This is a genomic window from Kitasatospora sp. NPDC096128 (genome assembly GCF_040303105.1).
GTDB lineage: Bacteria > Actinomycetota > Actinomycetes > Streptomycetales > Streptomycetaceae > Kitasatospora.
Genome location: NZ_JBEOSP010000013.1, coordinates 115,344 through 173,014 on the forward strand (window position 1 = coordinate 115,344; position 57,671 = coordinate 173,014).

49 protein-coding genes, 1 tRNA gene and 1 pseudogene (2 of these 51 cut by a window edge) are annotated in these 57,671 nt (G+C 72.2%); 27 read left to right on the top strand and 24 right to left on the bottom strand.

Annotation, left to right across the window (positions count from 1 at the left end; genetic code table 11):
* On the bottom strand, positions 1-1,280 hold the 5' portion of the coding sequence (locus ABTY61_RS16860) for a helix-turn-helix transcriptional regulator (RefSeq protein WP_350505753.1). Its footprint begins 1,435 nt before the window's first position; 1,280 of the gene's 2,715 nt are visible here — the first part of the coding sequence; the start codon lies at positions 1,278-1,280; its stop codon lies beyond the left edge, outside the window.
* Positions 1,281-1,656: 376 nt separating this feature from the next.
* Here ABTY61_RS16860 and ABTY61_RS16865 point away from each other — a divergent pair, with 376 nt between their 5' ends.
* From ABTY61_RS16865 to ABTY61_RS16890, 6 genes are all read left to right on the top strand, one after another.
* Complete coding sequence (locus tag ABTY61_RS16865; RefSeq protein ID WP_350505754.1) at positions 1,657-2,571, top strand: ribosome-inactivating family protein; 915 nt, start codon at positions 1,657-1,659, stop codon at positions 2,569-2,571.
* 237 nt (positions 2,572-2,808) lie between these two features.
* Complete coding sequence (locus ABTY61_RS16870; RefSeq protein WP_350505755.1) at positions 2,809-5,670, top strand: ATP-binding protein; 2,862 nt, start codon at positions 2,809-2,811, stop codon at positions 5,668-5,670.
* Positions 5,671-5,841: 171 nt separating this feature from the next.
* Positions 5,842-7,083, top strand: a complete 1,242-nt coding sequence (locus ABTY61_RS16875; protein WP_350505756.1) for an ABC transporter substrate-binding protein — start codon at positions 5,842-5,844, stop codon at positions 7,081-7,083.
* Positions 7,055-7,993, top strand: coding sequence for a carbohydrate ABC transporter permease (locus tag ABTY61_RS16880; protein ID WP_502895337.1), 939 nt, complete (start codon positions 7,055-7,057; stop codon positions 7,991-7,993). Before ABTY61_RS16875 ends, ABTY61_RS16880 begins: the two co-directional genes overlap by 29 nt.
* Positions 7,990-8,808: a carbohydrate ABC transporter permease gene (locus ABTY61_RS16885; protein WP_350505758.1), complete on the top strand. Its 819-nt coding sequence runs from the start codon at positions 7,990-7,992 to the stop codon at positions 8,806-8,808. The genes ABTY61_RS16880 and ABTY61_RS16885 overlap by 4 nt, the downstream gene beginning before the upstream one ends.
* Positions 8,809-8,928: 120 nt before the next feature.
* Positions 8,929-9,888, top strand: coding sequence for an AraC-like ligand-binding domain-containing protein (locus tag ABTY61_RS16890; RefSeq protein ID WP_350505759.1), 960 nt, complete (start codon positions 8,929-8,931; stop codon positions 9,886-9,888).
* 165 nt (positions 9,889-10,053) lie between these two features.
* Here ABTY61_RS16890 and ABTY61_RS16895 read toward each other — a convergent pair whose 3' ends face one another.
* Both ABTY61_RS16895 and ABTY61_RS16900 read right to left on the bottom strand, forming a co-directional pair.
* Positions 10,054-10,758: a YoaK family protein gene (locus ABTY61_RS16895; protein ID WP_350505760.1), complete on the bottom strand. Its 705-nt coding sequence runs from the start codon at positions 10,756-10,758 to the stop codon at positions 10,054-10,056.
* Positions 10,759-10,846: 88 nt separating this feature from the next.
* Entirely contained in the window at positions 10,847-12,724 is a 1,878-nt protein-coding gene (locus ABTY61_RS16900; RefSeq protein WP_350505829.1) for an amidohydrolase, read from the bottom strand.
* A 373-nt stretch (positions 12,725-13,097) separates the two neighbouring features.
* On the opposite strand from ABTY61_RS16900, the gene ABTY61_RS16905 reads away from it, so the two are divergent.
* The 4 genes from ABTY61_RS16905 (at position 13,098) to ABTY61_RS16920 (ending at position 16,402) form a co-directional block, all read left to right on the top strand.
* Complete coding sequence (locus tag ABTY61_RS16905) at positions 13,098-13,760, top strand: hydrolase (RefSeq protein ID WP_350505761.1); 663 nt, start codon at positions 13,098-13,100, stop codon at positions 13,758-13,760.
* A gap of 29 nt (positions 13,761-13,789) precedes the next feature.
* Positions 13,790-14,272 carry a DoxX family protein gene (locus tag ABTY61_RS16910; protein WP_350505762.1) on the top strand — a complete coding sequence of 161 codons (483 nt, stop codon included), beginning with the start codon at positions 13,790-13,792 and terminating at the stop codon, positions 14,270-14,272.
* A 266-nt stretch (positions 14,273-14,538) separates the two neighbouring features.
* The gene (locus ABTY61_RS16915; protein ID WP_350505763.1) at positions 14,539-15,375 is read left to right on the top strand and encodes an alpha/beta fold hydrolase; all 837 of its coding nucleotides are present in this window, start codon (positions 14,539-14,541) and stop codon (positions 15,373-15,375) included.
* A gap of 103 nt (positions 15,376-15,478) precedes the next feature.
* A complete protein-coding gene (locus ABTY61_RS16920; protein WP_350505764.1) occupies positions 15,479-16,402 on the top strand; it encodes a VOC family protein in 924 nt (307 codons plus the stop codon).
* Positions 16,403-16,599: 197 nt separating this feature from the next.
* Here the strand turns inward: ABTY61_RS16920 and ABTY61_RS16925 are convergent, their stop codons facing one another.
* Positions 16,600-17,598, bottom strand: coding sequence for an alpha/beta hydrolase (locus tag ABTY61_RS16925; RefSeq protein WP_350505765.1), 999 nt, complete (start codon positions 17,596-17,598; stop codon positions 16,600-16,602).
* Between the two features lie 608 nt (positions 17,599-18,206).
* On the opposite strand from ABTY61_RS16925, the gene ABTY61_RS16930 reads away from it, so the two are divergent.
* Complete coding sequence (locus ABTY61_RS16930) at positions 18,207-18,683, top strand: SsgA family sporulation/cell division regulator (protein WP_350505766.1); 477 nt, start codon at positions 18,207-18,209, stop codon at positions 18,681-18,683.
* 47 nt (positions 18,684-18,730) lie between these two features.
* The gene (locus ABTY61_RS16935) at positions 18,731-19,114 is read left to right on the top strand and encodes a GvpU-like protein (protein ID WP_350505767.1); all 384 of its coding nucleotides are present in this window, start codon (positions 18,731-18,733) and stop codon (positions 19,112-19,114) included.
* Between the two features lie 198 nt (positions 19,115-19,312).
* On the opposite strand, the gene ABTY61_RS16940 is transcribed toward ABTY61_RS16935, so the two are convergent.
* Positions 19,313-19,477 carry a hypothetical protein gene (locus ABTY61_RS16940; RefSeq protein ID WP_350505768.1) on the bottom strand — a complete coding sequence of 55 codons (165 nt, stop codon included), beginning with the start codon at positions 19,475-19,477 and terminating at the stop codon, positions 19,313-19,315.
* Positions 19,478-19,513: 36 nt separating this feature from the next.
* Positions 19,514-19,717 carry a CsbD family protein gene (locus ABTY61_RS16945; protein ID WP_350505769.1) on the bottom strand — a complete coding sequence of 68 codons (204 nt, stop codon included), beginning with the start codon at positions 19,715-19,717 and terminating at the stop codon, positions 19,514-19,516.
* Between the two features lie 174 nt (positions 19,718-19,891).
* Between ABTY61_RS16945 and ABTY61_RS16950 the strand changes: the two genes are divergently transcribed.
* Positions 19,892-19,965, top strand: a tRNA-Met gene (locus ABTY61_RS16950).
* 529 nt (positions 19,966-20,494) lie between these two features.
* Here ABTY61_RS16950 and ABTY61_RS16955 read toward each other — a convergent pair.
* The 5 genes and pseudogenes from ABTY61_RS16955 to ABTY61_RS16975 all read right to left on the bottom strand — a co-directional run.
* Complete coding sequence (locus ABTY61_RS16955) at positions 20,495-22,108, bottom strand: peptide chain release factor 3 (RefSeq protein WP_350505770.1); 1,614 nt, start codon at positions 22,106-22,108, stop codon at positions 20,495-20,497.
* Positions 22,065-23,021 carry an aldehyde dehydrogenase family protein gene (locus tag ABTY61_RS16960; protein WP_350505771.1) on the bottom strand — a complete coding sequence of 319 codons (957 nt, stop codon included), beginning with the start codon at positions 23,019-23,021 and terminating at the stop codon, positions 22,065-22,067. The genes ABTY61_RS16955 and ABTY61_RS16960 overlap by 44 nt, the downstream gene beginning before the upstream one ends.
* A 26-nt stretch (positions 23,022-23,047) precedes the next feature.
* Complete coding sequence (locus tag ABTY61_RS16965) at positions 23,048-23,431, bottom strand: hypothetical protein (RefSeq protein ID WP_350505772.1); 384 nt, start codon at positions 23,429-23,431, stop codon at positions 23,048-23,050.
* Between the two features lie 318 nt (positions 23,432-23,749).
* A complete protein-coding gene (locus ABTY61_RS16970; RefSeq protein WP_350505830.1) occupies positions 23,750-24,154 on the bottom strand; it encodes a flavin monoamine oxidase family protein in 405 nt (134 codons plus the stop codon).
* A 232-nt stretch (positions 24,155-24,386) separates the two neighbouring features.
* Positions 24,387-24,581, bottom strand: a pseudogene (locus ABTY61_RS16975) (FAD-dependent oxidoreductase); the annotation flags it as partial.
* A gap of 339 nt (positions 24,582-24,920) precedes the next feature.
* Here ABTY61_RS16975 and ABTY61_RS16980 point away from each other — a divergent pair.
* On the top strand, positions 24,921-26,156 hold the full coding sequence (locus ABTY61_RS16980) for a helix-turn-helix domain-containing protein (protein WP_350505773.1): 1,236 nt from the start codon (positions 24,921-24,923) through the stop codon (positions 26,154-26,156).
* Between the two features lie 2 nt (positions 26,157-26,158).
* Here the strand turns inward: ABTY61_RS16980 and ABTY61_RS16985 are convergent, their stop codons facing one another.
* Entirely contained in the window at positions 26,159-26,320 is a 162-nt protein-coding gene (locus ABTY61_RS16985) for a hypothetical protein (protein WP_350505774.1), read from the bottom strand.
* A 5-nt stretch (positions 26,321-26,325) separates the two neighbouring features.
* Positions 26,326-26,496 carry a hypothetical protein gene (locus ABTY61_RS16990; protein WP_350505775.1) on the bottom strand — a complete coding sequence of 57 codons (171 nt, stop codon included), beginning with the start codon at positions 26,494-26,496 and terminating at the stop codon, positions 26,326-26,328.
* Positions 26,497-26,896: 400 nt separating this feature from the next.
* Between ABTY61_RS16990 and ABTY61_RS16995 the strand changes: the two genes are divergently transcribed.
* Positions 26,897-27,136, top strand: a complete 240-nt coding sequence (locus ABTY61_RS16995) for a DUF3311 domain-containing protein (RefSeq protein ID WP_350505776.1) — start codon at positions 26,897-26,899, stop codon at positions 27,134-27,136.
* Positions 27,133-28,785, top strand: coding sequence for a monocarboxylate uptake permease MctP (gene mctP / locus ABTY61_RS17000; protein ID WP_350505777.1), 1,653 nt, complete (start codon positions 27,133-27,135; stop codon positions 28,783-28,785). The genes ABTY61_RS16995 and mctP overlap by 4 nt, the downstream gene beginning before the upstream one ends.
* A gap of 75 nt (positions 28,786-28,860) precedes the next feature.
* Here mctP and ABTY61_RS17005 read toward each other — a convergent pair whose 3' ends face one another.
* The 7 genes from ABTY61_RS17005 to ABTY61_RS17035 form a co-directional block, all read right to left on the bottom strand.
* Positions 28,861-30,057, bottom strand: a complete 1,197-nt coding sequence (locus tag ABTY61_RS17005; protein ID WP_350505778.1) for a histidine kinase — start codon at positions 30,055-30,057, stop codon at positions 28,861-28,863.
* Complete coding sequence (locus ABTY61_RS17010) at positions 30,057-31,781, bottom strand: sodium/solute symporter (RefSeq protein ID WP_350505779.1); 1,725 nt, start codon at positions 31,779-31,781, stop codon at positions 30,057-30,059. Before ABTY61_RS17010 ends, ABTY61_RS17005 begins: the two co-directional genes overlap by 1 nt.
* Positions 31,778-32,050 carry a hypothetical protein gene (locus ABTY61_RS17015; protein ID WP_350505780.1) on the bottom strand — a complete coding sequence of 91 codons (273 nt, stop codon included), beginning with the start codon at positions 32,048-32,050 and terminating at the stop codon, positions 31,778-31,780. Before ABTY61_RS17015 ends, ABTY61_RS17010 begins: the two co-directional genes overlap by 4 nt.
* A gap of 179 nt (positions 32,051-32,229) precedes the next feature.
* Positions 32,230-33,045, bottom strand: coding sequence for a LytR/AlgR family response regulator transcription factor (locus ABTY61_RS17020; RefSeq protein WP_350505831.1), 816 nt, complete (start codon positions 33,043-33,045; stop codon positions 32,230-32,232).
* 473 nt (positions 33,046-33,518) lie between these two features.
* Positions 33,519-34,097 (bottom strand): sigma-70 family RNA polymerase sigma factor, encoded by a 579-nt coding sequence (locus tag ABTY61_RS17025; protein ID WP_350505781.1) that lies wholly within the window; start codon positions 34,095-34,097, stop codon positions 33,519-33,521.
* 400 nt (positions 34,098-34,497) lie between these two features.
* A complete protein-coding gene (locus tag ABTY61_RS17030) occupies positions 34,498-35,226 on the bottom strand; it encodes an anti-sigma factor family protein (protein WP_350505782.1) in 729 nt (242 codons plus the stop codon).
* Positions 35,223-35,711, bottom strand: a complete 489-nt coding sequence (locus ABTY61_RS17035; protein ID WP_350505783.1) for a sigma factor-like helix-turn-helix DNA-binding protein — start codon at positions 35,709-35,711, stop codon at positions 35,223-35,225. Before ABTY61_RS17035 ends, ABTY61_RS17030 begins: the two co-directional genes overlap by 4 nt.
* A gap of 187 nt (positions 35,712-35,898) precedes the next feature.
* Here ABTY61_RS17035 and ABTY61_RS17040 point away from each other — a divergent pair, with 187 nt between their 5' ends.
* A complete protein-coding gene (locus ABTY61_RS17040) occupies positions 35,899-38,691 on the top strand; it encodes an ATP-binding protein (protein ID WP_350505784.1) in 2,793 nt (930 codons plus the stop codon).
* On the opposite strand, the gene ABTY61_RS17045 is transcribed toward ABTY61_RS17040, so the two are convergent.
* Complete coding sequence (locus tag ABTY61_RS17045; RefSeq protein WP_350505785.1) at positions 38,692-41,547, bottom strand: helix-turn-helix transcriptional regulator; 2,856 nt, start codon at positions 41,545-41,547, stop codon at positions 38,692-38,694.
* 423 nt (positions 41,548-41,970) lie between these two features.
* Between ABTY61_RS17045 and ABTY61_RS17050 the strand changes: the two genes are divergently transcribed.
* Positions 41,971-42,906 (top strand): NADP-dependent oxidoreductase, encoded by a 936-nt coding sequence (locus ABTY61_RS17050; protein WP_350505786.1) that lies wholly within the window; start codon positions 41,971-41,973, stop codon positions 42,904-42,906.
* 296 nt (positions 42,907-43,202) lie between these two features.
* Here ABTY61_RS17050 and ABTY61_RS17055 read toward each other — a convergent pair whose 3' ends face one another.
* The gene (locus tag ABTY61_RS17055) at positions 43,203-44,681 is read right to left on the bottom strand and encodes a hypothetical protein (protein ID WP_350505787.1); all 1,479 of its coding nucleotides are present in this window, start codon (positions 44,679-44,681) and stop codon (positions 43,203-43,205) included.
* 302 nt (positions 44,682-44,983) lie between these two features.
* Between ABTY61_RS17055 and ABTY61_RS17060 the strand changes: the two genes are divergently transcribed.
* From ABTY61_RS17060 to ABTY61_RS17100, 9 genes are all read left to right on the top strand, one after another.
* Complete coding sequence (locus ABTY61_RS17060) at positions 44,984-45,922, top strand: 3-hydroxyacyl-CoA dehydrogenase NAD-binding domain-containing protein (RefSeq protein WP_350505788.1); 939 nt, start codon at positions 44,984-44,986, stop codon at positions 45,920-45,922.
* A 366-nt stretch (positions 45,923-46,288) separates the two neighbouring features.
* Complete coding sequence (gntD, locus tag ABTY61_RS17065) at positions 46,289-47,320, top strand: guanitoxin biosynthesis L-enduracididine beta-hydroxylase GntD (RefSeq protein ID WP_350505789.1); 1,032 nt, start codon at positions 46,289-46,291, stop codon at positions 47,318-47,320.
* 42 nt (positions 47,321-47,362) lie between these two features.
* Positions 47,363-48,919 carry a pyridoxal phosphate-dependent decarboxylase family protein gene (locus ABTY61_RS17070; RefSeq protein ID WP_350505790.1) on the top strand — a complete coding sequence of 519 codons (1,557 nt, stop codon included), beginning with the start codon at positions 47,363-47,365 and terminating at the stop codon, positions 48,917-48,919.
* A 23-nt stretch (positions 48,920-48,942) separates the two neighbouring features.
* The gene (locus ABTY61_RS17075) at positions 48,943-49,350 is read left to right on the top strand and encodes a four-helix bundle copper-binding protein (RefSeq protein ID WP_350505791.1); all 408 of its coding nucleotides are present in this window, start codon (positions 48,943-48,945) and stop codon (positions 49,348-49,350) included.
* A gap of 36 nt (positions 49,351-49,386) precedes the next feature.
* Positions 49,387-51,174: a hypothetical protein gene (locus ABTY61_RS17080; protein ID WP_350505792.1), complete on the top strand. Its 1,788-nt coding sequence runs from the start codon at positions 49,387-49,389 to the stop codon at positions 51,172-51,174.
* 42 nt (positions 51,175-51,216) lie between these two features.
* Complete coding sequence (gene ddaH, locus ABTY61_RS17085; RefSeq protein WP_350505793.1) at positions 51,217-52,071, top strand: dimethylargininase; 855 nt, start codon at positions 51,217-51,219, stop codon at positions 52,069-52,071.
* A 25-nt stretch (positions 52,072-52,096) separates the two neighbouring features.
* Positions 52,097-53,626 carry a cation:proton antiporter gene (locus tag ABTY61_RS17090; protein ID WP_350505794.1) on the top strand — a complete coding sequence of 510 codons (1,530 nt, stop codon included), beginning with the start codon at positions 52,097-52,099 and terminating at the stop codon, positions 53,624-53,626.
* A gap of 279 nt (positions 53,627-53,905) precedes the next feature.
* Complete coding sequence (locus ABTY61_RS17095; protein WP_350505795.1) at positions 53,906-55,288, top strand: threonine/serine exporter family protein; 1,383 nt, start codon at positions 53,906-53,908, stop codon at positions 55,286-55,288.
* A gap of 60 nt (positions 55,289-55,348) precedes the next feature.
* Positions 55,349-55,732: a DUF2397 family protein gene (locus ABTY61_RS17100; protein ID WP_350505832.1), complete on the top strand. Its 384-nt coding sequence runs from the start codon at positions 55,349-55,351 to the stop codon at positions 55,730-55,732.
* 353 nt (positions 55,733-56,085) lie between these two features.
* Here ABTY61_RS17100 and ABTY61_RS17105 read toward each other — a convergent pair whose 3' ends face one another.
* Together ABTY61_RS17105 and srmL are read right to left on the bottom strand one after the other, a co-directional pair.
* Entirely contained in the window at positions 56,086-56,502 is a 417-nt protein-coding gene (locus tag ABTY61_RS17105) for a hypothetical protein (RefSeq protein ID WP_350505796.1), read from the bottom strand.
* A 150-nt stretch (positions 56,503-56,652) separates the two neighbouring features.
* Positions 56,653-57,671: the 3' portion of a PheS-related mystery ligase SrmL gene (srmL, locus tag ABTY61_RS17110; RefSeq protein ID WP_350505797.1), read on the bottom strand. It continues 109 nt past the right edge of the window; the window shows 1,019 of its 1,128 coding nt (coding positions 110-1,128); its start codon lies beyond the right edge, outside the window — the gene reads right to left on this strand; it ends in the stop codon at positions 56,653-56,655.

A 57,671-nucleotide genomic window follows, 5' to 3' on the forward strand; every position in this document is an offset into this window, starting at 1 on the left:
AGCTGCCCGCCTCGGGCCGCCATCACCGCGGCCCAGGTGAGCCGGCGGGCGCGCTGGGCCGGATCGGCGCTGAGCACGGCGGCGCGTTCGAGCAGCAGGGCCCCTTCCGCGTCGCCGCCGCGGTGGGCGAGTTCGCTGCCGACGTCCTGCAGGCGGTGCGCGAGGTCCTCGTCCGGCAGCAGCGCGGCGGACGCCTCGTGGGCCAACCGTCGGGGATCGTCCGGCGCGAAGGCGGCGGCGAGGGCGCGGTGGGCCTCGCCGCGTGCGCAGTCCGAGGCTGCCGAGATCACGGCGGTGCGGACCAGGGGGTGACGGAACACCAGCCGGCCGGCGGCATCGAGCCTGGCGAGACCGCCGGCCTCGATCCGCTCCAGATGCCCGCGCACGTCGTCACCGCCGACGGCCCTCAGCCATGCCCCGCCGCTGAAACCGTCGCCGGTCGACAGCGCGCCCAGCAGGAGGAGGCGCCCCGCCTCCGGGGTCAGCGCTTGGAGCCGCTCGGCGAACATCCGCTCCAGGTTCCGCCCCAGCGGCAGCCGGTCCGGCAGCGGGGCGGCCCCGCGTCGCTGGGCGTCCGCCAGTTGCCGGGGCAGCTCCACCAGTGCCAGCGGGTTGCCCGCCGCCTCCGTCAGGATCCGGTCCGCGGTGCTCGCCGCCAGCTCCGGGTAGCGGGTGCCCAGCAGCAGGGCCGCATCGGCCCGGGAGAGCGCCCGCACCTCGACGGGTTCGACCGGCCAGGTCCGCGCGGCCGTGCCCTCGGGGCGGCCGGCACCGACGATCACCAGCGGGAGCTCCGCACAGCGCCGGCGCAGGAAGGCGAAGACGGTCTCGCTCGACGAGTCGATCCACTGCAGGTCGTCCAGGATCAGCGCGATCGGGGCTCGCCGCGCCGCCTCGGCCACCAACGCCAGGGTGGCGGCGCCGACGGCGAACCCGCTCGGCAGGCCGGCTCGGACGCCGAACGCACTGTCCAGGGACTCCCGCTGATGTGCGGACAAGGCGCTGGAGTCCTGGAGCAGCGACCAGACGGCCTGGTGCAGGGCCCCGAACGCGAAGTCGGTCTCCCCCTCGGCGCCCACGGCCCGCAGCACGGTGAAGCCCCGCTCGCGCGCCTCGCGCTCCGCCCAGGCCAGCAGCGTGCTCTTGCCGACACCGGCCTCACCCCGCAGCAGCACCGCGGAGCCGCCCGCGCCGCCCGCGGCCCGCACCAGGGCCGCGGTCAGCACTTCCGTCTCCCGCCGCCGACCGGTCGGGGCCGGGGCCGGGGCTTCGTCCACCATTGTCGTTCCTCCGGGTCGACCGGTCCGCTCGCTGTCCCGGACACCCAGGGCCACGCCCGGCAGAGCGTACCCCGGATGCGTCGGGTCGGGCCGCTGACCTGGAACGTCGCCCGCGCCGGCGCCACCCGCGGGCCGACCGGACCGTGCACGGAGCACCACCTCGCGGTGCGGCGCCGGCGCATCCCCACCCCCCGTACCGCGACGTGCGCACACAGGTCAGGCGGCATGCGCCGGCGGGCAAGGGTGACGGCGCGCGCACATGCATGCTGACCGGGACATCGGGACCGATCACGGCGGGACTCCCGGCGACTCGCTTCGCGTCCGGCCGCAGTGATCGATCGAATCCCGCCCGGACCACCGTCATCCAAGAAGAACTGTGCTCAAGAAGATCTCCTCCGCGCTGCTGTCGATCTCAGCCGCCACCGCACTCCTCCTCCCGCTGGCCGGCACGGCCTCCGCGACGACCGTTCCGGACGTGAAATCGGCGGGGGTGAGCCAGGTCGGGCCGGCGTCCCCGAAGAGCGCGGCGGCGCAGTGGAACTGGCCGGTCATCGACTGGGACATCACCGACATCACGGCGGGCGGTGGCGAGCACGCGAGGCGCTACTGGGACGTGATCGATGCCATTCACCGCAGCAGCTACGGCAATCCGACCGGTTCCGACAGCGGGACCGTCCGGCAGACCACCGAGGACACCAACCAGCTGATCCAGGTGCGGGTGCGGAACCAGGGGCGCGACCTCGTCTCCGTCTACCTGTGGGCCGACAACCTGTACGTCGCGGGCTTCTACTCCCCTGCCGCCAACCACCATTGGGCCTTCCAGGACGGCCGCCAGGGGCAGTTCCAGAACGACCTGGGCGTACCGGTGCAGCTCATGCCGCGCAACGGCAGCTACCTCAGCCTCAACGGTGGAACCACGCGCGAGAACCTGCACCTCGGCGCCGAGAACATCTTCAACTCGCTCCGGGACCTCAACAACGTCGGGTCGTGGGACCAGACCCGCATCGACCGGGGCATGCTGATGGCCATCACCATCTTCTCGGAGGCCGCCCGCTTCGGACCGATCTTCAACCGCGTGCACGGGAACATCAACTCCTGGGCGGACAACCAGCTGAGCTCGGACTACCGCGACATGGAGAACCAGTGGGGAGCGCTCTCCCGGGCCGCCCACAGTTGGCGGACGAACCAGCAGGCCTCGGTGCGGCTGATCGGCACCAACGTCACGAACTTCGACCAGCTGCGGCGCGTGGTCGGCTTCGTGGAGCTCCACGGCTCGGAAGCCCGGCTGTAGGCCCCGCCCCGGACCGTCTCGACCCGTCTGCCGAGCCGCGCCGAGCGGCGCCCTGAGCGGCGCCCCGCCCACCCGGGCGGGGCGCCGCTCCCGCGTTCTGCCCCTGCCCTGCGCCAGTGCCCTGACCTGGACTGACGTAGTCTGGGTGCACGCAGAGAACAGTCACGGTGCGCCGAGAGTCATGTGCCCGGCAGCGCGTCGGCCGGCCCCCGGCACACGACCGGCGGGAGGGCGTCCATGACATCGGTGATCGACACGGCCGGGTCCCCGGACGGTGGGAGCCCGGTTCGCCGCCGGAGCCGGGCCGTCCCCACGGCCACCGTGCCCGGGCCGGGCGCTTCGGACGGTCAATCGGCGGGGTCGGGCGGCCCGCTGTCCCGTAGTGGCCTACGCGGCCGCGAGGCCGAGCTCGAGGAGCTGCAGGCGCTGATCTCCTCGGTGGCCCGCACCGGAAGCGGGAGGTTGGCCCTGGTCCGGGGGGAGCCGGGCATCGGCAAGACCTCACTGCTCGCCGAGGCCGTCTCCAGGGCCACCGCGGCGGGATTCTCGGTCAGCCTCGGCAAAGCCGACGAGCTGCACCACCTCGTGCCGCTCTCGTCGTTGGCGGCCTGCCTCCTGCACGGCGATCAGCCGCTGTTGTCCGGCGACGCCCTCGCCGGTGTCGACGGCCGTCACGATCGGCGGATCTGGCTGGTGGAGCGCCTGGCGGAGACGATCGAGGCCAGGGCCGGCCGCGTGCCGGTGCTGATCGCTCTGGACGACGTGCAGTGGGCTGATCAGCTGAGCCGGTTCGCCCTGCAGCACCTCCCGAGCCGCCTGCGGAGCTCGCCGGTCCTGTGGATACTGACCGGGCGACGGGAGCCCGCGGGCCCGGCGGAGGAGGTCCTCGCGGCCGCGACCGGCAACCTGCCGACGGCCACCGTGTCCTTGGGGCCCCTGTCCGGCGCGGCCATCGGTCAACTCGCCGACGACACCCTCGGAGCAGCGGTCGACGGGCGGGTGCGGGGCTTGCTCGACGGGGCCGGCGGGAACCCGTTCCTGGCGGTCGAGATGCTGGCCGGGCTGCGGACCGCCGACGCCTCGCAGGAGGCCGTGCCCTCCGGACTCGTGGTGGGTGTGCGCGGCCGGCTCAGCTCCCTGCGGCCCGGCACGCTGCGCTTCCTCCGGATGGGAGCGGTACTCGGCGGCAGGTTCGACTTCCACGACGCCGCCGCGCTCTGCGGCCGACCGACGGCCGCGCTGATCCCGGCGCTCGAGGAAGCGGTGCGCGCCGGACTCCTGGACGACGACGGTGACCACCTGGTCTTCCGGCACGATCTGCTGCGCCAGGCGGTCTACGCCGACATCCCGCCGTCGGCCCGGAAGGCGCTGCACCGCGAGGCCGCCCACCGCCTCGTCGCCGCGGGCCGGCAGCCGATCGACGCGGTGCCGCACATCCTCAGGGGGGCGCTGCCCGGGGACGAGGAAGCCGTGGCGCTGCTGCGGCGTGCGGTCGACGACGTGCTGACGGTCACACCGGGCCTGGCGGCCGACCTGATCACACGCGCTCTCGAACTGACGCCATCGGCAGGTCAGTTGAGGTTCGCGGTGGGCGAGCAGACGATCCTCTGTCTGACCCGGGCCGGCCGGAACCGCGAGGCGCTGGCGACGGGCGACCGGCTGTTGGCCGACCGGCCTTCGCTGGAGACGTTCGGTCGGCTGCAGGCCGCCCTCGGCGGGACGCTGTGGACCATGGATCTCGCCGGCGAACTGCGCCGCCGGGCCGAAACCGCTCTCGCCACCGGGGGCGCCGCCCCGGAGATCCGTGCACGGCTGGCCGCCCTGCGCGCGCTGGCCCTGTCCCGAGACCGTGACCTGGTCGCGGCGCGGGAGGCCGGCGAGAGCGCGCTGGATGCCGCTACCGCGATCGGTGACCGGGAGGCCCACATCCTGGCCCTGTCCGGGCTCGGCGAGATCGCGCTGAACGCGGGTGAGAGCGCGGTCGCGCTGGGGCGCTTCGCCGCGCTGAGCGCCATCGATCCCGCTTTTCTTCCCGAGGAGATCGTCGCGCACCTGCACGTGGACGACTTCGAGTCCAGCGGACGACTGCTCCTGCGAGCGGCGGACAAGGCCGGGGCGGTGCGTCAGGCCATGCTGATGTGGGCTCAGGGCCTACACGATCTGGGGCTCGGCCGGCTCGACGACGCCGATGCCGCCTTCGTGACCATGGAGCGCCTCGAAGACGAGGTACAGGTGCCCGTCCAGCAGGTGAACGGTCGGGTGATCCGCTCCCGGATCGCCCTGCTGCGCGGCGACCGGGAAGCAGCGCGAGAACACCTGCTGGCCGCCCGGGAAGGACTGGCGGTCAAACCGAACGCGGGCAACACGGCTGCGGTGCGCTTCCTGGAGGCGGTCCATGCCGAGGCCGACGGGGACGTCGGGCTCGCCGTCGACAGGATCCGCCACGTGCAGCAGGCAGGGCCCTTCATGCGGTGGCGGCTTCTGCGTGACTGGGTCGACTCCGCGATCCGCGTGTCCCTGCGCGGCGGGGAGCGCGAGCTCGCCGAGGACCTGGCCGCGCAGGCCGAGGCCCACGCCGAACGCAACCCTTCCGTACCGACCGCCACGGGCATCGCGGCGCAGGCCCGCGGACTCGTGCGCAACGATCCGGCCGTACTCGAACACTCCGTGGAACTGCTCAGGTCGAGCCCCCGCCCCCTGACCCGGGCCGCCGCCTACGCCGACCTCGGACAGGCACTCCTGCCGGCAGGACGGCGGAGTCGGGCGGTGACCGCGCTGACCCACGCGCGCCGCACGTTCGCCGAGTCGGGCGCCCACGCCGCGGCGGCACACCTCCAACGTGCTCTGGACAGTGCCGGGGCGGGCAGCCGCAGGGCGGCGACCGTGCAGCGCCCCGTCCAGGGCTGGGGCGCCCTCACGCCCTCGGAGAAGAAGGTCGCGCGCCTCATCGCCCAGGGCCGGACCAACCGGTCGGCCGCCGACGTGCTCGTCGTCTCCCCGCACACCGTCAACACCCACCTGGCGTCCGTCTTCCGCAAGCTGTCGATCGGCTCCCGGGTTCAGCTCGCCAACCTGGTCGCCTCCTTGCCCGAGGACTGAGCGGGGCCCGGCCACCGGGCACGCCGTGGGCACTCCCGGGGGTGTTTAATGTGCGTTCGAACGGAAGAGCCCGGTCGGTCCGATGAACGGCACCACCGGCGTCCACGCCGTCCCGCCCGTTCGCGAGCACCCAGTCACCACATCACCCAGTCACCCGGCAAAGGCAGCAGCATGACCTCACCGGCCAGACCGTCGGCACGGCGGATCGCCGCCCTCCTGACCGGGTTCCTCGTCCTGGCGCCGGCCGTCACCGGGTGCGGTGGCGGGCCGACCGGGGGCGAGGTCACCTCCATCACCGCGCTCGACTACTACACCGACGGAACCGAACACACCCAGTGGGGCGACATGCTCACCGAGTGCGGCAGGACCGTCGGGGTGCGGGTCGAGCAGACCAGCGTCCCGGGGGCCTCCCTCATCCCCAAGGTCCTGCAACAGGCGTCGTCGCGGACCCTCCCCGACCTGTTGATGCTCGACAACCCCGATCTGCAGCAGATCGCCCGGACCGGCGCGCTGACCCCGCTGGACGGCTACGGCATCGACGCCGGCGGCTTCGCCCGGGGAATCCTGTCGGCGGGCACCTACCAGGGACGGGTGTACGGGCTGGCACCCAACGTCAGCACCGTCGCCCTCATCTACAACAAGGACATGCTCACCGAGGCCGGTGTCGCCGTCCCGAGGACCTGGGACGAACTGAAGGCGGCCGCCGCCGCGCTGACCCGCCCCGGGCGCTACGGAATGGCCGTCGACGCGAACGCGACCTTCGAGGGCACCTGGCAGTTCCTGCCCTTCCTGTGGTCCAACGGCGGTGACGAGCGGCACCTGGACACCCCGCAGGCCGCACAGGCACTCCAGCTCTGGGTCGACCTGGTGAAGAGCGGATCCATGTCGAAGTCGGTGCTGAACTGGACGCAGGCCGATGTCCACGATCAGTTCGTCGCCGGAAGGACAGCCATGATGATCAACGGCCCATGGCGGATCCCGGCCCTGAACCAGGACGAGAACCTGCACTGGGGAGTGGCCCCCGTACCCGTCCCCCAGCCGGGACGGACCCCGGTCACACCGCTCGGGGGCGAGGTGTGGACGGTCCCGCAGAATCCGTCCAAGACCCGGCAGGAGAAGGCCGCCCGGGTTCTCGCCTGTCTGAACTCCCCCTCGAACATGCTCACCCTGGCCCAGGAGCACTACACCGTGCCCTCCCGCACCGCGGTGGCCGCGCAGCACGCCGAGGAGATCCCGTCGATGTCCGCCTTCGCGGAGAGCGTGGCAGCGGCGCGCGCCCGCACCGACGAGCTCGGCGTCGAGTGGCCCAGGGCGGCGACGGGAATCTACACCGCGATCCAGTCCGCGCTGACGGGTGAGCAGACACCGGAGGTAGCCCTCAGCCATGCGCAGCAGACCGCGACCGGCCGCTGACCCGTCGCCGGTTCGGCGCGGGGAGCGATGGGCACGGTGGATGTTCATCGCGCCCGCCGCCGCGTACCTGCTGCTGTTCTTCGGCTACCCGATCGTCGAGAACGTCGTGATGAGCTTCCAGCAGTACACGCTCACGACCTTCTACACCGGTGACGCACCGTTCGTGGGACTGCGGAACTACGAGACGATCCTCTCGTCGAGCCGCTTCCCCCGAACCCTGCTGACCACGGCCCTGTTCACGGTCGGCTCGGTCCTGGGGCAGTTCGCCGTCGGCCTGGCCTTCGCCCTGTTCTTCCAGCGCCGCTTCCCGCTCGGCGGCGTGCTGCGATCGCTCCTGCTGCTGCCGTGGCTGCTGCCGCTGGTGGCCTCCGGAACCACCTGGAAGTGGATGCTCGACCCCGACAGCGGAGTCGTCAACGCGGTGCTGCGCGGCCTCCACCTCTCGTCGTCCGGCGTCCCCTGGCTCACCGGCACCTCCCAGGCGCTGATGTCGGTGGTCCTCGTCAACATCTGGGTCGGAGTCCCCTTCAACACCGCGATCCTGTACGGCGGTCTGCGGGACATCCCCCCGCACCTGTACGAGGCGGCGAAGCTGGACGGCGCCGGCCCGCTGGCCTCGTTCCGCCACATCACCTGGCCACTGCTGCGGCCCGTGGTGAGCGTCGTGCTGGTGCTGGGCGTGGTCTACACGGTCAAAGTGCTGGACATCATCCTGGTGGTGACGGGCGGAGGGCCGGCGAACGCCACGGAGACCATCGCCACCCAGTCCTACGAACTCTCCTTCCGGCAGTACGACTTCGGGCGCGGTGCCGCGATGAGCAACCTCCTCGTCCTGCTCTCCCTGGTGTTCGCCCTCCGCTACCTGCGCGTCGGGCGACGCGCCCGGGCCGCCCGGGAGGCCACCCCGTGAAGCGCCCACCCGGCCGCGGCGGCCCACTGTCCACCCTCGTCGGGACAGCCCTGCTCGCGCTGATGCTGTTCCCCGTCTACTGGATGGTGAACGCCTCCCTCCAGCCGGCCGGCAACACCCTGCGGGGAGGGTGGCTCCCCCTCCATCCGGACCTCAGCGGATACGCCACCGCGCTGCGCGACCAGGGGCGCAACCTCGTCACCAGCCTCGTCGTGGCCCTCGGCAGCATGGCCCTCAGCCTCACGCTCGCCGCACCGGCGGCACACGCCCTGGCCCGGTTCCGCCTGCGCGGCACCGACCTCGTACTCCTCGGCGTCCTGACCGCCCAGACGGTGCCGAGCATCGTCGTGGCCGACGCGCTCTACGGCGCCTACAACGACCTGGGGCTGCTGAACTCCTGCCTCGGGCTGATCCTCGCCGACTCCACCACCGGAGTCCCCTTCGCGATCGTCATCCTGCACGCGTTCATGCGGAGCATCCCCGAGGAGGTCATCGAGGCCGCGCACGTGGACGGCGCCGGCCGGCTGCGCGTCTTCCGCTCCGTGGTCCTCCCGATGAGCCGCAACGCGTTGATCACGGCCGCCGTCTTCACCTTCCTCTTCGCCTGGAGCGACTTCCTCTTCGCCCTCACGCTGACCACCACCGAGACCGTCCGCCCGATCACCCTGGGCGTCTACCAGTACCTCGGCGCCCACACCAACCAGTGGAACGCCGTCATGGCCACCAGCGTCCTGGCGTCCGTCCCCGCCGCCGTCCTGCTCGTCGTCGCCCAGCGCCACGTCACCGGCGCCGTCGGCGGCGCGGCCCCCAAGTGAGGACCACCCCCGATCTAGTAGGTTCACGCGATGTCGCGCCGCGGGCCCGCTGGCATGGTGTTCCGGGAGGCCCCCCGGTGGACGGGGATACCGATGGCCGATCGACCCGAGAGGACCCCGGTGCCCGCAACTCTTCTCTCCACCGCGCGACTGTCCGCCGCCGACCGGGCCGAGAGCTGGCACGAGACGGTGTCCCGTGCCTTCGTGCCGTTGGCGGTGGACCTCCTGGAGGAGGTGCCGTCACCCGGGACGATCGTCGGCCATCAGCTCGGATCGGTGCGGATAACGAGGGTCCAGGCGGGGCCACAGGTGGTGACGCGCAGCAGGGGCATGATCGCCGCGGGGGGCGCGCCGTCGATCGTCCTCAGCCTGCAGCAGCGTGGTACCGCGATCAAGGAGCAGGACGGCAGGGAGTCCGTCATCCGGCCGGGCGAGTTCTCCCTCACCGATACGACCCGGGTCTACCGGAAGAGGATCGAGGAGAGGTTCGTCTTCACGTCCTTCCAGTTCCCCCGCGCGGAGTTGGACGTGTCGGAGCGGGACGTACGGGCACTGACCGCGACGTCGTTCAGCGGGACGGAGGGCAGCGCCGCGCTGGTGGCGACCTACCTCTCGCGGATGGCGCGCGAGGCGGAGAGCCTGGACGAGGCCGTCGGCCGCCGGGCCGCGGCCACGGCGCTCGACCTGCTGGCACTGCTCGTCGACGACCGGTCCGGGCGCTCCCAGCCGCAGGCTTCGCGGACGGCGGGCTCGCTGGAACGGGTCAAGGAGCACATCCTGCGCAACCTCCGCGATCCGGACCTGTCGCCGTCCACGATCGCCGAGGCGAACCTCATGTCGGTCCGCTTCCTGCACAAGCTCTTCCACCTCGAAGGCACCACGGTCGGCGGGTGGATCCGAAGGCAGCGACTGGAGCGTTGCAGCCGGGACCTCCTCCGCCCGGTGGCCGCGGAGCTCGGGGTGGCGGGGATCGCCCGGCGCTGGGGCTTCGCCAACTCCAGCCACTTCAGCCGCGCCTTCCGCGCGGCCTACGGCATGACGCCGAGTGACTGGCAGGTCGGCGGCAAGCCGACGGGATGACCCGCCACCGACCCCGGCCGACGCCCGGCCGGGGTTCCTCGATGCGATGGGTACCGGTCAGCGCTGGAGGGTGCGGGGCCCGGCCGCCACGGCAGTCGGTCACAGGCACCGGTCGCGGTGGGGGACTTGCCCGGTGGCGGAGCCGCAGGTTGCCGGGGTCGGCGATCAGGGCCCGGTCGGCGCCGACTCGCGGTAGAGCAGGGCAGTCGCACCCGCCAGGACGGCGCTGGCGGCCAGGGCCCAGGCGATCTGCCCGTGCAGGACCAGGACCGCCCCCGGCGCGGCGCCGGCGAGCATGGTGGCGACGGAGAGGACCTTCCGGCGCCGACGGGGGGCGGTGCCGCCGGCGAGGCGGGAGTCGGCGGCCAGGCCGGTGAGGGTGAGGGTGAGCACGGTGGTGGTGAGGTCCGGTATGCCCAGGCTCCGCACGGTGGCGTTGCGGATGCCCATCGCCAGGGCGAGCAGGGCGATCACCGGGTACTGCGCCGCCCCCTCGGGGCTCCGGACGAAGAGGACGACGGCGGCCGTGGCGTGCAGCACCGCTTCCAGGAGAAAGGCCGCCCGCAGTCGCGCCGGGCTCCGGACCGCGGTCTGTCGGGTCGCGAGCCGGCCGGCCAGTCCCGCGCCGAGGAGGAACGCGGCGAGGGAGGTGAGCGAGCCGGCGACGGAGAAGCCGGGTGCTCCGGCGAGGGCGAAGGCGATGACGACGACGTTGCCGGTCATGTTCGCGGTGAAGACGTGACCGAGGCCGAGGTAGCTGACGGCGTCGATCAGGCCGCTGACCAGGGTGAGGCCGAAGAGGGCCAGGGCCAGCGGGTGGCGGTCGTGGATCTGCGGTCCGGACGACTGCGGCGGCGGGGATGTGGTCACGACGGCTCCTCGTGCGGATAGGGGGGATACGGGCGGTGGGCACCGCCGGAGCTCGGGGGTGCCCACCCGCCGATGAGGTGGCTGAGCGTCAGAGGAAGCAGGGGTCCGTCGGCGCCTGGGGCTGCCCGGGGAGACCGAGGCCGCGGGCCGTACGCCAGGCGTGCTGCTCGCCGGACGCGGCCACGGCCTCCAGGACTCCCTCGGCCTGGTGGACGCCGGCCAGGCTGGGGGCGGGCGTCGCGTGGTAGCCGCCGAAGCGGGTGACCGGGCTCCAGGAGGGCGTCACCTCGGACAGTTCGGGGGCCAGCCCCTGGTGCTCCGCGGTGGCGTGGACGATGCGTCCGCCGACGACGGTGAGGACGGACTCGATGTGCGGGATGTCGGCCTCGGGCACGCTGAAGTAGTCGGCGCTGAGCAGCGCGAGGTCCGCGTGACTTCCCACCGTCAGACGGCCCTTGACGTCCTCCTCGCCGGTGAGGCGGGCGCCGCCGAGGGTGTAGAGCTCCAGGGCCTGTTCGCGGCTGAGCCGGTTGTGCCCGGCGGCCAGGCGGCGCCCGCTGACGGCCCGGCCGGAGACCAGCCAGTGCAGGGCGACCCAGGGGTTGTAGGAGGAGACCCGGGTGGCGTCGGTGCCGGCGGCCACGGTGAGGCCGCGGTCCAGCATGGCGCGCAGCGGCGGTGCCTCGGCGGCGGCCGGGGCGCCGTAGCGGGAGACGAAGGCCTCGCCCTGGAAGGACAGCCGGTTCTGGACGGAGACGGCGCCGCCGAGGGCCGCGATCCGGTCCAGGCTGTCGGGGCTGACGGTCTCGGCGTGGTCGAAGAGCCAGCGGTTGCCCTGGGGGAAGAGGCCTTCGGCGGCGAGCTTCTCGAAGACGGCGAGGTCGCGGCGGATGGTCTCGTCGTAGGTGGCGTGCAGCCTGAATCCCCAGCCGTTCTCCGTCAGCAGCCGGACGGCCTTCTCGAACTCCGTCTCGTAGGAGCCCAGTTGGGGCCGGGGTTCGGTGAAGTTCTCGAAGTCGGCGGCGGCCCAGGTGAGGTTCTCCCCCGCGCCGTTGAGGCGCAGCCACGCGTCGCCCTCGCCGGGGCGCACGGTGTTGACCCAGCGGGTGAGGTCGTCCAGTTCCTGCCCGGCGGTCTGCGGGAAGAGGTGGTAGGCGATGCGCAGGGTCAGCTCGCCGCGACGGGCGAGTTCCATGACGGTGCCGTAGTTCTCGGGGAAGCTCTGGAAGCCGCCGGCGGCGTCGATGGCGGAGGTGAGGCCGAAGCGGTTGAGCTCGCGCAGGAAGTGCCGGGTGGAGCCGATGCGGTCGGCCTCGTCCAGGGTCGGCGCCTTGGCGAGGGTGGAGTAGAGCAGCAGGGCGCCCGGGGCGGCGATCAGCAGGCCGGTGGGTTCGCCGTCGTGGCCGCGCACGATCTGGCCGCCGGCCGGGTCGGGGGTGTCCCGGGTGAAGCCGGCGGCCCGCAGTGCGGCCTTGTTGAGCAGGGCCGCCTGGTAGAGGTGCAGCACGAAGACGGGGGTGTCGGGGGCCGCCGCGTCGAGCTCGGCCAGGGTGGGCAGGCGCCGCTCGGCGAACTGGTCGGCGGACCAGCCGCCGACGACCCGCACCCACTGGCCGGGCGGGGTGCGCTCGGCCTGGAGCCTGAGCATCGCCAGGGCCTCACGCAGCGTCGGGACGCCGTCCCAGCGCAGCTCCATCACGTAGTTGAGGCCGCCGCGGATGACGTGCAGGTGCGCGTCGTTGAGCCCGGGCACGGCCCGGCGGCCGAGCGCGTCGACCACCCGGGTGCCGGGGCCGACCAGCGGGACGACGTCGGCGTCGCCGCCGACCGCCTGGATCCGACCGTCGCGCACGGCCACCGCCGTGGCCCGGGGGCGGCGCGGGTCGTTGGTGTGCACCTTGGCGTTGCGCACGACGAGGTCGGCGGGCAGGGCTGGGGCGCCGGGGCGGATCCCGGCGACGGGCATGGTGGACAACGAGGGGTCCCTTCGTACGGTGGTCTCGGCCCGACAGGGCCACCCGGCGAAACCTAGGCAACCGGTCCACGTTCGATGCACCCCGCCGCGCATCGCCAGTTGCCCTGCAGTGCACTGCGGTTGGCGCGCTCCGACGCACCGGACGACTGTGCGTTGTCAGAACAGCCCAGGGCACAGAACGATCAGAATCCCGGGCCGGCCGCCCGCTAACGTCGTTGGTGCGCCGCCCCGGCCGATCCCCGGGCACAGCGGCTGACGCAATGTCACCCACTCGTCTTCCCGGACGGATTCCCCCGCAGACCTTCCCCCCTTCGGCTGTCGATCCGCCGAAGGGGCCCCGTACCCCTCAGAAACGAGAAGAACCATGTTCGACATCACCGAGGTCCACGCCGCCCCGAGCCCCGACCTGCTCACCCCGGACAACGCGATGATGCTGTTCGTCGATCACCAGCCGCAGATGTTCTTCGGCACCGGCAGCGGTGACCGCACCTCCATCATCAACTCCACCGTCGGCCTGGCGAAGGCCGCGAAGATCTTCGACGTGCCGGTGGTGCTCTCCACCGTCGCCGCCGAGTCCTTCTCCGGGCCGATCCTCCCCCAGCTGCGGGCCGTCTTCCCCGACCAGGAGGTCGTCGACCGCACCAGCATGAACGCCTGGGAGGACGAGGCCCTGGTCGAGGCGGTCAAGGCCACCGGCCGCCGCAAGATCATCCTGTCCGGCCTGTGGACCGAGGTCTGCCTGGTCCTGCCGGCGCTCTCGGCGCTGGGCCAGGGCTACGAGGTGTACGTCGTCTCCGACGCCTCGGGTGGCGTCAGCCCGCAGGCTCACGAGCACGCCCTGCAGCGGATGACCGCGGCCGGCGCCGTGCCCGTCACCTGGGTGCAGGTGCTGCTGGAGCTCCAGCGCGACTGGGCCCGCACCGAGACCTACGTCGCCGTGACGGACCTGGTCAAGGAGTACGGCGGCGCCTACGGCCTGGGCATCGTCTACGCCCAGTCCATGATCGACCCGCACGCCGCCGGCTGACGGACCGCACTGAACCGACGGAGTCAGACATGAACACGGGCCTTCTCCTGCTACGCCTGGTCACCGGTCTGCTGATCGCCGGCCACGGCGTCCAGAAGGTCAGCTTCCACCTCGGTGGCGGCGGACTGGACGGCGGCACCGCCGAGTTCCGGGGCGACGGCTTCCGCGGCGGGAAGCTCACCGCCCTCGCCGCCGGCGGCACCCAGATCGGCGCCGGGCTGATGCTGGCCGCCGGACTGCTCACTCCGCTGGCCGGCGCGGGTGTCATGGGGGTGATGACCGTCGCCCTCACGGTCAAGTGGCCGCACGGGCTGTGGGTGCAGCACGACGGGTACGAGTTCCCGTTCGTCCTGATCGTCATCGGCGCGGCACTGACCGCCACCGGCCCCGGCCAGTGGTCGGCCGACGGCGCCCTCGGCCTGGCGCACTGGCCGCTGTGGTGGCTGCCCGTGGCCGTCCTCGCCGGCGTGGGCGGCGGTCTGGCCACCCGGCTCGCCTTGCACCGGACCTGACGGCGACGGCGGAACCCCCGATCGGCTCGGGCCCCTGGACACCCCCGTGTCCAGGGGCCCGAGCCTTTTCGTGCGCGGGGCCCGGTGGCTCAGGGGTGGGTCCGTGCGCCTCGGCGTGACCGACCGGGCGGCTCGGTGCGCGGCTTCGCCCGCCCACGGCGCTCCCGGGCGACGCGATGTGCGCTGAGAGACAAGCGGGCCGCGGACGACCGCCCTAGCGTGGGACGCGTCAACAGCGCACCCGCTACCCGAGAGGACCAAGTCCCATGCCGTTCATCACCGTTGGCCAGGAGAACTCCACCGCCATCGACCTCTACTACGAGGACCACGGCGCCGGTCAGCCGGTCGTCCTGATCCACGGCTTCCCGCTGGACGGGCGCTCCTGGGAGCGGCAGAGCGCCGCTCTGCTCGACGCCGGCTACCGGGTCATCACCTACGACCGCCGCGGCTTCGGCCAGTCCTCGCAGCCGACCACCGGCTACGACTACGACACCTTCGCCGCCGACCTGAACACCGTGCTGGAGACCCTGGACCTGCGGGACGCCGTGCTGGTCGGCTTCTCCATGGGCACCGGCGAGGTCGCCCGCTACGTGTCCACCTACGGCTCGGCCCGCGTCGCCAAGGTCGCCTTCCTGGCCTCCCTGGAGCCGTTCCTGCTCAAGACCGACGACAACCCCGACGGCGCCGCCCCGAAGGAGTTCTTCGACGGCATCGTCGCCGCCGTGAAGGCCGACCGCTACGCCTTCTACACCGGCTTCTTCAACGACTTCTACAACCTGGACGAGAACCTCGGCACCCGGATCAGCGAGGAGGCCGTCCGCAACAGCTGGAACACCGCGGCCTCCGGCGGCTCCTACGCCGCCTCGGCCGCCCCGACCACCTGGTACACGGACTTCCGCGCCGACATCCCGCGCATCGACGTTCCCGCGCTGATCCTGCACGGCACCGGCGACCGCACCCTGCCCGTCGACAACACCGCCCGCGTCTTCCACCGAGCCCTGCCCTCCGCCGAGTACGTGGAGATCGAGGGCGCGCCGCACGGCCTGCTGTGGACCCACGCCGAGGAGGTGAACACCGCACTGCTGGCCTTCCTCGCCAAGTGACCCGGTCGGCCGCGCGCCCCGTCCGCGGCCGCCCGTCCCCCGCCGGTGCCCGGTGCCCGCTCACGCGGGTGCCGGGCACCGACCCACGACCAGGAGGTCATCCGTGAAGCTTCGACTCACCCGGCTCGTCGTCCCGTTGGTGGCGGCGGCCGCCGCGCTGACGGTCGTCCCCGCCGCCTCGGCGGCCCAGAGCGCCCCGGCGAAGCGGCCGGGCTCGCACCAGCAGTTCTCCGTCGGCCCGCAGTACGACACCACCCACGTGTACGTGTCGCCGGGCAGCGAGCAGGCCTTCGTGGCCAGTTGGACGTCCACCTTCGGCGGCACCACGCTCGGGCCGGTCTCCACCCAGGTGACCCCGACGCCCAGCCGGACGCTGTCCGAGCTGATCGTGTCGCCGGTCGGCACGCTGTCGGTGTTCGACTACACCACGCCCGTCCCGTACCCGTTCGGCACCGAGCGCACCGGCTGGCTGGTGACCGACCTCGACCAGGCCGTCCGGGCCGCCCGCGCCGACGGCGCGGCCGTGACCGTGGCGCCCTTCGCCGACCCGATCGGCCGGGACGCCGTCGTCCAGTTCCCCGGCGGGATCAACACCCAGCTCTACGTCCACACCACCGCGCCGTCCTACCCGGCCCCGGCGAGCGTGCCGGAGAACCGGCTCTACCTGTCGCCGGACTCGGTCGGCGCGTTCCTCGACAGCTTCCTCGCCTTCACCCGGGGCCGCGTCGTCTCCGACGACCGGCGGGCCGACGGCGCCGCCATCGGCCTGCCCGGGACGACGTACCGGCTCATCCGCCTCACCTCCGGTTTCGGCGCCACCACGGTCGCGGTGACGGACGGCCACCTGCCGAGCCCCTTCGGCCGGGAGCTCACCGGCTACGGCGTGCCCGACCTCGGCGCCACCCTGGAGCGGGCCAGGACGGCCGGCGCCTCGGTGCTCCGGGGACCGGTCCGCGCGGGCGGCCGGGACAGCGCGATGGTGCAGTTCCCGGGCGGCTACATCGCGGAGCTCCACACCGACCGGTGACCGGGCTCCGCCGACCGGGCTCCGGTGCCCCGCGACCGGGCGGGCCCGCCCGGCGATACGGGCCCCGCCGCCGAAGCGGTCGGCGGCGGGGCCCGTATCGCGGAACCTCCCCGGGAGGACTCATGAGCCGGTCGTCGCGCCACGGCACGAGGCACCTCCGGCCCCGCGTCGCCCGCGGCCCCGCGTCGCCCAGCCCTTCAGCAGGACCGGCGGTGCAGGGCCATGTGCACGGTGTCGACGACCTGGATCAGCGCGGCCCGAGCGGTGCCGGTGGGGCAGTGCCCGGCAAGCAGCAGGAAGCCGTGCACCGTGCCCTGGTAGCGCGTTGCCACGACCGGCACGCCCGCGGCGCGGAGCCTGGCGGCGTAGGCCTCGCCCTCGTCCCGCAGCACGTCGGCCTCGGCGGTGACCACCAGCGCCGGGGGGAGCCCGACGAGTTCGTCCCGGGTTGCCCGCAGGGGGGCGGCGGTGGCCTCTCTCCGCAGGTGCGCCTCGGGCAGGTACTCGTCCCAGAAGCCGCGCATGTGGTCACGGTGCAGGAAGTACCCCGTCGCGAACCGGCGATAGGACGCGGTGTCGAAGTCCGCGTCGGTCACCGGGCACAGCAGTACCTGGTGCACGAATCGCACGTCCCCGCGCTGCTGCGCGAGCAGCGTCAGCGCCGCCACCACATTGGCCCCGGCGGAGTCGCCGACGGCGGCGATCCGGTCCCCTTCCAGGCCTATCTCGTGGCCGTGCGCCTGGATCCAACGGGCCACGGCGTAGCACTGTTCGAGGGCCACCGGGTAACGCGCCCCGGGCGCCGGGGAGTAGTCCACGTACACCACGGCAGCGTCCGTTCCCAGCGCGATGTCCTGGATCAGCCGGCCGTAGGAGGCGGCGTCGCCGAGCACCCAGCCGAGACCGCCGAGGAACAGCACCACGGGGATCGGCTCGGCGGCGCCGGCGGGTCTGGTCACCTGTACGTGCACCCGCCCGGTCGGTCCGCAGGGCAGGGCGAGCCACTCCGTCGTGGTGCCGTACGGATCGTCCGGCGCCGCCGGGCGGGACGCATCGGCGTCTCGTGTGTCGCCCGGGGTGAGGAAGGAGAGGTCCGGCGGTTCCGTCGCAGACCGACCCGCCCGGGCGTCCAGGAAGTCCTGGAGTTCCCGGTCGAGCACTGGTCGTCGGACGGGCGAGGGGGTGGGGTCGGACAACTCTTCGCTCCTGGCATGATCGGAAGGGCGCAGCGGCGCGAGACGTACCCTGGCGTGTCCTCGGTTCGAGCGTCGAGCGGACGGCCGGTCCACCCGCGCCACGAGGACGCCACGCAACCGTACTGCCGGGGTACCGGCCCGGGTTGTCTGATCGTGCACAGCTTCCGGCCCGGAAGGCCGGCCGTGAAATCCCTGTGCGGTAGGCCGGGTTGACGAGCCCCGTGAGACGAAGCCCGACGAAGACCGGGCCGCCCCCGGCCGGCCGGCCCCTGGCCGCCGGACATCGCGCGCATGACAGGAATGGGCGCCTGTCCCCGCCTGTTCGTCGGACGGACGCGATGCGCGGATCGTCATGCCGCGATGCACCGGCGGAACATCCACGCCGTCGCCGTGTCCCTACCCTGGAACGCGACCCGCCTCCCCCTGTTCCGGCAGCTCTCAGGGCCCGAGGCGGGAGAAGCGCACCGCCATCGGCATTCACGCATCGGCACATCGGCGCATCCACGCCCCCATCGGACACCGCGCCCCGCCGGCAACGAACCCGGACGGCCGCCACCACCGGCAACCCGGTACCGGCGCCCGCCCCGCCACCGACCAGGAGAACCCCCATGCCCGCCCCCCACCCGCTGCCCAGCTCCCAGCCCCACCCCCAGGCCACCGGCGCCGACCTCGTCCTCCGCGCCCGTCTCGTCCTCGGCGAGCACGAGACCGTCGACGTTCCCGTGCGCCTCGGGTACCGCAGCGACGACCCGCTCGCCGTCGCCCTCGAATTCCTCGGCCCCGCGGCCGAGGCAGGCACCTGGCGGTTCTCCCGGGACCTCCTCTGGGAGGGACTCCAGAAGCCCGCCGGCCTCGGCGACGTCCGCATCTGGCCACCCTGCACCTGCCACGGCCGCACGTCCCTACGCATCATGCTCCAGGGACGGGACGGCACCGTCCTCCTCGACCTCCCGCCCCGGCAGGTCAGGCGCTGGCTGCGCCGCGAGAGCTTCGCCCTGGTGCCCCAGGGGTCGGAAGCAGCCTGGATCGACTGGGACACCGCGCTGGAGGGTCTGGCCGGCCGACGTCCGGGCGCCACCGGGTGACCCCCGGTGACCCCCGGTGACCCCCGGGGCGCACTATCCTCTGGTTCATGTCGAACCCTGATGGGCTGCTCGTCGACATCGCCGCGATGGTGGAGTCCGAGCGCAGCAACAAGATGCCCTTGACCGTGGTCGTCCCGGGGGCGGTCATCACCGGCCGGCTGGCGCCGGAGAGCCTGTGGAACGAACGGGTGGCCGAAGTCCTCGCCGCCTCCGAGCACTTGAAGTCCTTCGCCGCGCTGTTCGCGGCACCTGCCACCGGCGACGGCGACGACGGGGCGCCGCCTGCCGCGCGGCCGACGCATCTGCATCTGCATGTCGCCCGCATCCTGCAGGGCAGCTACGGTCTGCCCCACACCGGGGGCATGTACCGCATCGCCATCGCCGACATCAGCAGCTGGACGGTGGGGGACCTCAGCTATTCCGACCAGTGAGACCCCGTCCAGGACGGGTTCGCCGACGCTGCGGCACCGCAGTCATGATCGATCCCACCGTCGAGGGCCGCGGTGACCCCCCTTCCTCACGCCGGTCAGGCGGGGCGGTCACCGGCCGCCCAAGGGCGCCTGTGGGGCGGGAGAGCCGTGGGAGCCGACCCGCCCCCGCGGGACCGGGCCGGCGGGGCGGCGTCGCTCCTACCGGCGCGCGCCTCGCCCACGGCCCAGGCGCACACCCCCGAACACCAGGCCGGCGACGAACAGCACGGCGCCGATGACGAGCAGCCACAGCAGGCCCTTCACCAGGGCGCCGACGAAGCCGAACACCACCGCGATGAGCAGGATGAACAGGAACAGTGCCATGCCGTTGTCCTCCTTCTTCGGCCCGAACGCTCTGTGTCAGTCCTTGCGCTTGAGTGCGCCCTTCACCCGGTCGGCGGCGCCCTGCACGGCCTCCTTGACGTCGTCGGCGGCCTGCCTGACCTTCGACTCCGCCTGGTCGGCCTGACCCTCGCCCTTGAGTTCCTGGTCTCCGGTCAGGTCGCCGGCCTTCTCCTTCGCCTTGCCGGTCAGTTCCTGTGCCTTGTTCGACAGGTCACCCATCGGTTCCTCCAGTGGTCCGCCGGCGGTGCGGTGGCACCGCCTGTTCGTCGGCTTTTGCCCGATATCAGGGCTTTCATTCCTCCTTCGGTGTGGGTGACCGCAGGCAGTTTCTCGACGGCCGCGGAATTGAGATTTCGTCCTGTGCGGGCTGTGCCGTAGAGTCGGGGTCACCGACGCGGGGTGGAGCAGCTCGGTAGCTCGCTGGGCTCATAACCCAGAGGTCGCAGGTTCAAATCCTGTCCCCGCTACTTCGCAACAAGGCCGGGCCCGTCGCACTGTGTGCGACGGGCCCGGCCTTCGTGTTGGTTCGGTCGGCGGTCGATGGCGGTGTCGACCTCGATTCGTCAGCGGTGAGCAGGTCGTGATCATCCTGGCGTCCTGCCCGTATGGCCACGTCGACGGAGCACCGGGCACTCACCTGCCGACGCGAACCCCTCGACCGGACGCTGCCCTGGAACCAGCTCCATCTCCCGCACGTGCTGCGGGAGTTCGAGGATCACTGCAGAACCCACCGCCCACATCACGCACTCCACCGGGACGCGTCGCCGTCACCACGGCCCGTCCCGATCGCCGGTACCGGGCGGATCGCCCGGCCGGACGTCCGAGGACGCGACCGTCTCGGCGGCACCCTCCACGAGTACCGACATGCCGCATGACCTGTACGGACACACGTGTCGGCACCCGCAGGGGCGGCGCGCGCCGGAAGACCTCCGGCAGGGGCCGCACCACGCGCCGTCCGCCGTGCCAAGCGGCGCCGCCGTACCGAGGGGTCGGCGATCAGTCCGCCGTGGCGATCAGCGGCTGGAGCAGGATGTCGGGGTGGGCGCGCTGGAAGGCGTTCAGCTGCCACTTGTCCGCGAACAAGGCCAGCAGCGCGTTGTCCGAGCGGCGGGTGAGCACCTCGCCGTTGGTCAGGCGGGCCTTGGCCAGGGCTGCGGCGCCGTCGGCGTCGGTGATCCGGGCCAAGCGGTAGGAGAGCTGGTCGAGGGCGATCGGGGAGGAGAACTCGTGCTCCATCCGGTGCAGGATCACGTCGAACTGCATCGGGCCGACCGCAGCCATGACCGGAGCCTGGTCGCCACGCCGGTCGGAGACCAGCACCTGGATCACGCCTTCCTCATCGAGTTGGGAGACCCCCTTGCGGAACTGCTTGGAACGGCTGATGTCCTTGGGCCGTGCCACCGCGAAGTACTCGGGGGCGAAGGCGGGCAGCGGGGGAAACTCGGTCTTCTTGCCGGCGAAGAGGGTGTCGCCGACCCTCAGCGCGCTCGCGTTGATCAGGCCGACCACGTCGCCGGGGTACGCGGTGTCGACCACGGTGCGCTCGGCTCCGAACACGGTGTGGGCGTACTTGGTGGCGAACGAGCGGCCGCTGGCCGCCCGGGTGACGTGCATGCCGCGCTCGAAGACGCCGGAGCAGACCCGGACGAAGGCGATCCGGTCGCGATGGGCCGGGTCCATGTTCGCCTGGATCTTGAACACCAGGCCGGAGAACTCCTCGCCGAGCTCGCGGCTGCCGCCCTTGGCCAGCGGGCGGGGCCCGGGAGCCGGAGCGAGGTCGACCACGGCGTCCAGCAGGAGCTTCACACCGATGTTGGTCAGCGCGGCGCCGAAGAAGACCGGGCTGATCTTGCCGGCCTCGAAGGCCTCCTGGTCGTAGCCGGGGCCGGAGGAGAGCACCAGCTCGAGCTCCTCCAGCGCGGTCGTCCAGGCTTCGCCCTCCTGCTCGGCAGCCTCCTCGGAGGTGAGCTGCTCCTCGAGGGCGGCGTGCGTGCCGGCCGGCACCTTGGTGTAGCGCAGCATCTGCTCGGTGTTCCCCGCTTCGACCAGGCCGCGCAGGTTGCCCGCGTTGCCGACGGGCCAGACGACCGGGACGGGGGTGATCCCGAGGTGCGTCTCGATGTCCTCGAGCAGGGTGAGTGCATCCCGGCCACGCCGGTCCCACTTGTTGATGAAGGTGATCACGGGGACGCCGCGATGGCGGCAGACCGCGAAGAGCTTGCGGGTCTGCTCCTCCAGGCCCTTGGCCGCGTCGACCAGCATGATCGCGCAGTCGACGGCGGCCAGCACCCGGTAGGTGTCCTCGGAGAAGTCGGCGTGGCCGGGGGTGTCGACCAGGTTCATCACGTGGCCGCGATGGCCGAACTGCAGGGCGGCCGAGGTCACCGAGATGCCGCGCTCGCGTTCCAACTCCATCCAGTCGCTGGTCACGCCGCGTCGGTCACCCTTGGCGTGCACCGCACCGGCAGAAGTGATCGCCCGCGCGTGCAGCGCCAGCGCCTCGGTGAGCGTGGACTTGCCCGCGTCCGGATGGCTGATCACGGCGAAGGTCCGTCGGCGGCCGGCCTCACGAAGGACCTGCAGGACGGGGACGGACTGTTCGGTGCTCACGTGTTTCCTCCGGTACGCATCGGCAGCAGGCCGGGTGATGCCTCTCCGTACCTGGTGAGCCCGGGATCAGGTCCACGGGCCCAGGAAGTGATAATAGGCTGCCGGACGGCGTGGCCCCGAAAGTCCAGGAGTCGAAGCCGGCCGAGCCGGACGTCAGAACCTTCTCAGGAGCTGGTCGAGGGCCTCGGCCGTCGGCGGTCGTGTGCGCCGTGCTGAGGAAGACCTTGCCGGACGGCATGAACAGGAAGCCTTGACGCAGCATCCCTTCGAGGATCACGGTCCAGAGCCCCCCGGTTCCGTGGAGCCCGGTGGCCCCGCCGGCAGGGACGTACTGGAGGAGCGAGCCGACCCGGTTGAACCGGCCGAAGTCGGGACGGGAGCCGAGAGCGCCACCGACGAGGGCTTCGAACTCGGACGAGGTCTGTTCGAGCTGCTCGTAGACCGCGGGATCGGCCAGGACGCGCATCGTCGCCTCGACGGCTGCCGGTGCGATCGGGTTGGCGTTGAAGGTTCCGGCGTGCAACACGCCGATCGGTCGGCGGCGGACGAGAGCGGTGCCCTCTCCCCCGAGGAGCTCGATCGGCTCGTCGGCGAGGAACTCCTCCGCGTTCTCGGCGCAGTACCGGTAGATGGAGGCGCTGAACTCGACCTCCGCGACGGCCTGGTCCAGCGGCTTGCCCATCTCCCGGTGGATGATCCCGGCGAGCTGCGCGCTGCGCTCCTCGTGCAGGTCGGCGACGGTGCTCAACAGCCAGGCGCGCTGGGCGACGGAGGTCTGCCCCGACCAGTGCGGGTAGGCCTTCGCCGCCGCGTCGAGCGCCCCGTCGACGGCCTCGTCCGTCGCGGTGGGGTACTCCTTGACCACCGTGCCGTCGGCGGGGTCCACCACCGCGTACACGCGCCTCTTCGCCATCCTGACTCCTTCGTCGTGTTCGGGGTTCATGCGGGGGCTCCGACTGCGCGGGCCGGGTTTGCGTCCAAGGCGGCGGTGCGGTCGTGCAGCACGCGGTAGGCGCGGAAGTAGACGAATATCTGGGTGCCCCACGTGGCCAGCGCGGCGGTGTAGAAGACCGTGCGGTTCGCGTCGTCGAACGGCGGGGGGAAGAAGTCGTAGGTCAACGCGATGGCGGCACCGGCGGCCGTGACCAGTGCCGTCGCGGCCGCCGGCCACCTCGCGCCTGCCTGCCAGAGCCGCTTGACGAAGTACCCGAGGAAGACCGCCGTGAGGAGATTGACGGCGACGTAGAACACGGCGACCGAGAACGCGGTGCGGTCGGTGTGGAGGTCCGCGCCGTGGAACGGCCGGAGGAACAGGCCGGCCACGACCGCGGCTCCGGAACACGGCGATGTCGACGCCTCGGCTCGGTCTGTAGCGATGGGTGACCATCATCAGACCCATGATCAGGATGACCGTGATGCCGACGGACCTGGAGAAGGCGTCGAAGAAGTAGGCCACGTCGTACAGGACGCTGCCCGGGTCGGCGCCCAGCAGCGACCAGACCAGGAAGTTGCTGCCCGACGTCGCGACCACCATCGTCTCGAGACCGAGGAGGTAGTTGCCGTACCGGCGGATGAACGTCCAGCCGTAGAAGTAGCCGGCGAAGATCATCCACAGGTCGGCCAGCAGGAACAGCGCCACCTTCATCTCGACGCCCCCTCTCGCACGTCGCGGGACAGGAGCGCGGCGACGTTCTCGGCGGTGCGCCAACCCGTCAGAACCGCGCCGTTCATGGTGCCGGCCCACTCACCGGCGGTTTCGGTGCCGGCCCAGTGGATGCGCCCGTGGGGCTCGGTGAGCGCCCGGCCGTAGCTCACGGTCGTGTGGGGGCCGGCGACCGGGTGGGGGCCGCCCGGGGCGAACGGCTCCGCTCCCCAGCGGTGGTCCAGGTAGTCGATCGGGGTGCTGGCCTGCGGACCGTAGAGGTCGACGAGTTGCCGGACGACCAGGTCGCGTCGGGTATCCGAAGTCCTCCTGCCCGGGGAAACGGGGAGAGAAGCCCTCGTCGTACCGGTAGTAGCCGGTGGCGGCGAACACCCAGCCGGCACGGATGGTGCTGGTCCCGGTCCCTCCGCCGGCGGGGCCGGCCGTCTCGACCGTGAGGGTCCACCGCCCGTCGTCCGAGGACCATTCGGCCCGGACGACCCGGTGGCGCAGCCTGATCAGGGGCTCCAGCCGGTTCTCCTCGACCGTCTCCCGGAGGTAGTCCCGGATCAGCGGCGCGTCGGCGATCGCGGCTTCGTGGCGCCACGGCTTGAACTCGTAGCCGAAGGTGTGGAGGTCCGAGTCCAAGCGGATGCCCGGGTAGCGGAAGAGGTCCCAGGTGCCGCCGATGTTGTCGCGCCCCTCGAGCACGAGCAGGGACTTGCCGGGGAGTTCACGGCTGAGATGGCTCGCCGCACCGATTCCGGAGATGCCCGCTCCGATGATGACCACGTCGAACTCCTCGACGGCGTCAAGCACCTCAGTTGTCATGGCGTTTCCTCGCTGTTCCCGGGGTGGTGACCTCACTGTCGCCAGCCACGGCCGTGGGCGGGAACGACAGCGCGCACCCGCTTTGCACCGGGCCAGGTGCACCGTGCACAAGCCGGCCCGGCAGCGCCGATCGGGGCGGTCGTCGACGGCCGCGGGGCCCACGGCCACGGTCTCGCCGGCTCGTCGAGCGGCCGGGCAACCGGGGACCTCTCCGAAGCGGTCGGCCGCGCCGCGGCCCTTGTGGCGGCCTCACCGGCGTGATAGAGGTTTGCGACGTTTACTGCCACTGAACACCCGCCACAACCACCGGGTCCCCACGCCCACGGGAGTGCTTCAGATATGGACGAGCTGTGGCCCCCGCCCTCCCTTGAGGTCGCCGACGCGATCAGGTCCTTGTGCCAGCGCCTGTTGACGGAGACGGACGCCATGGTCGACGCCGTCGCAAGGCCCTCTCTGGTGGCCCAGAACGATCCTGCCCTCCTCGCGGACGCATCCCTGGTCGAGGAGGACCGCGAGCTCAACCGCTCCGATCTCGTCCAATGGCTGACAGCGAACATCCAGCAGCCGGGGCGGCGGGTGGAGCCCTACGTCGGCCCGAGGGCTACGGCGTACATCAACGATCTCGTCTCCCGTGGCATCGCGCCCGACTTCGCCGGAGCCTGGCGTGTGGCACTGGGGATCGGATGGCGGCGGTGGCTGGAGGAGTGCGCGGCGCACTGCACCGACCGTGACCTCCTGGTGGGCGTCCTGGACGTGTCGGCGAAGTCGCTGGTGCAGTACGCCCTCGACTCGGTTCTGGCCCTGCGCGAAGCCGGCCTCGCCGCTGCGATGGGCAACGCGGACGCTGAGGCGATCGCACTGATCCAGCTGATCGCCAGCGGGGCGCCGATGGCGGAGGATCTCGCCGAGGGGCACCTGCACTACCGGATGGCGCGCTGGCACATCGGCCTGGTGCTGTGGATTGATGACCCCCGGCAGGTCGACGCCCTGGACGAAGCCATCGCGGCCGTGCACTCCGCCGCTGCGGGTCGAAGCGCGCTGGTGGCGCGTGCCAGCGCCACGTCGCGTTGGATCTGGCTCTCGGGGGCAGCTGTCCCGGACCTTCACCATGTGGAGAAGGTCATGGCGACGGCTGGCGGCGTTCGAGGGGCGGTAGGAAGGCCCGGACGTGGGCTCGAAGGGTTCAGGTCCAGCCATCAGGACGCTCTCGCGGCGCAGGCGCTGGCCATCCGGCTGGGGTCCGACCGGCAGTTCATCGCCTACGCCGACGTCGATCTGATCGACGCGCTCACCAAGGATCGTGCCGGCGCACGCCGCTTCGTCATCAACACCCTCGGTCCGCTGGTCGACGCCGACACGGCGCTACGGCAGGCACTCCTCACCTACGTGCAGTGCGGCTTCAACACCACCCGGGCGGCCGCCAACCTCTACGCGCACCGGAACACCGTCGAGCGGCGGGTCTCGCGCGCGAACCAGCTCTCCGCGGTCAAGGTGGAGGACAACCCCACCCACGTGGCGGCGGCGCTCCTCGTGCTGGACATCGCGCCTGACATCGTCGCCACCGGTTCGAGCTGAACTCACAGCACGGGGTCGATGAGGTGCTCGAGCTTCCTGAACCGGTGAAGGGCCGGGAGAGCGAGCATGGTGGCGGCCGGCAGGGCCGCGAATGCGATCGCAGGGCGGGTGACGAACAGTCCGACTGCCGTCGCCAGCAGTACTCCTCCCAGATTGCCCGCCATCCAGATCAGCGTGCGCTCGGGTCGATGCCGAGGGTGCGGCGGATCCGTGGTTCGTTCCGGCCAGAGCGCAGCAGCACCGCCGCGACGGCGGGCAGGTCCCCCGGCCTCAGGTCGGCCCGCTCGCCGTGCCGGAGCCGGACCGGCATGCCGACGGGCAGGCTCCGGAACGCCTTCACCTGCTTGAGCAGGGCGCGGCGCTCGGGCCCGCTTCCAAGGTCGCCGCTTCCTGATCCTGTGCCCCCTTACGGCCTCCGCGACGGGTTGGTTCACGTCCGAGTCGTACTTTCCCGGCGGGCGCGGCCCGTCGGTCTCCCCGACCACAGACGGCGGACGAACCGGGCTGCGAGGTCTGCTGCGGACGGCCCGAAAGTCGCTGACGCCGGGTTGAACCTCAGCGAGCGGTCAGCCGTAAACGCGGTCGGTCCGGCCGGATCCCACGGTGAGGATCCCGGCCGGACCGACCACCCGGCTGCCGAACCGCTCGGCGGCCGGACCGAATCCGACCAGAACTGCCCGGAGGCTGTCCGCATGTCGTCAGAAGTCCCTTGGACGGACAGGGAGTCGGGCTCGCAACCGGTGCCTCCGCTCACGCCGGAGCGCTTCCTGGCAGGCCTCGCGCTGGCCGTACCCGTGGTCGCGTTGCTGTGGGTCCCCTCGTACAGCAAGTCGGCCCCGGCGCTCGGCGGGGTGCCGTTCTTCTACTGGTACCAGCTGATGTGGGTGCCGCTGGCGGCGGTCTTCACCGGTGCGGCTCATCTGCTGCTCTCCCGCGACGAGAAGCACCGCGCGGCACTGAACGGCGGTGACGCCCGATGACGCGCCTCGCCGACGGAGTGAACGCCCCCGCGCTCACCGTGTTCCTGCTGCTGCTCGCCCTGGTGACCGTGCTCGGGTTCCTCGCCGCACGCTGGCGACAGGCGGACAACGCGCTCGACCTGCACGAATGGGGCCTCGGCGGCCGTTCGTTCGGCACCTGGGTGACCTGGTTCCTGCTCGGCGGCGACGTGTACACCGCCTACACCTTCATCGCGGTGCCGGCGGCCGTGTACGCCACCGGGTCGGCCGGCTTCTGGTCCATTCCGTACGCGGCCGTGGTCTACCCGCTGGTGTTCCTGCTGCTGCCCAGGCTGTGGTCGGTGGCCCGGGTGCACGGCTACGTCACCCCGGCCGACTTCGTGCGCGGCCGCTATGGGTCCCGGGCACTGAGCCTGGCCATGGCGCTCACCGGCATCCTCGCCACCATGCCCTACATCGCCCTGCAACTGGTCGGCCTGGAAACGGTGTTGACCGTCCTGGGGATCGGCGGCGGCCAGGCCGCCAACCCACTGGTCCGGGACCTGCCGCTTCTGATCGCCTTCGCGGTGCTGGCCGCGTACACCTACTCCTCCGGCCTGCGGGCGCCGGCAGTGATCGCCTTCGTCAAGGACGCCCTGGTCTATATCGTCATCATCGTCGCGGTGGTCTACCTCCCGATGCGGCTGGGCGGCTACGGGCACGTCTTCGACAGTGCCGCGGCCAAGTTCCAGGCGGTGAACCCCGCCACCCACCAGCCGACCGGCTCACTGGTGCCCGGCCCCAAGGCCCAGTGGGCGTACGCCACGCTGGCACTCGGCTCGGCCCTCGGCCTGTTCATGTACCCGCACACCCTCACCGGCGTGCTCGCCGCGAAGTCCCGGAGGACGGTGCGACGCAACATGGCCATCCTGCCGGCCTACACGCTGATGCTCGGCCTGCTGGCGCTGCTCGGCTTCATGGCCGTCAGCGCCGGTGTCGGCCAGGGCGTCAAGGGCTACAACGCCCAACTGGCCGTCCCCCAGTTGTTCGCCCAATTCTTCCCCGGCTGGTTCGCCGGCGTGGCCTTCGCGGCCATCGGCATCGGTGCGCTCGTCCCGGCCGCGATCATGTCCATCGGAGCGGCCAACCTCTTCACCCGCAACGTCTACAAGGAGTTCCTGAAGCCGGACGCCACGCCGGAGCAGCAGACCAAGGTCGCCAAACTCGCCTCCCTGCTGGTCAAGTTCGGCGCCCTGGCGTTCGTCGTCGGTATGGACAAGCAGTTCGCGATCAACCTGCAGCTGCTCGGCGGCCTGTGGATCCTGCAGACCCTGCCGACCGTCGCGGCGGGCCTGTTCACCCGTTGGTTCCACCGGTGGGCGCTGCTGGCCGGCTGGGCCGTGGGCATGGCGTACGGCACCTGGCAGGCGTACGGAATCGCCACCCCGGCCACCAGGCACTTCGGCGGCAGCACCGCGGTGGTCCCGTTCATCGGCGAGACCGGCTACATCGGGCTGACCGCCTTCGCCCTCAACCTGCTCGTCGCGCTCGCCCTCACCGTGCTGCTGCGAGCCCTCGGTGCCCCGCAGGGCAAGGACGAGACCAGCCCGGAGGACTACCGCGTCGAGGCCGGGACAGCGGCGGACGCCCCCGAGCCCGCGCCGGTCCCGGCGCTGACCGCTGCGAGCTGACGCCTGCGGGCAGCCGAAAGGGGTGGCACCGTTCGGCGCCGCCCCTCGAACCGGGCGGAGAACGCCCGGACGAGCTCAGGCGCGTGGGGCGGGTGGTGGCGAAATCCGCACACCCGGGTGGTACTTGGGGATCCGCACGGTGATCTTCATGCCGGCCTCCACCCCGGTCTCGATCACCAGGCCGTATTCGTCCCCGTAGACACGGCGCAGGCGCTCGTCCACGTTGCCCAGGCCGATGCCGTGGGACGGTCCGCCCTCGCCGCGCAGGATCGCCCGCAGCCGGTCCGCCTCCATGCCCACGCCGTCGTCCTCGATCACCACCCGCGCCTCCGCGCCCGCGTCGTCGGCCCCGATGGTGATCCGGCCGCGTTCCGGGCGTCCTTCGATGCCGTGCTTGACCGCGTTCTCCACCAGCGGCTGGAGGCAGAGGAAGGGCAGCGCGACCGGCAGCACCTCGGGTGCCACCCGCAGGGCGACCTCCAGCCGGTCGCCGAACCGGGCCCGGACCAGGTTGAGGTACTGGTCGATGGAGCGCAGTTCGTCGGCAAGGGTGGTGAAGTCGCCGTGCCGGCGGAACGAGTACCGGGTGAACTCGGCGAACTCCAGAAGCAGTTCACGGGCCCGGTCGGGGTCGGTGCGGACGAAGGAGGCGATGGCGGCCAGCGAGTTGAAGACGAAGTGCGGGGAGATCTGTGCCCGCAGGGTGCGGATCTCCGCCTCGATCAGGTCCCGGCGCGAGCGGTCGAGCTCGGCCAGCTCCAGCTGCACGGCCGCCCAGCGCGCGACCTCGCCGGTGGCCCGCACCAGCACCGGCGAGTCCTCCGGTCCGTAGGCCGCCAGCGTGCCGAGCACCCGGCCGTCGACCTTCAGCGGTGCGACGGCGGCCCAGCGGACCGGGCAGGAGGGATCCGGGCAGCCGACCTCGACGAGCTGCGGGCGGCCGCTCGCCAGCACCTGGGCCGCCTTGCTCATCACCTCGGGCCGGTGGTGCTCGCCCGCGCCGTCCCAGGCGAGCATGGTGTGCTCGTCGGTGAGACACATCGCCGGGGTACCGAGCAGCGGGCGCAGTCGGCGGACGGCCTTGCGGGCGGTGTCCTCGGTGAGCCCGGCGCGCAGCGGCGGGGCGGCCAGCGAGGCGGTGTGCAGGGTCCGGAAGGTGGCCAGTTCGACGTCCGTACCCCGGTTGCGCTCCCGGCGCGAGCGGCGTGCCAGCACCCAGTGTGCTCCCGCGCCGAGCGGCACACCGGCGAGGAGGGTGAGGAGTTGCACCATCAGCCGACATCTCCTCGGGCGGGGGTCGCGGCGACGGTCTCCGGCAGGTGCAGCCGGGCCAGGACGACGGCCGTACCGGGCGGTATCCGGCCGGGTGTCGCGAGCGAGACCGCGACCATCACCAGGAAGCCGAGCGGCACGCTCCAGACGGCCGGCCAGGCGAGCAGGACGTGCGGCCAGCCGTTCGGGAAGACGTCGGCCATGGTGAGCAGGGCGGCGGCCAACGCGGTACCACCACCGGTGAGCGCCCCGGCGATGGCGCCGGGCGGGGTGAGCCGGGGCCACCAGATGCCCAGCACCAGCAGCGGGCAGAGCGAGGAGGCCGCCACGGCGAAGGCCAGCCCCACCGCGTCCGCCACCGGCAGGCCGACGGCCACCAGGGTGCAGACGGTCGGCGTGGCGACCGCCAGCACGGCGGCTCGGCGGAAGCCGCGGATGCCCATCGGGGGGAGCACGTCCTGGTGCAGCACGCCGGCCACCGAGACGGCCAGGCCGGAACAGGTGGAGAGGAAGGCGGCGAACGCGCCGCCCGCCAGCAGCGCCCCGAGCAGGGCGCCTCCCGTGCCACCGACCAGCCGCTCGGGCAGCACCAGCACGGCCACGTCGGTGTCGCCGGTGAGCACCAGGTCGGGGGCGTAGATCCGGGCGAGCGCGCCGTACAGCGACGGGAGCAGGTAGAAGACGCCGAGCAGGCCGAGCACCACCAGCGTGGTCCGGCGGGCGGCGCGGCCCTGCGGACTGGTGTAGAACCGGACCACCACGTGCGGCAGGCCCATCGCGCCGAGGAAGGTGGCCAGGATCAGCCCGTACACGGTGTAGAGCGGATGAGGCTGGGTGCGGTCGGACAGCGGGCGGCCCCAGGCCGAGCCCGTCGGGTCGTCCGCCTTCGCCGGGACCTCCGCGCCGGGCGGGAAGTCCAGCGTGGTGGCGGTGTCGAGCGCGTGGATGCCCGGGGCGAGCGCGAGCGGCGCCGCCGCGTACGTACGGCCGTCGACCGTACCGCTCACGGTGACCCGCTCGGGAGTGCCGATGGCGATGCGGACCGCGGTGTCGGTCCGCACGACGGTCGAGCGGTGGAAGACCGGGCGCGCGGCATCGGCGCCGGGCGAGCCGTCCGAATGCCAGGCGAACCCGAGGAAGAGCAGCGGGACGAGCAGCGCGGTCAGCTTCAGCCAGTACTGGAACGCCTGCACGAAGGTGATGCTGCGCATGCCGCCCGCCGTGACGTTGGCGGTGACCACCAGGGCGACCACCACGCCGCCGACCCAGCGCGGCGCGCCGGTGACGGTCTGCAGGGTCAGCCCGGCGCCCTGGAGCTGGGGCAGCAGATAGAGCCAGCCGATGCCGGCCACCAGCGCGCCGGCGGTCCGGCGCACGGCCAGGGACTCCAGCCGGGCCTCGGCGAAGTCCGGCACGGTGTACGCCCCCGAGCGGCGCAGCGGAGCCGCGACGAAGAGCAGCAGGACCAGGAACCCGGCGGTGTATCCCAGCGGGTACCAGAGCATGTCCACGCCGTGCGCCAGGATCAGCCCGGCGATGCCGAGGAAGGAGGCGGCGGACAGGTACTCGCCACTGATCGCCGCGCCGTTCAGTCGGGCGTTGACGGTCCGTGAAGCGACGTAGAAGTCCGAGGTGGTCCGGGAGATCCGCAGGCCGAGCGCGCCGATCAGTACGGTCGCCAGCGCCACCACGATCACCGCGCCGATCGCGTACGGGTGGCTCACGGCCGCTCTCCGGGCATCGGGAGCCGCGCCTCGTTCCGTTCGACCTGACGTATGTACCAACGGCCGATCAGCCACATCACGGGGTACGCCGCCACGCCGAGCAGCAGCCAGGCCAGACCGAGACCGCCGATCCGGGCCGTCGCCGCGCCGGGCACGAAGGCCATGACCAGCGGCAGCGTGCCGATCAGCAGCACCAGCGCTCCCGCGGCGCGCAGCGCCACGGACAGCTGGCGGCGGATCAGCCCGGCGGCCTCGGGATCGAGCGGCACGGGCGGGACGGGGGGCGCCGGACGCGTCGGCCGGGTGCGCGGCTCGCCGGTGACCACCTCGCGGCGTGGCCGGGGCCGTGTCGTCGTCACCGTGCCCCTCTCTCCGACCTCACCGGGCACCCCCGCGGCGGCCCGGACAGCTGTTCGCGGGGCAGTCTACGGAGATCGGGCCGAACGGGTTATCCGGTGGTCCCGCGGGCGTGGTCCATGGCCTGCCGCACCAGCAGGTCCCGTACCTCGCGCGCGTTGCGCCGGCTCACGGCGAGCAGCTCCCCGCCGACCCGGACGCTCAGCGCGCCCGCGTCCAGCCGGAGCTCCTCGACGGCGCCGAGGGCGACCAGGTACCGGCGGTGGATCCGCACGAAACCCCGGTCCTGCCAACGCTCCTCCAGTGCGGAGATCGGGATCCGGACCAGGTGGTCCGCTCCGCCGACGGTGTGCAGGCGGGCGTAGTCGCCCTGCGCCTCGACATGGGTGACCTGGTCCGCCCCGAGGAAACGGACCGCTCCCCCGGTGTCGACCGGCACGGCGTCCCGGCCCGAGGGCGAGCGCTCCGGCGCCTCGGCGGATCCGGCCGGCGGCGCGGTTCGGCTCACCCGCTCCGCCTCGACCAGCGCGCGGACCCGCCGGACGGCCTCCGCCAGGCGCTCCCGGCGCACCGGCTTGAGTACGTAGTCGACCGCCCGCAGGTCGAACGCCTGAACGGCGAAGCCCTCGTGCGCGGTGACGAAGACCACGGCCGGCGGTCTGGCGAACCCGGCCAGCAGGCGGGCCGTGTCCAGACCGCTGAGCCCGGGCATGTCGATGTCCAGGAACACCACGTCGAGCCGGTCCTCGCCGTCCGGCCCGGCCTCCAGCGCCCGGCCGATCCGCCGCAGCGCCTCGGTCGCGTCGGCGGCACCCTCGGCCCGCTCCACCCCGGGGTCGAAGCGGAGCAGGTACAGCAGTTCCTCCAGGGCCGGCGGCTCGTCGTCCACCGCCAGTACGCGCAGCATGGCGAAGGAGTCTAGCCAGGCCGTCCGGACCGGCCACGCGGGCGGGCCGACGGGCATCCGCCGGGTGCGCTGTCGACCGTAGCGACCCGGCCGACGCGTACGGCGCAGCAGCGGGGTACCGTCGAGCAGCAGGGCCACGGCGGCAGCTGCCGCGGCCTTCATGGCTGCTGTCACGGTGAGGCTCCCGTCGATCAGGCTGTCGTCACGCCCTCGGGCGCACGCCCTGATTCACGGAGCGGGTGCCAAAGCCCGCCCGTGCCGTCAGGCGGCGCGCGGCAGTTCCCCAGGCATCCGACGCCACCGGTCGGCGGCCCGGTCCGCGCGCCGGCCGGGGTCCACACCGAGGTGCTCAGCGGGTTCCAGCGGTACCGGGGTCGGTCCGCCCGCCAGGGGCCCTGCTTACGGCCGGGATGGCTCCGGGATTCAATCCGGCTCGGAAATTCCTGCTCCGAAGTCGCGACCGCGGTCAGGCCTCAGGGCACCAGGCCGTGCTCGCGCAGCGCCAGGCGCAGCCCGCGGATGGCGTAGAAGCAGCGGGACTTGACGGTTCCTTCGGGCACGCCGAGCAGTTCGGCGGTCTCGGAGAGCGAGCGGTGGTTGAAGTAGATCTCGGTGAGCACCGCCCGGTGCGCCTCGGTCAGCGAGGACAGTGCCTGGCGCACCGACCAGTTGTTGAGCAGCCGATCGATCTCGTTGCCGAGCGCGGGCTCCTCGGCGAAGACCGTGAGGTCGGGTGAGCCCACCTCGGTGGGCCGGCTGCCGCGCGCCCGCAGATGGTCGATCAGCAGGTTGCGGGCGACGCGGTAGAGCCAGCGCAGCGGCGTACCCTGCTGGGCGGAGAGGATCTCCGGGTGGTGCCAGGCACGCACGAAGGTCTCCTGGGTGAGATCCTCCGCGAGCTGGGCGTCGCCAAGGGTGCGCTTGGCGAGATAGCCGTGCACGGCCCGGCGGTGTGTGGTGAGCAGGCTCCGGAACTCTGCGTCGGCCATCCGCGGCCGGTCGGCGGGGGCGGATGGGGTCTGGGTGACGAAGTCCTGGCCGTGCTCGGTCATGAGGGTCCTCTGGTCGGGTGAAGGCGTCGCTGCTCTGACGAGGTGATCCGAGCCTCTCGGCCGGCCAGGTCACGGGCATCCGCCAACTGGCTCCGGACCTGCGCGGATCCGGCACTGCCCGCCGGCAACCGGGCCATTCGTCGTGCCGAGGCCGCACCGCCGGCGGCGGAAGGTGCGACGAACGGTCGAATTCACCGGTCGAACGGTCGAACGGTGACCGTCTCCGACCCGCCACCGATCCACCGCCACGCCGCTGACCTGCGGGTTCTCGCCAGTTGGCGGGTGTTCGTGACAGCGCGGACGGGCGGCCGGCCGCACTGCGCCGAACGGCGGGCCGAGAAAGACGGAAACGGCCCGGTCAGCATGACCGGGCCGTCCCCTTCCGCGAGGTCGGAGGTGATCAGACGGGTACCGAAACCAGCTCCCGCCCGTCCGCGGTGCGCACCTCGAAGTGGTCGAGCTGCTGCCGGGACAGCGAGGTGCCGCCGTGCACCAGCAGCGGATCCGGGTGCCGGGGCATGCCGTACCCGGCGGCCGGCACGGACCAACTGGTCACCGACTCCCGTTGCCCGCTCCTGGAGACCGCCACCAGCGAGCAGACCAGCGGCCCGTCGACACCACCGAGCTGGAGCGCGACATGCGTGCCCCAGGCCTTGTCCTCCAGCCCGACCACCCCGGCCACGCCGGTCACCGGGTCGGTGGCGCCGTGCTGCTCACCGGTCATCATCAGCATGGCGGCCGGACTCGGCGTGGGGCCGGCGGGCCTGCTCGCCACCGCCCGGCCTGAGCCCAGACGCAGCGAGACGAAGGGCGCGGCCACCAGCAGCGCGGCGGCAGCGGTCAGCGCCGCCGCCGTCCGCCAGGTGCGGCGGTGCCGGTCCCGGGCCACGTCCCGTAGCAGTTGGTCCAGCAGTTCGTCGTCCGCTCCGGCGGTGGAGCGGACGTCATCTGCCTCCGGCGGCTCCCCCACGAGCGGGAGCAGCAGCTCGCGGACCGACTGGAAGGAACCGATCTCGCTCAGGCATTGGTCGCATTCGAGCAGGTGCTCCTCGAACCGGTCGGACTCCGGACCGTCCAGTCCGCCGAGCACGTAGGCGCCGAGGTCGGCACAGTCGGGGCTACGGTTCACCAGGCCGATTCCTGTTCTTCGATGGCGAGGGCCAGGCGGTGCAGCCCGTAGTAGAGACGGGACTTCACCGCCTCGGGCGGAAGACCGAGGACCTCGGCCGCCTGCTGAACCGTCCGGCCCTTCAGGAAGGTTTCGACCAGCGCCGCCCGGTGCTCGGGCGGCAGTCCGGCCAGCGTATCGGCGATGGGCAGCTCGTTGCCGGGCCGGGCCGGCGGCCGGCTGGGCACCGGTGCGGCCGCGACGCCGCGCCACCGACGCCGCAGGCCCAAACGCGGACGCCTGACCGACAGTCGGCGCAGCTCGTCGGCCAGCCAACCCGTCAGGTCGGCACCGACCGGACCGGCCGGCCGGCGGACGGCGTTCAGCAGCGCGGTGCGGAGCAAGGCATGAGCCCGCGTCCGGTCGCCGCCCGCGAGGGTGAGGGCATGCGGATACACCCCGGCTGCGTGCCGCGCGTACAGCTCACGCGCCAGCCGCTCCTGCACACGCTTCGTCAACCCACGATCTCCCCGCCTCGGCTCCCCCACTCCACGGACGGAGCGACCCACAGGTTCAGCGTGATCCACACCACAGCCCGAGAGTCCGGACCGGCCATCGGGTAGCCTCCTGACCGGAATCGGGAGCGATCGGCTGATCGGCTCCTTTCCTGGTCAGCGGGGGCGAAACGGGCAGATGACGGACAGCGGGCAGAAGACGATGACGGCGACCGACGAGCCGCTGTTCGGCCGTGACGCGGAGTTGGTCCGCCTGGCGGACCTGCTGTCCGAGACCCGCCGGGGCTACGGCGCGGCCGTGCTGGTCGAGGGCGAGCCCGGGAGCGGCAAGACCTCGCTGGTGGGAGCGCTGGAAGCGCAGGCGCTGGCGGCCGGCTGCACGGTGCTGCGCGGCTGCTGCGACGAGGCCGCCAGCGGGTTCCCGCTGCTGCCGGTACTCGACGCGCTGGGCGTACACCGCCGCAGCGAGGACGACGCCCATGCGGAGATCCGCCAGTTGCTTCGCCTGGGCGCGGGAGCGAACCAGGACGCCATCCCCGCGCTGATCGAGCGGCTGCTCGACCTGGTGGAGACCGCCTGCGCCGCCGGGCCGGTGGTGCTCACGGTCGACGACCTCCAGTGGGCCGACGACACCACCGCCGTCTGGTGGCAGCGGCTCGCGCGCTGTGCCGACGAGCTGCCCCTGCTGCTGATCGGCGCGGTGCGCACCCTGGGCGGCTCCCCCGCCGTGGACGTGCTGCGCCGCAGCCACGCCAGGCGCCAGAGCCCGACGCTGCGTCTGAGCCCCCTCGACCCGGCCGCGCTGGCCGCACTCGCCGCCCACCGGCTGGGTGCCGTCCCCGGCCCGAGGCTCTCCCAGCTGCTGCTCAGCACGGGCGGCAGCCCGCTGTGCGCGGTCGAGTTCCTCGCCCACGTCGGGCGGGAGGGTCTGCTCCAGTCGGCCGTGGACGGCCAGGCCCTCGACCTCGCCAAGGAGTTGGTCGGCGCCACCCTGGCCGGCGCGGTCCGCAACCGGATCAGCCATCTCAGCCCGGAGCAGCGCGAGTTCCTGCAGACCCTCAGCGTGCTCGGCCCGGAGTTCGGCACCGAGCAGGCGCTGGCCGTGCTGGACGGCTCGGCCCGCGAGCTGGCCCCGCTGTTCGCCGAGACGCAGGCCGTCGGCCTGCTCGCCCAGCACGGCACGGTGACCGCGTTCCGCAACCCGCTGCTCCAGGAGCAACTGTACGAGGAGATCCCGCTCCAGCTGCGGGCCACCCTGCACACCCGGGCGGCCGAGCGGCTGGAGGCGGCCGGCGCCCCGCTCGACCGCGTGCTGCAACAGCTCACCAAGGCCGCCGCCGGATCGGACTCCTTCGCCCCGCAGGGCAGTTGGGCCCACGGCTGGCTGCACGAGCACACCGAGGCGCTGGTCAACCGCACTCCCGCGGTCGCCGTCGAGCTGCTGTCGCCGCTGGTCGATCCGGCGGCACCCGGCGGCACCGTGCACCTGGCGGTCCTCACGGCGCTGCAACGGCTCCAGCGGCACAACGAGGTGGAGGCGCACTGTCGGCGGCTGCTGGACTCCGGTACCGACCCCGAGATGATCGGCCAGGCCGGCTACCAGCTCGCGGTCTGCCTTCAGCGCGGGGCGCGGTTCGCCGAGGCGAACGACCTCACCGACCGGCTCTTCGCCCGCAGCGACCTCCCGCCGAAGTGGCGCGCGGCGCTTCACGCCGTCCGCAGCACGACCGAGGACAACGTGGGCCACCAGGAGGCGGCGGAGCGCCACGCCGAGCTGGCGATCTCGCTGGGCCGGTCCTGCGAGGCCTGGTTCGCCGTCGGCCTCGGCGGCTGGTACAGCGCGCAGTTCGCGGCATCGGCCGACCCGCACCTGGCGCTGCGCCGGTACGACGAAGCCGTCGACGCGCTGCGCCGTGACCCGTCGCAGCGGTTCATGCTGACCATCGCGCTGGGCGGCCGGCTCAGTGTGCTCCACCAGCTCGACCGCACCGCCGATCTCGCCGACACCGTCGACTCGATGCACCGCCTGATCGGCGCCAACGGCGGCGTCGCACCGTTCGTCACCACCATGGTCCTGGCCGAACTCCGCTACCACCAAGGCCGCTGGGACGAAATCCAGGCGGACACCGAGCACCTGACCGAGCAGAGCCCGGCCGAGAACTGGCAGCTCTACACGCTGCACGGGATGCTGGCCGTGGTCGCGGCCCACCGCGGCGACGAGGCGGCGCTGCGCCGGCACCTCGACAAGTGCGCGGACATGCCGCAGGAGGAGGGCTACCTGCTCGACTTCGGGCAGTGGACGAGGCTGGCGCGGGCGGTGGCGGCGGACCGGGCCGGGGAGCCCGGCCGGGCGGTGGCCGCCCTGCTGGAGTTCCACCACCCCGAACTGATGGACCGTCAGCGGATGCGCTTCCAGCTGCTGCCCTACCTGGTGCGGTTCGCGCTGGCCGCCGGAGACCGGGCCACCGCCGCCGACGCCGCCCGGCTGTGCCGGGCCCAGGCGGAGCCCCGCCCGGTCACGCACTGGCAGCAGGCCGCCGCGCACTGCGAAGCCATGCTCGCCGACGACGCGGCCGCCCTGCTCGACGTGGCGGCGTACTACCAGCGCACCGAAAGGCCGTTGGAGCACGCCCAGACCCTGCACGACGCGGCGCGCGCGTTCGCGGCCGCCGGCGACCACCAGGCGGCCGAGGCCGCCGCGGCCCAGGCGGTCGCCGCCTGCCACCGGCTCGGCATCCCGGGCGGCGCGGACGCCCCGGCGCAGCAGCCCGACCGCGGCTGGGAGTCCCTGACCGCCACCGAGCAGCGGATCGCCCGGCTGGCCGCGCAGGCCAGGTCGAACCCGCAGATCGCGGCGGAGCTCAACCTGCCGCGCCGGACCGTCCAGACCCACGTCTCGCGGATCCTCGCCAAGCTCCAGCTGCGCTCGCGGGTGGAGATCCCGTTGCACGTCCCGGCCGACGCCCGGTAGTCAGCCGGCGCCCGGATCCTCGGACCGGCGGGCGAGTTCCTGAGCGATGGCGACCCGGGAGGTGGCGCCGAGCTTCGCCAGGATGCTGGACACGTGGGTCTGCACCGTCCGCACGGAGACGCCCAGCCGGGCCGCGGTCTCCGGGTTGGACAGCCCCTGGCCGACCAGCCGGGCCACCGTCAGCTCGGCGGGCGTCAGCGCCTCCCAGCCGCTCGCGGCCCGCCGGCGGCCGGCACGGCGCCGGACGACCGCGTCGACGCCCGCCGCGCGCAGCCGCTGCTCCGTCCGCCGGGCCTCGGCCAGGGCGCCCATCCCCCGGTACTGCTCCAGTGCCTCGGCCAGGACCGGCCGCGCCTCGGCCATCCGTCCGGCGGCCGCCTCAGCTGCCGCCAGATCCTCCAGCACCCAGGCCAGTTGGGTGCGCCGCTCCACCGACCGGAAGTACTTCGCGACGGCGCCCAGCCCGGTCGCGTCCGCCGCGAGCAGTGCCTCGCACCAGGCCAGCACCCGGGCCCGGTGCGGCACCGGCTGTACGGACGCCGCCTGCCGGGCGAACTCGACGAACCGCTCGGCGAGTTCGCGATGGCCGCAGTCGAGCGCGAGCCGTACCGCCCGGGGGCACCAGATCAGCCGGTACGCCGCCCCCTGGACACGCCCTGCGGTCAGCTCACCCTCCAGCGCCCGCAGTGCCCGGTCGGGTTCGCCCGTGCGCTCGGCCGCCATCGCCTCTGCCACCCGGAGCAGCGTCGAGGCCCGGCCGACGGCCCGGCCGCCGGCGAGCTGCTGGGCCCGGCGCAGCTGCTCGGCCGCGGCCTCCGGCTCGGCACAGACGGCCTGCTGGACGGCAAAGGCGCAGTGCGCGCTGAGCATCGGCTGCGGCTCGTCCGGGCGGCACAGCTCGGCGAGCTCGTCCCCGCCGAGGGACCAGTCGCCGTTGCGCAGGTGGAGGGCGAAGCCTGCCACCGCCGTCCACCGCCCGTCATGGGTGCGTGAGCGGGCCGCCGAGGCCCTGGCGCGAGCCTGGGCTGCGTCCGAGTCGGGCCGCCGGTCCAGCTCGCCCAGCAGGTCGGCCAGTTCGGAGAGCACCACCGCGTGCAGCTCGGGCCGGCCGTCCCCGATGCCACCCAGTAGGTCGCCGGCCTCGTCCAGCAGCGCCAGGGCACGCTCGGCCGCACCGCCCGCCCGGGCCGCGACGGCCCGGCACAGCGCCAGCCCGGCCAGCGCCCACTGGTCGCCGGAGTCGCGCGCCGCAGCCTCGGCAGCGGCTTCGATCGTGGCGAGCCGGGCCCGGACGGGCTCACCGAGCACCACCAGCGCGTAGACCAGGCAGGCCCCGAGTCGGGCACGCAGTGCGAGCGGAACGCCCTCCCTGGCGAGCTGCTCCTCGCACAGGCGGCCCGCTTCGGTGTGGCCGCCGACCAGGTGGAGACTGCGGGCGAGGTCCCAGGCCAGCTCGGAGGTCAGCACCGGGTCGTCGGTCGAGGCGAGGATGTTCCGGGCCAGCTCCAGCGCCTGGGTGTAGCGCCGGGTGCGCAGCATGGCCCGGGCCAGCGCGGCCTGCAACGCCTTGTCCCGGCCGTCGAGCTTCTCCCCGCCGGCCGCCGCGCGAAGCACCGGTACGGCGAGCTGCGGCGCCTGCTCGACCAGCGCGGACGCCTGCTGCCGGACCCAGCCGACGGCCCACCGGCTCAGCACCGGCCCGGCCTGCTCCAGGTGTTCGGCGACCTGGACGGCGTCGGCGCCGGACTCCGCCAGCCGGTGCGCCGCGTCGGCGTGCATCGACCAGCGAAGCACCGCCGGGACGCTTTCCCGGATGCCGCGCCAGAGCACCGGGTGACAGAAGCCCAGACCGGTCCCGGTCTCCGCCAGCAGCCCGGTCGAGACGGCCTCCCGTACGCCGGCCAGCAGGGCGGTGGCCGGCTGCCCGGTGACGGTCGCGAGGTCCGGGACCCGGAAACGCTGCCCGAGCAGCGCCGCCTCCCGGACGGCCTGCGCGGCGCCCGGCGACAGCTCCGCGAGCCGAAGTTCGGCCAGCTCGGTGAAGGCCGGCTCGGCCGCGCCCTCGGCGACCTCGACCGCGCAGTCGGTGCGGCGCAGCAGGCCCTGCCGGTCCAGCACGTCGAGGAGTTCCAGCAGATAGCGGGGGTTGCCGCCGACCTGCGACAGCAGCCGTACGAGGCTCTCGCCGGAGGGGGCACCCAGCCGGTGACGGGCCAGCGCCAGGGTGGCGTCCGGCGCGAGCGGGCCGAGTTCGATCACGTCGTCGTCCAGCCGGCCCGCCACCACCAGGGACTCCACCGGCCGGGACCACTGCCCGTACCGCACGCACGCCAGCAGTAGCAGCGGCAGGTCCACGGCCGCCCGGGCCAGCCGGCGCCAGAGCGCGACCGAGGCGTCGTCCAGCCACTGCGCGTGGTCGATCACCAGGACGAGCGGCCCTTGGGCGCACTGCTCCTCGACCGCTTCCAGCAGCAGCCCGCTGGTCGCGGCCACCGACACCGCGCCTCCCGCGCTGCGGGCCAGCTCGGCCAGGTCCGGGCTGGAGCGGTAGAGCGCCTGGCCGCTCGACGTACGGCACTCCAGGAAAGGCAGCAGCGGCAGCCGCCGACCGAGCTCGTCCGCCTCGCCGCGCCAGACCTGCAGGCCGGCCCGGACCGGCCCGGCCAGGCAGTGCTCCACCAGACCGGTCACCCCCGCGCCGGCCTCGCCGGTCACGAGCACTCCTCCGCCGGCACCGTTCCGGGCCCGGGTCAGCCGGTCCCGCAGACCGGCCGTCTCGTGCTCCCGACCGAACAGGGCGGCGACGTCGGCCGCGCTGCCAGGCCGGCGCCCCGAGGCGGTGAAGACGGCATCCAAGCGGTACTCCTCAGCGGTACGGTGGTCGGTCCGGCGCGCCATCGGTCGTCAGGTGCGATCCGGTTTCCCGGACCTCATTCTCCGCTGGAGGACGACCCTCCCACATCCCGGCACGTACCCACCGGACCACGTGGTCAGCCAGTCCCGGCGGACCACCCGGACCGCGAGCCGGGCCCGCGAGGCGAGGTCCGGCTCGGTCGTGATTCATCTGTCCCAGCGTGCCGACCGGAACCCGTCAGGAAGCGGTGCACTCGGCCCGGACGGCCACCTCCGGACCGTGCAGTACACAGCAGACGGCGGGGTCCGAACACAAGTGGCGCGACGGCCGGTTCCCGGAACTCCCCAGCACCGCACGTTGAACCCTGCATCCGAGCCGCGCGTAAGACGCTGCGTCGGAAACCGCGCCAACAGAAGGAGAGAACCGTGCGCGCAGCGTACATCGAGGCGTTCGGTGCCATTGAGGACGTCGTGCGGGTCGGCGTCCGGCCGGACCCGGCCATCCGCGCCACCGAGGTGGTCATCCGGGTCCGTAGCGCGAGCGTGAATCCGATCGACCACATCGTGGCGACCGGGGCCCTGCAGGCGGTGCACCCGGTCGCGCTGCCCCTGACGCTGGGCAACGACGCGGCCGGGGTCGTCGTCGGGAAGGGCACGGCGGTGACCCGGTTCAAGGTCGGCGACGAGGTCTACACCCGGGTCGACCCGGCCACCTCCGGGGCGTTCGCCGACTACGTCGCGGTCGATCAGGACCTCGTCGCGTTGAAGCCCGCGACCATCGGCTTCGACGCCGCCGCGTCGCTCCCGCTGGTCGCCCTGACCGCCTGGCAGGGCCTGGTGGAACGCGCGGGCCTGAGCCAGGGCCAGAAGGTGCTGATCCACGCCGGCTCGGGCGGAGTGGGCTCCATCGCCATCCAGCTGGCGCGGCATCTGGGAGCGCACATCACCACCACAGTGTCCGCCGACGGCGCGGCACAGGCCCGTGAGCACGGCGCCCACCAGGTCGTGGACTACCGGACCGAGAGGTTCGAGGACGTCGACGGCGACTTCGACGTGGTGCTGGACACCCTGGGCGGTGAGGTGCAGGAGCGCTCCTACGGCGTGCTGAAGCCCGGCGGCGTCCTGGTCTCCACCGTGTGGGTCCCCGCAGCACAGGAGGCGGCCGAGCGCCACGGCATCCGGGTCGAGCCGTTCTTCATGCACCCCAGCGGCGAGCAGTTGGAGACGCTCGCGCGCCTCGTCGACGCCGGCACGGTCCGGCCCTTCATCGACCGTGCGTACAGCCTCGACGAGACCGCCGACGCCCTGCGCCACAGCGCCTCGAAGCGCGCCAAGGGGAAGATCGTCATCCACGTCTCCTGACCGGCCCACGACTCCCCTGCACCGACCGCCCGGCACCACGCCGGGCGGTCGTCCGCGTTCGCCCACTGCCGCTCGGCCCGTGCCCAGGCGGAGCGCCCGTCGGTTCTCGGGGAGAACCGACGGGCTTCGGTGCGCTCACGTCGGAGATCGGACCTCGCCGGCCTTCTGCCCGCCGGGGATCAGTGCCGCCCGGCGATCGGTCCCCGCAAAGCCGAGCGGGACCCCGGCCGGGCCACCAGGCCCGTTGCCGGGGTCCCGCTCGATCGGCCCGCCGGGGCCCGGGTGCTCGGGACCGCTCAGTCCCCGAAGCGGATGGAGGCGATCTTCATGTCGAAGCCGATCACAGTGAGATCCGGGATGCCGGCGGTCACCACCGCCGAGGTGCCGGTGCAGTCGGGGCCCGTCCAGATCTTGACCGGCCCGCCGCTGAGGTCCAGCGAGGCGGCCTGGCTCCCCTTCTGGACGTTCTTGCAGCCGGGACCGCTGACGGCCTCCGAACCGTTCGGCTCGCTGAACTTGACGCCGGTGTCGATCGTGACCACCCCGCTGCCGGGGGCCACCGGGGTCCCGGTTGTGCCCGGCGCGGCGACGGACGCGCTCGGCGAAGCGGGTGCGCTCGGCGCGGTGGCGGTGGCCGAGGCCGTCGGCGCGGCGGACGCGGCGGACGCGGCGGACGCGATGGGTGCACCGCTCCCGGCGGCCGGGCGCAGCACCCTCCCGCCGTGCGGTGACACTGCGAACCAGGTGCCGCCCACTCCCTCACCGTTCGTCTGCCCCGGGGCGGTGTCCTTGCTGAAGCGGTACACCGGCCAGCCGCCGACGGTGACCTGACGCGTGCCGTCGGCCCGGGTCACGATGCCGATCTCCGAGGTCGGCACACCGGCGACGAAGATCCGCGAGCCGGGCTGGACCAGGACCGGCGGCCACGTCGTGGCACAGGCGTCATTGCAGGTGGACTTCGACGGCTTCGCCGTGTCCTTGTCGAACCGGTACAGCGTGAACCCGGCGCCGTCGTGCACGATCGGGGTCAGGCCGCCGGCCGAACCCGCCGTCAGTTGCACCCACTTCATCGCCTCCGGGCTGTTGCGCGGTCCCGAGTACTGGTCGCCGGTGTTCGGCGGCGCATTGTTCTCCTTCGCGGTGCCGTTCTTGTAGTCCAGGCCGGTACCGGCGTCCGTACCCTGCTGGGACTGGCCGGCCTTGCCGCCCTCCGGTGTCACGGCAAACCAAGTGCCGCCCACGCCTTGGCCGTTGTCCTGCCCCGGGGCGGTGTCCTTGCTGAACCGGTAGACCGGCCAGCCGCCGATGGTCGCCTGGAGCGTTCCGTCGTCGCGCTTGAGGACACCCACGTCGGCCTGGGCCACGCCGTCCAGGAAGATCCGCGAGCCGGGCTGGACCAGGACCGGCGGCCACGTCGTGGCACAGGCGTCATTGCAGGTGGACTTCGACGGCTTCGCCGTGTCCTTGTCGAACCGGTACAGCGTGAACCCGGCGGCGTTGCGGACGACCGGATTGAGCGGACCAGCCGCGCCCACGCTGAGCTGCACCCACTTCATCGCGGCCTGAGTGTTCGTCCCACCGGCGGCGAAGTCCCCGGTGTCGGCAGGCGCGTTGTGCTCCTGTGCCGTGCCGGGCACATAACTGACGGGCGAGGACGCCGTCGTGCTCTCGGAGGGCTTGGGCTCCGCCTCCGTGCCGCTCGGAGAGCAACCCGTCAATGCCGCCAGCCCCGTGGCCAGGGCGGCCGAGAGTATCGCGGTGCGTGCTCGGATCATGTCGATTCCCCAGATGGTTCCACCGGCTGCCCGTTTCTCCGCCAGCCGTCCGACCCCCTTGACGGACCGCGCCGGTGAACTCCTCAACCTCTCCCCGATCAACGCGCGTGACCCGCATCACACCCCGCTCACGGAAGCCACCCGCCCTCGACCGCCTCTCCAGGGCTGCTCGGGGCGGTGCCTCCCTCGACAGCGGCGGAACCCGGTCCGAACGCGACTGAACCGGGCACCGCGATCACCCGTGAAGCGGGCCGACGGCTTCCCCGCCCGCACTCTCCCTCCCCGCCGCGAAAGGCAGTCTCATGAGCACCTCGGAAACCTACTCCCGCGTCGCCGTCGTCGGCGCCGGCACCATCGGCGCCTCCTGGACCGCCCTCTTCCTCGCCCACGGCCTGCACGTCACGGTCAGCGACCCGCGCCCGGACCTGGAGGAGTACGTCACCGCCCAACTCGTCGCATTCACCCCGACGCTGGCCGCGCTCGGCCTGCCGACCGAGGACTTCACCGCACGACTCGTCTTCGAGCCGGAGTTGGAGAAGGCCGTGGCCGACGCCGACGTGGTCCAGGAGAGCGGCCCGGACGACCTGGACCTCAAGCAGGAGCTGTTCGCCCGGCTCGGGGCGGCCACCCGCCCCGGCACCCTTCTGCTCTCCTCCACCTCCGGCATCCGCGCCACCGACTTCACCGCGCGGATGGCCGCGCCCGGCCGAGTCGCGGTCGGCCACCCGTTCAACCCGCCGCACCTGATCCCGCTGGTCGAGATCGTGCCCGGCGAGCGGACCGAGGCCGGCACCCTGGAGGACGCCGCCGCGTTCTACCGCCAGGTCGGCAAGCAGCCGCTGATCCTGCGTCGGGAGATTCCAGGCTTCGTCGCCAACCGCCTGCAGTCCGCGCTGTTCCGCGAGGCCGTCCACCTGGTCACCACCGGGGTCGTCAGCCTCAAGGACCTGGACACCATCGTCACCAGCTCGATCGGCCCGCGCTGGGCGGCCGGTGGCCCGTTCCTCACCTTCAACCTCGGCGGCGGCCCCGGCGGCCTGGAGCACTTCCTGAAGCACCTCGGCCCCGGTATGGAGCTGCTGTGGCAGCTGCTCGGCGCGCCGTCCTTCGACGAGGCCACCATCGCCACCCTGAACGCCCAGGTACGCGAGGCCTACGGCGACCGGACCCACGACCAGCTGAGCACGGTCCGCGACCGCGACCAGCTGGCCCTGATGGCTGCCCTGCACAACGCCGACTGAGCGACCCGGCGCCGGAGTCGGTCATGCCTCTCGACAGTCGCCTGCCCGCCGCGCTCACGCCTGACAGCACGCCGTTCGACGTCCAAGCCTGCCCGGCCGCGAGGCGGCCCAGCCGGCGGGAGCGGCTGGACCGCACGGAGGCCCTGCGCGTGACCGGTGCCCTCTCCGTCCGCCGCCCACCCCGCAACAGAGGGCGACGCGCTCCGCAGATTCCACGGCGTGACGCGCATCACATTCGGGTGGGGGATTGAAACCCGCCGCATCTGCTCCCGTGATGTGTGTCGAATACCGGTGCCGCCGAAAAGCCCATGGCTTACGAATCCCTTCGCGCACACAAGCTCCCATCTCCGAAGGGGGATTCCAGAAATGTTCCACATCCAGCTCAGCCGATCCGATATCGAGGCGGTCGATGAACTCGTGTCGACCATCGCAGGGCGGTACCCGTCAGCCGACGACGCCGAATTCCTCAAGGAATCCACGGTCTTCGCACAGCGCCTTCCGGAAACGCTCCGCACCTCACTCAACCGGTTCCGGCTGACCGAGCCGGCCGGCGCGTGCCGGATCTCCGGGTTCCCGGTGCATGACGACCGGATCGGCGAGACGCCCCGCCACTGGGCCGACACCGCCGGTCGGCCCGGCCCGACCCTCCGCGAGGAGTTCTTCCTCGTCCTGTGCTCCTCGCTGCTCGGTGACGTGTTCGGCTGGGCGAGCCAGCAGGCGGGCCGACTGGTGCACGAGGTCGTTCCGATCCCGGGACACGAAGGGCTGCAGATCAACTCCGCGAGCAGTTCGACCCTGTTGTGGCACACGGAGGACGCGTTCCACCCCTATCGGGCCGACTATGTCGGACTGATGTGCCTGCGCAACCCTCAGCGGGCCGAGACCACGGTGGCGTGCATCGCGGACGTCGAACTCGACCGGGAGACCGCGGGGATCCTCTTCGAGCCGCGGTTCGTCCTCCGTCCGGACGAGGCCCACCTGCCGAAGAACGGCACCCCGAACCGGCCGACGAGTCCGAGGCACTCCGAGGCGATGGCACGCGGCCACGCCCGCATCGAGCGGATGCTGAGCCATCCGCAGAAAGTCGCCGTTCTCTTCGGCGATCCGGCCTCGCCCTATCTCAGGCTCGATTCCGCCGAGGTGGAACGAACCGACGACCTCGACGCCATGGCAGCGCTCGATCATCTCCTGACAGCTCTGGACCAGCAGTTGAACGACGTCGTCCTGGAACCCGGCGACCTATTGTTCGTCGACAATTTTCGGGCCGTCCACGGACGGCAGCCGTTCACCGCCAATTACGACGGCCGCGACCGCTGGCTGAAGCGCGTCAACATCACACGTGATCTGCGCCGGTCACGTGACTCAAGGATTTCGACCGACGACCGAACCGTCCACTGACCGCCAGAAGAACGAAGTCAGCAGAGCAAAGGCAGGATTCCCATGACCGAGCTGGTTGAACGGGCCGCACGGCCGACCACACCCGAACGGTACTCCGGACCGCAGCTGGCCGGCGGGCCGGACGGACCGGCCGAGTTGCGCAGGCTCCTCGACATCGTGCTGACCGCGCTGGTCGACGGCGGCGCCGCACGCGGCGGACCCCTGCCGCCCGGCGATCCGTCCGAGTTGAGGCGCGAGGTGCGGAGCACGCTCGGCGAGGTGCTGCCGGACGAGGGGGCCGGGCCGGGCGTACTCGGACCGATGGCCCGGATGTTCGCGCGGGGCGCCGCCGACCTGGCCGACCCCGCCTGGTCGGCGCACCTGCTCTGCCCGCCGTTGGCCCTCTCGGTCGCCGCCGACGTGGCGGCCACGGCTCTCAACGCCGACCTGGCCTCCTGGGACCAGACGCCGGCCGGGATCGTGCTCGAAGGCGAGATCATGGCCGCCCTGGCCGAGTTGGTCGGCTTCGACCCCACCGCCGCGGCCGGCGTCGTCACCTCGGGCGGCACCGAGTCCAACTTCATGGGACTGCTGCTGGCGCGCGACGCGGTGCGGCCGCGGTACGCGGGTGCGGCGAGCGCTCTCGGTCCAGGCAGCGGGCGGCTGAGGATCTTCACCTCACGGGTGGCCCACTTCTCCATCCAGCGAAACGCCGCCCTGCTCGGCCTCGGCGCCTCCGCCGTGGTGCCGGTCGACGTGGACGAGCGCTACCGGATGGATCCCCAGGCGCTGCGCGCGGCGATGAACCGGAGCGCGGCCGCCGGAGACGTGCCCCTCCTCGTGGTCGCCACCGCGGGCACCACAGACTTCGGCTCGATAGACCCGCTGCGCGAGATCGTGCCGATCGCCCGCGCCCACGGCGCGTCCGTCCACGTGGACGCCGCGTACGGCGGTGGCGTGCTGTTCTCCGACCGGCTGTCCGGCCTGCTGGACCACATCCACAGCGTCGACAGCCTCTCGCTCGACCTGCACAAGTTCGGCTGGCAGTCGGTCGGCGCGGGGGTGTTCCTCGCCAGGCGGGCGGAGACCTTCGACCCGCTGGCGGTCCGGGCGGCCTACCTCAATCCGGAGGATGACGAGGACGCCGGCTACACCAGCCACCTCGGCCGCTCGCTGCTCACCACCCGCCGCGGCGACGTGTTCAAGATCGCGGTGACCCTGCGGGCGCTGGGACGCTCCGGGCTCGGCGCCCTGGTCGAGACCTGTTGCGACCGTGCCCGGTACGCCGCCGACCGCGTTCAGGCCGAGCCACGGCTGGAACTCGTCGCCGAACCGACCCTGTCCACAGTGGTCTTCCGCTACCGGCCGACCCAGGACGATCCGGCGAACTCGGACCGGATCAACGCCGGCCTGCGCCGCCGACTCCTGCGCAGCGGCACCGCGGTCATCGGCCGCACCGACCTGACCGGCGGACCAGGCGGGATCCGGCTGAAGTTCACCACCCTCAACCCGAGGACCACGGAGGCCGACGTGCGTGCACTGGTCGACTCCGTGATCGCGGCCGGAGCGGCCGAGGAGGAGGCGCAGCGCACCAACCCGGTCGAACCGAAAGCCAACTGACCATACGTGAGGAGACACCTGTCGTGAACCCGACCATCGACATCCCCGACCACACCACCACCTTCGCCCTGCCGAACCGGGACACCCTCGTCACCGCGGCGGCCGTCCTGCAGCACTGCGAGGAGGCCGTGACCGGCTGCGCCTCCGCCGTCTTCGACGAGCCCGAGCCGATCGAGCAGCTCTCCGAGGTGTGCCGGGACATGGACTGCGCCGACGTCCTGGCCGTGACCCGGCGGGTGCTGACCCGACGCACGGACCCCGACCCCGACCTGCTGCGCGCCCAACTCGCGGCATGCCTGGTGGCGCTGCGGCTGAGCCACGAGCTGTGCAGCAGTCACGCCGAGGAGTACCCGCAGGCCCGCACCTGCTCGAACGCGACCGTCCGCGGCATCGAGGTGTGCCGCCGCCTCCTCGGCGAGCTCCGCCCGTGACGGCGTCCCACCCGCGCAACCCCGAAGGAAACGACCATGCTTCACGCTCCTGACGCCCAGCCGGAGGACACGGTGACCACGCCCTCCCCCCGAAACGAAACCGACCTGCCGGGCGTCATAGACCCCGACTTCCTGGCCCTGGGCCTCGGCGGCACCAACATGATGGCGATGCTGTGGAGCGTTGCCATGGGCCGACGCTCGGTGGGCGTCGAGATGCGCGGTGACCCGTTCCTCGGCGTGCACTGGAACATCCGCGAGGACCTCTACCACCAGTTCGGCCTGATCGACCAGCTGATGCTGGAGCGCTACGGCGAGGACCGCGTGCCACGCCGCGCCAACGGCCGCCTCTTCCGCCTCGCCGAGTGCTTCCGCAGCGCGGACACCTGCGCCGGGGACATCGTCGCGGACGAGATCATCGACGGCTTCGACGAGGACCAGCACATCTCCGGCAGCATCCACCACGTCGAGTTCATCGACGACCGGTTCAAGGACGGCCGCCCGAACCGCGAGATCACGCTGCTCTCACCGCCGCAGCCGCCGGAGCAGCCCGACAGCGCCATGATCCGCGGCGATGTCGCCGACATGCTCAACGGCGCCTCCACCTTCCAGGCGGAGGCCGCGGCGACCCTGACCCTGATGCGCCGGTACCTGGAACGCATCGAGGAACAGGACCTGGCCCACGGCAGCGAACCCCGGGTCCGGCTCTTCTCCCGCCACCGCGTCGTCACCACCGAGGGCGACGGCTTCGTCCGGCTCCCCGACGGCAGGCTGCGGATCCGCATCGAACCGCTCCAGGAGTACGACTTCAAGGGCAAGTTCGTCCGGGTGCGCGAACCGGGCAGCCAAACCATCGAGATCGGCGTACCCGAGCTGTTCGTGATCGCCCAGGGCTTCCACAGCAGCGACGCGGAGCGGCTGGGCTTCCGGCAGCACGACGTGGAGGTGGACCACCAGGACGGCCGCGGGCCGGTGGTGGCCCAGGCGGACTTCGTGGCCGGGTTGATGGAGTGTCTGATCGGCGGGCGACTGCGCCGCCGGATCGCCTCGACGTTCGACGCCGACGGCAGGGAGTACTGGGTCCGCCAGATCGCGGTAGGCCACGAGAACGACCCGGAGGTGGGCTGGGTCCTGGTCCAGGTCCCCGACCACATGTCCTTCGATCCCATCGAAGCGGGGCTGATCCCCGCCGGGACCGACCCGGAGTCGCCCGAGTACTACGCCGCCTACCAGCACCTGATCTTCGACTTCTACATCGGACAGGCAGCCGAGGTCCTCGAGATCCCCGTGGCCGAGCTGACGAAGGTGCAGATGGCCTACGGTCCGAAGCTGTTCAGCCTGATCGAGCGGATGGGCGACGACGCGCTGATCGCCGCCAACGGCGTGGTCGCCGGCGACTCCTTCGGCAACGGACACTTCCTGACCAGCGGTGGTGCCATGACCGGCATGATCGGCCACAGCGCCCGCATCCTCCAGTACTGGCAGTCCCGAGAGATCGGTACCACCCCGGCCGAGGCGATCCGCTGGCTCGCGGACCGCATCAAGGAAGACACCCAGGCCTGGCTGGACGTCAGCGCCCAGGAGTACAGCCAGGCCGTACCGATCAACTTCGGCGCGGAGCGCATCCGGCAGATCACCGCGGCCAGCGGCATCGACGTCAGCGACCGGGCCCACGGCATCGACGCCTCCCGGCGCAAGCGCCACGCCCTCCTGCCCCTGGACGCCTCCGACTGGCGCAAGCGCACGCTGCGCAACGGCAAGGTGCTCTCCGCGCCGCTGCCCCAACTGCAGCCCACACACCCCGCCCTGCGCGGCACCACCGTCTGACAACCCGCACCGACTCTGCCCGTCACCCGCAACGGAGACATCGTGCCCCCACTTGCCACCGCCCCGGATCCGGACCGCACACCCTCCCGCCGAGCACGTCCTCGCCGCTACCTCATGTGTCGCCCGACGTACTTCGAGGTCAGCTACAGCATCAACCCGTGGATGGACCCGGCCAAGCCGGTGGATCCCGAACTCGCCGTCGCCCAGTGGGAGCAACTGCGCCGGCTCTACCTGGACCTCGGCCACCAGGTCGACCTGATCGAGTCACTGCCCGGCCTGCCCGACATGGTCTACGCCGCCAACGGCGCCACCGTGATCGACGGAAAGGTCCTCGGTGCACGGTTCCGCAACCAGGAACGCGCCGCCGAAGGACCCGCCTACCGGGAATGGTTCCGCGCCCACGGCTACACCGACGTCCTCGAACCGCGCCACGTCAACGAGGGCGAAGGCGACTTCCTGGTCACCGGCAGCTGGATACTGGCCGGCACCGGATTCCGCAGCAGCCCCCAAGGGCACGCCGAGGCCCAGGAGTTCTTCGGCCGCCCGCTGATCAGCCTGGAGCTGGTCGATCCCCGCTACTACCACCTGGACACAGCCCTGGCCGTTCTCGACGACGACGAGGTCATGTACCATCCGGCGGCGTTCTCACCGGGCAGCCGAGCCGTCCTGGAGCGGCTCTTCCCGACCGCCGTCCTCGCCGACGAGGCCGACGCCGAGGTCTTCGGCCTCAACGCGGTCAGCGACGGCCGCCACGTGGTGCTGCCGCAGGCCGCCGTCGGCCTGGCGGAGCAGCTGCGGGGACGCGGCTTCGAGCCGATCGGGGTGGACCTGTCCGAGCTGCTCAAGGGCGGTGGCAGCGTGAAGTGCTGCACGCTCGACGTGCGGGACCCGCGCTGACGGCATCTCTGAGAGGCGGAGCGCCATGGTGACGCATGCACCCGATTTCCAACTCGCCGTCGTCATGGCGGACATCGCTCTCGTCCTGGCGGCCGGGCTGCTCCTGGCCCGGCCGCTGCGCCGCCTGCGCCAGCCGCCGGTGGTCGCGGAGATCGCGGCGGGGATCACCCTCGGCCCGAGCGTGCTCGGGCTGCTGCCCGGCGACCTTCCCCAGCGAATCTTCCCTGCGGTGGGACGCCCGCTGCTGTCGGCGATCGCCGAAGTGGGCCTGCTGCTGTTCATGTTCCTGGTCGGCTGGGAGCTGGACCTCCCCTCGCTTCGAGGCCGGCGCAGCTCGGTCGCCGCGGTGTCGCTGTCGTCGATGGCCGTGCCGTTCCTGCTCGGGTCGGCCCTGGCGGTGGCACTGTACGGCGGGCACAGCCAGGTGCACGGGCATCGGGTCGACCGGCTGCCGTTCGTGCTGTTCATCGGGACGGCGATGTCCATCACCGCCTTTCCGGTGCTGGCCCGCATCCTGGTGGAGCACCGGTTGCAGTTCACTGCCCCCGGCCAACTGGCCATGGCCAGCGCAGCGGTCGGCGATGTGCTGGCCTGGTCGATGCTCGCGGTGGTCACGACCGTCGCCACCACGAACGAGTCGCGAGGTCTGCTGTCCGCGGTGGGAGGATCCGCCGTCTTCCTGGCCCTCCTGGGCCTGGTGGTGCGCCCGCTGCTGTGCCGGTGGATGGCACGCGGCACCGCAGGGGACCGACCGGCGCCCGCACTGCTGGCCGTCATCTGCGCGGGGATCCTGCTCAGCGGCTATGCCACCTCGTGGATCGGGATCGACGCCATCTTCGGCGCCTTCGCCTTCGGGGTCATCACGCCCAGGCAGCCCCAGGCCTATCTGATAAGGCAGTTGAAGGAGCCCCTGGAGAAAGCCGGCTCGCTGCTGTTGCCGGTGTTCTTCGTCGTCACCGGCCTGTCGGTGGATCTGAGGCAGCTGGGCGCCGGAGGATCGGTGGAACTGCTGGCCGTCGTCGCCGTGGCGTGCGTCGGCAAACTGTTCGGGGCGGCCGTCCCGGCGAAGCTGACCGGCCTGGACTGGCGGGATGCGCGTCTGGTGGCAGTGCTGATGAACACCCGCGGGCTCACCGAACTCGTCATCCTCAAGGTCGGCGTGGAACTCGGCGTACTGGACGGCCGGATGTTCACGGTCATGGTGGTGATGGCGCTGGCCACCACGATGATGGCCGGTCCGCTCCTGCCACGGCGGGCCAAGGCCGGTGAATGCGAGGAAGCGCCGAACATGACTGCATGTGACCACGGTCATGCTGAACCTTCGGCTGGAACTCGTCGTAAGGCAGTCTGTGGAAGAAAGCACTGTCATCACGCCCCTCAGGAAACCGTTCGGACTGGTCCGTCGGCCTTGCCGGAACACACGGACCACGAGTCCGGACGCCTCGGGCGGGAAGCGAGCGACAGGGCGTACGGCTGCCGACCGGTCGGATGCACAGGCGCTGTCGGACGCTGCCACGGCACTTCTGGCCCGGATCCGAGGCGGCCTCGTCGGTGACGGCGATGTACTGCAGGGCCCTTACGTGCCCCTGCGGACCACGGAGTCTCCGGCGGGCCACCCCGCCCACGCAGGTGGCCTCGTCGCCGAACGTCCCGGACGTACGGTCGAAGGCCACATCGACTTGCCCGGGAATTTTGAGGCGCTCCGTCACTTCCCCATGGCTGAGGTCTGCTTGCGGACTCACCCCGACGGCACGGGAGCGGACGAGCCGTCCCAGGGCCCTCACGTCGGCCGCGATGACCACCTCCGGCGGCTGCCCGACGAGAGTGCGGCCCGATGACCATCGCACAACGGCCAGTGGCCGTCCGACAGTTCACCCGCCTCACTCCCCCTGCGCACGAGTACGCCGGTGAGCTCCTGCTGCTCGCCCTGCGCACCGGTGAACTACTGCTGGCCAATGGCGCGCCGGCCGCCGACGTCGTGGCGACGACGACCGCGATGGCGGCGGGCCTGGGACTCCACGGCTGCACCGCGGACGTCACCGCCGGCGCCCTCTCACTGTCCTACCGCAGCGGGCCGCAAGCGGTGCCCATGACCGAGATCCGGGTCGTGCGCACCACCACCCTGGACTGCTCGCGCATCGACGCCGTCCACCGCCTCGTCGAACAGGTCGCGCGGCGTCGCCTGGACGTCCGCACGGCACGGTACCGCCTGGCGCAGATCGAGGCCGCCCGACCGGCCCACCCCGCCTGGCAGGTCACCCTGTCCTGGGCCGGCCTGGGCGGCTTCTTCACCGTGATGCTGGGCGGCGGGCCGACGGTGTTCGCCTCCGCCGCCGCGGTGGCCGCCTTCATCGACCGCGCCAACCACCACCTGTCGCAGCGCGGCGTGCCCGGCTTCCACCAGGTGGTCCTGGGGGGAGCGGTCGCCACCGCCACCGCGACGGGGCTCTTCCTCACCGGCACGACCACCCAGGCACCGCTCGTCGTCGCGGGCGGAATCGCGATGCTGCTGCCGGGCCTGGCCTTCGTCAGCGGAGTACAGGACGCCATAGCGGGGTACCTGGTCACCGCCGCGGCGCGCGCCCTGGAAGTGGCGATGACCGTCGCCGCGATCGTCGCCGGAGTGGGAGCAGCCCTCTACGCTGCGGCGCACTCCGGGCTACGGGCCCCGCAGGTCCAGCCGGAGGGCTTCGCCCTGCACGGCTGGACCGCACTCCCCCTGGAGATCCTGGCCGCCACGATGGTCTGCGCCTGCCTGGCCTTCTGCCTCCAGGGGACTCGGTGGAACCTGCTCACGGCCGGCCTGGCCGGCGCGATGGCCTGGACCGTCCACCTCGTGCTCTGGCAGGAATTCCGCCTCCCGCCGCCACTGGCCGCAGCGGTCGCGGCCACTCTCGTCGGCCTCGCCACCCAGACCCTCGCGCACCGCACCAACAGCACTGCACTCCTGCACACCATCGCCGGCATCGCACCGCTCGCTCCCGGCTACACCATCTACCAGGGCATGCTCCACCTCAGCCACGGCCAGCTCGCCCCTGGGCTCCTGACCATCGGCCAAGCCGCGGCCATCGGCCTGGCCACCGCAGGCGGCCTCACACTCGGACACACCGCCGCCGACCAAGTCGCCCCCGGAACGGCCCACCGGAGGGCAGTCCGGCGGCTCCCGAACCCAGCCACCACTTCAGTCACCCACAGTGACGACACCCGGAACCCGTAGACGGCTCCTGCCCCCCAACACCCCAGAGCCGAAGTTCCGCAACCTACCCCAAAGGACCGCCTGGTCGAGTACATCGAGCACTTCATCGCCGATCTGGCGAACCGCGGCGCGCAGATCGCGAACCTGCTCGACCGGCTGAACGTCCCCGATGCGGGGCGGCTGCTACCGGCCGCCGCGCAGCGTGAAGCCGGTGATGCCCTACCGGATGACATGCAGCTCGAACCGCATGGATGGATACACCTTTCGGTACCCACAACGCCCAGTCTTCGGCTTCGGAAATCAATTCAGAACCTGGGTGGCCCACCCCTGAATTGCCGCTGGGCTTCCTCCCACCCGCCCCAGTCGAAGCCGAAGCCGAGAATGACAGAACCACAATGGCCTGCACTTGACAAGATCACGTGCAGGCCATTGCGAGAAGTTGCGAGAAGTTACCATCGACGCTGACACACTGCCAGAGAAGAACATCCTCTGAACTGCGACTTTACGTCGGGACGACAGGATTTGAACCTGCGACCCCTTGACCCCCAAGTCAAGGGGTTCAACTATTGTCGGCAGCCGGGACCCCAAGGCCCCGGCTCTCTCTCTTGCTCAACTGCCATGAGGTACAGGCGAGTTGGAAGCTCTCAGCGGAAGCGGCCACCACGGGGTGCTGACGGTGGCTCAGTGTCTACTTCGCGCAAAAGTGTCCGTTTTCACCCATCAGCGTTCATGAGTGCTCATCGGGTGTGGTCCCAAAATGGTCCCCGGGCTGACCACTCCGCCGCGGCTACTGCCGGTGACCGAGACCTGTCGACCCTTCAGCAAGTGCCGCCGGGCGATCCCGACGGCCGGAGGGCGCCCAGGGTGTCGAAGGCCGCCGATGCCTCGGCGAGCAGGGTCCGGTCCGGCGTGCCCACGAGTGCGGCCCGGACCTTCGAACGGGCCGCCCAGTACGACTGTCGGGCACGCTCATACAGGGAGGCTGCCGCCAGGTGGTGGCGCCGGGCCGGCCGGACGTCGCCCCGTGCGGCGGCCAGTGAGCCGGCCGCGGATTCGGCCATGGCGCTCCACGCGGAGCTCTGGCACAGCCGCGCGACGCGCTCGGCCGCGCGCGCGTGCTCTGCGGCGGCCGGGGTGTCGCCGAGTGCCGCGAACGCCTCGGCCGCGACCGGGTGGAGCAGCGCGGTGCAGCTGGGGCAATCGCCGTACCGGGCGGCGGCCGCCTGCTGCTGCACGGGCTGCGTGCACCGCCTCCAGCGGCTCGTCACGCTCAAGCGCGTCGAACGCCGCCGTGCCGTAAAGGCGGCCGAAGGCGTGCAGCGCGAGCGGGGAGACCGCAGCGGCGGCCGGCGCCTCCGTGGGGAGGGCGCCGGCCGGGGCCCGGGTCAGCCGGTCGCCGCCCACTGGTGGGCGCTGCCCCGGTGGATGGCGACGTAGACGCGGTCACGGAGCAGATTGGCGTCGTGGTCGGTGAGGGTGCGGTCCAGGTGTCGCAGGATCACCTTGAGGAGGACGTTCTTCTGCTCCGGGCGGGCTCCGAGCCGCTCCAGGGCCCGCGGAGGGAGGTCCGTGCACGGCGTCTGGCTGAGGATCTCGACGGATTCCACGCAGTCGGCGTCGGAACCGAGGGCCTCGCGGACCCGGTCGCCGAGATCCTCGGCGAGGTCGTCGCGGTCGACGGCGACGGACAGGTCGCGGCGGACGACGGGCATCGCGGACACCGCCCGGTACGGGGCCAGGTCGGTCAACTGGGCGGCGATGGAAGGCTCGGCCGAGCGCAGGATGCGGATGTCCGGGATGCCCTTGAGCAGCATCAGCACGCGGTCGAGGCCCATGCCGAGCGCGAGGCCGCTCCACGAGCCGTCGAGGCCGGCCCGCTCCAGCACCCGCGGGTGCGCCAGGCCGCACTCCGCCACCTCGATCCATTCACCGTCGCGGTCCACGTCCACCTGGCGGCCGGAGAGCGTGTAGGGGTGGATCCGGTCCTCGTGACGGTGCGTCGCTTCGGGGAGGATCCCGGCCACCAGCGTGGTGACCATGTCGTCCAGATCGGCGGTCGTCACGGGAACCGGGCGGCGGGTGACACGCCACAGGTCCAGCTGGTGGGGAGTGCCGGTGTGCAGCCGGTCGATGCTGTCCCGGCGGTAGACCACTCCAGGACAGACCAGCAACACGTCGTCGGCCGGGTCCGGGTCCGCGGCCAGCGCACGCAGTGCGGCCGGGATCAGTGCGCTGGAGTGACTGCGCAGCATGTGCTGGTCGTCGACGTAGCGGGTGTAGCGGGCGTCACGGGTAATGTCGTCAACGCGGTAGCCGAGGTTGTCGTAGTTGTCCTCGACGGTGACCGTGCGCTCGCCGCGGTACCAGCGGACCTCGCAGCCCCAGTGTTCCGCCAGCGCCTCGA

Coding starts and splice junctions, on each gene's coding strand:
- ABTY61_RS16870 (WP_350505755.1), top strand. CDS start 2,809: ATGACATCGGTGATCGACACGGCCGGGTCCCCGGACGGTGGGAGCCCG.
- ABTY61_RS16875 (WP_350505756.1), top strand. CDS start 5,842: ATGACCTCACCGGCCAGACCGTCGGCACGGCGGATCGCCGCCCTCCTG.
- ABTY61_RS16880 (WP_502895337.1), top strand. CDS start 7,055: ATGCGCAGCAGACCGCGACCGGCCGCTGACCCGTCGCCGGTTCGGCGC.
- ABTY61_RS16900 (WP_350505829.1), bottom strand. CDS start 12,724: ATGCCCGTCGCCGGGATCCGCCCCGGCGCCCCAGCCCTGCCCGCCGAC.
- ABTY61_RS16905 (WP_350505761.1), top strand. CDS start 13,098: ATGTTCGACATCACCGAGGTCCACGCCGCCCCGAGCCCCGACCTGCTC.
- ABTY61_RS16910 (WP_350505762.1), top strand. CDS start 13,790: ATGAACACGGGCCTTCTCCTGCTACGCCTGGTCACCGGTCTGCTGATC.
- ABTY61_RS16915 (WP_350505763.1), top strand. CDS start 14,539: ATGCCGTTCATCACCGTTGGCCAGGAGAACTCCACCGCCATCGACCTC.
- ABTY61_RS16930 (WP_350505766.1), top strand. CDS start 18,207: ATGCCCGCCCCCCACCCGCTGCCCAGCTCCCAGCCCCACCCCCAGGCC.
- ABTY61_RS16935 (WP_350505767.1), top strand. CDS start 18,731: ATGTCGAACCCTGATGGGCTGCTCGTCGACATCGCCGCGATGGTGGAG.
- ABTY61_RS16940 (WP_350505768.1), bottom strand. CDS start 19,477: ATGGCACTGTTCCTGTTCATCCTGCTCATCGCGGTGGTGTTCGGCTTC.
- ABTY61_RS16945 (WP_350505769.1), bottom strand. CDS start 19,717: ATGGGTGACCTGTCGAACAAGGCACAGGAACTGACCGGCAAGGCGAAG.
- ABTY61_RS16960 (WP_350505771.1), bottom strand. CDS start 23,021: ATGGCGAAGAGGCGCGTGTACGCGGTGGTGGACCCCGCCGACGGCACG.
- ABTY61_RS16980 (WP_350505773.1), top strand. CDS start 24,921: ATGGACGAGCTGTGGCCCCCGCCCTCCCTTGAGGTCGCCGACGCGATC.
- ABTY61_RS16985 (WP_350505774.1), bottom strand. CDS start 26,320: ATGGCGGGCAATCTGGGAGGAGTACTGCTGGCGACGGCAGTCGGACTG.
- mctP (WP_350505777.1), top strand. CDS start 27,133: ATGACGCGCCTCGCCGACGGAGTGAACGCCCCCGCGCTCACCGTGTTC.
- ABTY61_RS17005 (WP_350505778.1), bottom strand. CDS start 30,057: ATGGTGCAACTCCTCACCCTCCTCGCCGGTGTGCCGCTCGGCGCGGGA.
- ABTY61_RS17020 (WP_350505831.1), bottom strand. CDS start 33,045: ATGCTGCGCGTACTGGCGGTGGACGACGAGCCGCCGGCCCTGGAGGAA.
- ABTY61_RS17025 (WP_350505781.1), bottom strand. CDS start 34,097: ATGACCGAGCACGGCCAGGACTTCGTCACCCAGACCCCATCCGCCCCC.
- ABTY61_RS17040 (WP_350505784.1), top strand. CDS start 35,899: ATGACGGACAGCGGGCAGAAGACGATGACGGCGACCGACGAGCCGCTG.
- ABTY61_RS17055 (WP_350505787.1), bottom strand. CDS start 44,681: ATGATCCGAGCACGCACCGCGATACTCTCGGCCGCCCTGGCCACGGGG.
- ABTY61_RS17060 (WP_350505788.1), top strand. CDS start 44,984: ATGAGCACCTCGGAAACCTACTCCCGCGTCGCCGTCGTCGGCGCCGGC.
- gntD (WP_350505789.1), top strand. CDS start 46,289: ATGTTCCACATCCAGCTCAGCCGATCCGATATCGAGGCGGTCGATGAA.
- ABTY61_RS17070 (WP_350505790.1), top strand. CDS start 47,363: ATGACCGAGCTGGTTGAACGGGCCGCACGGCCGACCACACCCGAACGG.
- ABTY61_RS17080 (WP_350505792.1), top strand. CDS start 49,387: ATGCTTCACGCTCCTGACGCCCAGCCGGAGGACACGGTGACCACGCCC.
- ABTY61_RS17090 (WP_350505794.1), top strand. CDS start 52,097: ATGGTGACGCATGCACCCGATTTCCAACTCGCCGTCGTCATGGCGGAC.
- ABTY61_RS17095 (WP_350505795.1), top strand. CDS start 53,906: ATGACCATCGCACAACGGCCAGTGGCCGTCCGACAGTTCACCCGCCTC.